The following is a 52260-nucleotide window of genomic DNA, read 5'->3' as shown; positions in this document are numbered from 1 at the left end:
ACATCAGCAGCCTGGCTCCCGATGCCGAGCGGCTGGCCGGGGCGGTACGCCAACACTGGGGCATCGAGAACCGGGTGCACTGGTGCCTGGATGTGGCCTTTGCGGATGACCAGATGCGAGCACGGACTGCCCACGCGGCGCATAATCTGGCCATCCTCAAGCGCCTGACCCTCAACCTGATCCGGCTGAATCCGGTAAAGCGCAAGGGCAGTTTAAAGGTCAAACGAGTCCTTGCGGCGACATTGGATGATTACCGTGCCCAGCTCCTCGGGCTTGAATGAGAATGGATCGCTACGTGCGATCGCCCTGGGATGTAACCCAGCAGGGTCAGCAGGATGTTGACCCAGAACTGCAGTCCGAGGCCCACCTGCAAAAAGACACCGACCGGCGGCAGAAGGATGGCAAAGATAATGCGGATGATGTCCATATCGCGATCTCGCTTGCTGAGTGTTCAAGTAAAACTTTAAAGGGTGTTTAACTCATCAAGCTTAGCAGTACCGCCGCAACCTGTATGCCTCGCCGTTGCAGCGGCGCTCGGTTCAATATCAGCCCAGGCGCGGCTGGCCGTTGGAGGCCGACAGACCGCCATCCACCGGCAGGTTGACGCCGTTGACGAAGCGCGCGTCGTGGCTGGCCAGAAAGACGATGACATCGGCCACCTCTTCGGCCTCGGCGGGGCGACCCAGCGGCATGCGCTCGGCGAACTGCTTGAGTTTTTCGTCGTCGCCGGTAATGCCGGTGGTCATCTCGCTGACGGTGAGGCTGGGGCAAACGGCGTTGACGCGCACGCCCTCGCCGCCGTAGTCCAGCGCCATGGCGCGGGTCAGGTTGGTCACCGCACCCTTGGAGGCGTTGTAGAAACTCATACCCCAGTCGCCGCCGATACCGGAAACGGAGGAGACGTTGACGATGTTACCCTTCGTCTTCAGCAGCTCGGGCAGCGCCGCGCGGCTGGTGTACATCAGGCCATCGACGTTGATCTTCATGACCTTGTGCCACTCTTCAAGGTCGCTTTCGTGCACGCGACCGGTGGTGGCAACGCCGGCGTTGTTGACCAGCACGTCGAGGCGGCCGAAACGCCCGACCACGTCCTTGATCAGCGCCTCGACCGCCGCGTTGTCGGCGACATCAACAGGGTGGACATGGGCGTTGTCGCCGATCTCGCCGGCGACTTTTTCGAGCTTTTCACGGGTACGGCCAACCAGTACCACCTGTGCCCCCTCGGCAGCGAAGCGGCGCGCGCTGGCGGCGCCCATGCCGGAGCCGGCGCCGGTGACGATAACGACTTTCTCTGCAAAACGGTTCATACCTTTCTCCCTGGTAGTGGCTCGTTGCGCTCTTTTCGGTGCGATAGCAGGCCCGCTCAGCAGGGCGACTTCTGCAGGCTCGCCTGATTGACGTTGCTGTGCGGCTCGACGCTGCGGGTCAGCCAGACGTTACCACCGATGATGGCGTCGTGGCCGATGGTGACGCGACCAAGAATGGTGGCCCCGGCGTAGATCACCACGTCGTCCTCGACGATGGGGTGACGCGCGTGGCCCTTCTCCAGCTGACCGCTGTCATCGGCGGGGAAGCGCTTGGCGCCCAGCGTCACCGCCTGGTAGACGCGCACCCGGTCGCCGATGATCGCCGTCTCGCCGATCACCACGCCGGTGCCGTGGTCGATGAAAAAGCCCGAACCGATGCTGGCGCCGGGGTGAATGTCGATGCCGGTGGCGGAGTGCGCCGCTTCCGACACCATGCGCGCCAGCAAAGGGGCGCCGCTGGCGTAGAGCTGGTGGGCCAGGCGGTGATGGATCACCGCGGTCACCCCCGGATAGCAGAGCAGCACCTCATCAACGCTGCGCGCCGCCGGATCACCCCGGTAGGCGGCCATGATGTCGATATCCAGCCAGCAGCGGATGGTGGGCAGCATCGCCGCGAAGTCACGCACGATGCCAACCGCCTGATCGCGATGATCGCTGGGCGTCTCGCCGCGGCGCATGGCGGTATGGTCAAGCTCGAAAATCACCTGATCGAGCAGCGCGTTGAGCGCGGCGTCGAGGGTGTAGCCGATGTAGAAGTCCTCGCTCTGGTGGCGCAGGTCGGAGGGGCCCAGGCGCATGGGAAAGACGGCGCCGATCACCGCCTCGATCACCTCATTGACGATCTCCCGCGAGGGCAGGCTGCGCCCGCCCGACTCGTTGCTGCGGCCGTGGTCGGCACGCCAGCGGTCGCGCGCCTCGTGCAGGCCCTGCACAACGCCGTCGAGCTGCCAGTCGATGTTGTGGTCCGCCTCGCTGTGGTATTTCAAACGTGCCATGTGATCGATTCCCGTTGGAGTCCTGCAGCGCGCCGCAGGATGTAACGCATTACCCGAAGCGTAGTTCAAAGCGGCGCGGATAACGCTCAGATGGGCGCTGCGGGCGGTGTTTTCAATCCTCGAGGCGCCACCAGCCGGGCAGCAGGGCGCGCACTTCGGGGCGGGCGAAGCGGTCGTCGATCAGATGGATTTCGCCGCGATCCGCCGGGGTGCGGATGACCCGTCCGGCGGCCTGCACCACGCGGGTAATACCAGGATAGAGATAGGCGTAGCGGTAGCCGTCACCGAAAAGGGTCGCCATGCGGGCGCGCATCTGCTCGTTGACCGGATTGATCTGCGCCAGCCCCAGGGTGGCGATAAAGGCGCCCACCAGCCGTTCGCCGGGCAGGTCGATGCCCTCGCCAAACACGCCGCCCAGCACCGCCAGCGCCACGCCCTGCCCCTCCGGCGTAAAGCCCGCCACGAAGTCGCGCCGCTCGCTGTCGCTCATGCGCCGCCGCTGCGCCCGGCAGGGCACCAGCGGATGGCGCTCGGCCAGCCGCGCCTGCAACCGTTCGAGGTAGTCGAAGCTGCTGAAGAAGGCGAGATAGTTGCCCGGGCGGCCGGCATAGCGCGCGGCGATCAGATCGGCGATGGGGTCGAGCGACGCCTCGCGGTCGCGGTAGCGGGTAGAGATATGGGCGGCGATATAGACGTCGAGCTGCTCGGCGGCGAAGGGCGCAGGCAGGTCATACCAGGGGGTATGGGCATCGAGGCCCAGCTGATCGCGGTAGAAGTGCGCCGGTGCCAGGGTTGCCGAGAACAGCACCGCGGCATGGGCGGCCTCGAAACGCGACGCCAGCAGCGGCGCCGGCACCACGTTGCGCAGCGCCAGCCGTGAGCACGTTCGCCCGCGCCGACCGGCCTCGTAGCGGGTGATATCGTAGAGATAGTGTGTTTCGCCCGCCGTCGCGGCGGCCTCCAGCATGCGACTGAAGTGCAGCACGTCGAAGTAAAGGCGCAGCAGAGCGCTGTCGATGCCGATCGGCTGCTCCACCATCAGCTCGTTGACGGCGCCGACCAGCTGCGCCAGTGCCCGCCCCAGACCGGCCGGAATCCCGGTCAGCACGGCGTAGCCGCTGCTCTCGCCGCTCTGCTGGTGCTCGCGCTCGCGCTCCAGCGCACGCCAGTGGCGCGCTACCCGCTCCAGCGGGGTTTTCAGCGCCGCTCCGAGCGCCGCGGGCAGGTTGCGCTGTACGTGTGCCAGCTCACCGCGATCCAGTTCGGCGCTGTACATCGCCCGCCCCCGCGCCACCAGGTTGTGGGCCTCGTCGACCAGCAGCGCCGTGCGCCACTGGTGCTGCTGGCTCAGGGCGTAGAGCATGGCGCTGCTGTCGAACCAGTAGTTGACGTCGGCGATCACCAGATCGCACCAGTGCGCCATCTCCTGGCCCAGATAATAGGGGCAGAGGCGATGGGCAAGCGCCACCTCGCGCAGCGCGGCGCGGTCGAGAAAGCCGCGCTCGACGGCGGCCCGGCGCGCCTGTGGCAGGCGATCATAGAAACCGGCGGCCAGCGGACAGGCGTCACCGTGGCAGGCCAGCTCCGGGTGTTCGCAGGCGCTGTCGCGGGCGATCAGTTCGAGGCTGCGCAGCGCCGGGGCCGGCTCGCTGGCGGCGGGCGCCATGCCCAGCGCACTCAGCGCCTCCAGCGCCAGAGCGCGGCCGGTATTGCGGGCGGTGAGAAAGAAGACGCGATCCAGCGCCCGTGCCGGCATCGCCTTGAGCATCGGGAACAGCGTGCCGATGGTCTTGCCGATGCCGGTGGGGGCCTGCAGCAGCAGGTGGCGCCCGGTGCTCGCCGCCTTGTAGACCGACTCCGCCAGTTGGCGCTGGCCGGGGCGAAAATCCGCATGGGCAAAACGTAGCTCGCGCAATGCCCGGTCGCGCGCCGCGCGGTGGGCCATCTCGCGCTCGGCCCAGTCGGCCCAGGCGTCGCACTGGGCAATGAAAAACGCCTCCAGCGCCTCCCGGCTATAGCGTTCGGCCACCACCTGCTCGCGGCCGCTGTCGACGTCGAAGTAAACCAGCGCGATCTCCAGCGCGTCGAAACCGCGGGCGCGGCACAGCAGTGCGCCATAGACCCTGGCCTGGGCCAGATGCAGCCGCCGGTGACGTTCGGGTTGGGCGTCGAGATCGCCACGAAAGGTCTTGATCTCCTCCAGTCGGCCGCGTGCCGGGTCAAAGCCGTCGGCGCGCCCCACCACCCGCAGCCTGCCCTGCACGCCTTCGAGAGCGATTTCACGCTCATAGCCCGCGTCGCGCCGGGCGGTGACCGCCTGGTGACCGGCAATACCCTCACGGGCGCTGGGGGCGGGAGTAAAACGCAGATCGAGATCGCCCTCGCGGGCGGTAAAGTCGCACAGCGTGCGCACCGCAACGCGCAGCAGCGACGTCACGGGCTCGCCTTCTCGGCCCAGCGCACGTAGCACACCGTCACCGGCATGGCGTGGCGAGCACAGAAATCGATCCAGCGTCGCTGATTGTCCTGCAGCCGATCCCCCGGGCCCTTCACTTCGATCATCTCGTAGCGCGCTGCCGTCTCCCGCTGCGGGTAGAAACGGATCAGATCGGGCATGCCGGCGCGGTTGGCACGAATATCGCCGAGCAGCCGCTCGAACCATAGCCGCAGATGGGCCGGCGGCAGGCAGTCGAGGGCCAGCGCCAGCAGGGCGTCATCCAGCACCGGCCAGGCGACGAAGGGGTTCTGCAGGCCCTGTTTGGCGACGAAGTGATGGCAGATGGTGGCGCGATAATCGCCGCTCTCCAGCTGCGCCAGGCAGCGTGCGAAAAGCGTCTCGCGACGAGCGTGGAACGCTGTTCGCAGCAGGTCCGCCGGACCGCTCTGGAAGGGGTGGAAAAAGGCGCCCGGCAGCGGCGCGAAGATCGCCTCCCAGCAGAGCAGGCCGAACAGGGCGTTGATCAGACTGTTCTCGACATAGCGCACCGGCGCCTCGGCGCTATCGAGATGGTCACACAGGGCCCGCTCCACCGACGCCACGCGGGGCAGCGTCAGATCGAGCCGCACCGGCTCGGCAGCGGCGGCGGGCGGAAGCCGGGCCAGCCCCAGGCGGCGGCGCAGGCGTGGTATGACCCGCGCCAGCTGCTGACGCTCGGCCTCGCTGCCGGGTTCGCTTTCGCCCTGCTGCGCCAGTTCGAGCGCCGCCTCGAAGCACTCCAGCCGTTCGAGGCAGCGCACGCGCCGCGCCCGCGCCTCGTGATGGCGGCTGTCGTCGTAGAGCTGCGCCGCGCGCGCCAGCTCGCCGCAGCGCTCGCAGTGACGGGCGATGGCATACACAAGCCGGCTGCGGCGCGTATCCAGCCAGTGGCTGTCGGTAAAGGGTGCCGGCAGCTCGGCGATGAGGGTCGCCAGCTCCTCTCCGGCATCGAAGCGCTCGCGCAGGCGGTGCAGCTGCTCGTAGCGCTCGAGATCGGCACGGCAGCGAAAGGCGCGCGAATCCGGCGTGAAAGGCACCGTCTCGAAGCGGTAGTGCCCCAGGTCGGCGAGCACGAACTCGGAGAAGTGCTGGCGCAGGTTGCCGAAAAACATCAGCCGCAGCCGCTCGCAGAGCGGCATCACGCTCAGCGCCACGATCTCGTCGGGCAGCACCCGGCCGGCGGCAGTCTGCCAATGCGGCGGTGTGCGCGGCGTATCGAAGCGCTCGGCAAGCCGCGCCTGCAGCTCGCGCTTGCGCAGACCGGGCGCCACCACATCGGCAAACAGCGCGGCCAGTTCGGCGCGTTTCAAAAGCGCCGCCAGCGTTTCGATACCCAGCAGCGGCGCCGCCTCGACAAGGCCCGCGTCGATCAGCGGCGCCAGCGCCGCACCGCTGTCGCCGATCTCGGCGTAGTCAAGCGCCGCGCGGCGAAAGTACTCGCCCTTGCGCATCACCATACGTACCAGCAGCGCCCGCGAAGCGGTCGGCAGGGCAAAGAAGGCATCGATAAAGGTGCGTTCGTCACTATCGAGCAGGTCGTCATAGCGCTGGCCGACCCAGCGCAGCACAGTCTCGAAGTTGGCGAGGTAGTAAAGCGGATCGCGCCGCGAATCGGCGATCGCAAGGGCGCTTTCGGCGGCGGGAGAAGCACTGTTCATATGTCCATGGTATCAGCGCGGCTCATCCTGCCGACAGCTGTCTTTTCGTCATACAGAAAGGCACAACGGATAGCGCCCTACAACAAAACATAACACTGGCGCGCCGTGCGGAATGTTATACAGTTATGGGGTTGTACCCATTCATTTTTCATGGAGACGGAGCACCATGACCGATCATCGTATGGAAGGCGAAGCACAGAACGTCGTTGGCAAGGCCCAGCAGGCTTACGGCGACTTTGCAGACGACAAGAGCATGCGCACGGAAGGCAAGCTGCGCAGCGCCGCCGGCCAGGTACAGTCGCAGTACGGCGAGGTAGTCGACAGCGCTCGTGAGTTCACCGTGCGCCAGCCGGTAGGCGCGCTGGCTATCGCCGCTGGCGTCGGCTTTATCCTGGGCGCGCTGATGACCCGCCGCTGAGCGCTGCGCTTTTTCTCCGGCCCCTTCATGGGGCCGGTTATTATGTTACCGGCTCCGGCCATCTTCTTCTCTTTTCCCTCCATTCAGACCCTGCCCCCGCCCCCCGGTTTGCCTCGACGCTGCTTGTGATCTAAACCTTTATTACTTCAGGATCATTTAAGCTTTGGAGGGAGAGTGCCGCCATGCTGACCTTCTGGTCGTGGTTTTTCATACTGCTGGGTCTCGCAACCTGCGCAGCCATCGCCTTCGATGTGCGCAAGCGGCCGCAGCACATGAAGATAATGAACGTCACCTGGCCAATCACCGGGCTCTATATGCCGGTGATCGGCTGGTGGGCCTATTGCCGTATGGGCCGCGCCGCACCTGCCGAGCAGCAGCACCACGGCCATCATCACGGACACCACCACGGACACCACCACGGACACCACCACGGCAGCGACAAGCCCGAATGGCAGGGCGTATTCGTCTCCACCACGCACTGCGGTGGCGGCTGCACGCTGGGCGATTTTGTCGCCGCACCGTTGGCCACGGCGTTCGGGATTACCCTGTTCGGCTCGCCTATCGCCGGGCATTTCCTGCTCGCCTTTGTATTCGCCTACGCCTTCGGGGTGCTGTTTCAGTATCTGCCGATTCGCGAGATGGGTAGCGGCTCGCCCCGCGAGGCGCTGATCAACGCCATCAAGGCCGACACCCTGTCGCTGATCGCCTTTCAGATCGGCATGTATATCTGGATGCTGATCGCCGCCACGCTCTTTCTGGGCGGCGAGCTGCACGCGGGCTCGGCGTCGTTCTGGTTCATGATGCAGATCGCCATGCTGGTAGGCTTTGCCACTGCCTATCCGGCCAATCGGGTGCTGGTCGAGCGCGGCATCAAGCACGCCATGTAATCTTCATGCCGGCAACAACGCAAAGGGCCCTGCCGATACGCTCGGCAGGGCCCTTTTGGCTGCGATGACAGTGCGGTTCGGACGAATCCGGCTTACTGGGAAGCGTTCTGGATCGCCTCGCCGCCTTCGGAGATATCTTCACCGGCGCCGTGCATGGTATTGCAGCCTGCCAGTACCGAACCTGCCATCATCAGTGCCAGCAGTGTCATGGTGAGCTTTTTCATCCCTGTCTCCTCGTTTTACGTCCCTTCTACCTTGACATGGCCCGCCCGGCGGACCCCTGCAGGGAAATTTACACCGCCGTGACACGACTTGCCACTGACTTTGACAAAAGGCTTATAAGCTGGCCTGCGGCTGCGCCCTGATGACCACCAGCGAAGTGCGCTGCAGGCCGGTTGCAGGCGGCGGCGCAGGCTGCTGCTCGCGGGGCGGCGGCAGGGCGTGAAACTCCACCTCGACCTCGGTATTGAAAGCGCCGATCAGCCCCAACAGCAGCAGGCCGAGCAGATAAACGAGCGGCGATACCACAACCGACAGCGCCAGCTGAATACCGCCCACCAGACGCCCCCCGCGAGCGATGACGACAATAGCAAGACAGAAGGCGGCCAGGTTGAGCGGCCAACCCAGCAGCACGCCAGTGCCGACCCGGGGCACCATGAAGGCACCCCAGGCGAGCACCAGCAGCAGCCACACCAGCTTCGCCGGCGTTCGTCGCCCTCGCCCTTCGATACTCTGTGACATGACAAACTCCCGGCGCTCGAGGCGAACATCAGTGGTGATGCGAGACCGGCCGGCAGGCCCTGTCGTCGACACACTCCTCACCCCATTCGATCTGAATGGTGGCATGATCGACGCTGAACCTCTCCTGCAGCAGGCGCTTGATGGCGAGAACGGCGCTATCCTGCTCGGCCCCCTCGCAGAGCGTAGCGTGCAGAGTGACCACGGAGCGCTCCGGCGTCAGCGACCAGACGTGGACATGATGCACGTCGCTGACCTCGGCAAGCGCTGCGGGAATCGCCTGCTCAAGGTGATGGCTGTCGATATGCGCCGGAGCACCCTCCAGCAGGATGTGCGCCGACTGGCGAGTGATCTGCCAACCGCTGCGGGCGATCAGCGCCGCCACCAGCAGTGACAACAGCGGGTCGATCGGCATCCAGCCTGTCGCCATGATTACCAGCGCCGCGACGATCGCCGCCACCGAGCCGAGAAGATCGCCCATAACGTGAATCAGCGCACCGCGCATGTTGATATTGCCACGATCGCCGCTATGCAGCAGGGCAAACACTCCCAGATTGACCACCAGCCCCGCTACCGCGATGACCAGCATGGTCGTGCTGGCCACCGTGACCGGTGACATTAGCCGAATGATTGCCTCGTAGAGAATCCATGCCACGATCAAAAGCAGCGCGAGACCGTTGACAAAGGCCGCCAGCACCTGAACGCGCTCATAGCCATAGGTCCTGAGCGCATCGGGCGGGCGCCGCGATAGCCGTGCCGCGCCCCACGCCATGAAAAGCGAAACGCTGTCGGTGAGCATATGGCCGGCATCGGCCAGCAGCGCCAGCGAACCGGAAAGCAACCCGCCGAAGACCTCAACGAGCATGAAGCCGCCGGTCAGTACGACCGCCAGCAAGAGCCGCCTTTCGTTATCGTGGCCGTGGCCGTGGCCGTGGCCGTGGCCGTGGCCGTGATGATGGTGATCCATTACCTGTATGCCCGTGCTGTAGAAACTATCTGCCATGATAACGCTTGCCAGCGTTCAGTGCCGCCATCGGCTTGCCGATGGCGCGCCTGCCACCGTTCATCGCCAACCACGTCCGGACAGACACTATGACTGCCGGTGCAAGGGCCGTGTCGATACAAGCGAACGGCGAGCATCGCGACTGCCCAGCCATTCGACGATCATGTGCGGCACGGTCAGGCAGGCAAGGCCGATAAAAGTGGTCTTGAGAAGCGGCGAAGCGATCGCCTGCTGGCTCATCCAGGCGTAGCCGATACTGGCTCCCACCCAGGTGACGATCACGATCGGCGCCGCCATCCCGACTGCCCGTGCACGGCTGGTCAGGCCGAACTCACGGCGAATGGCGCTCAGATGCAGCGGACTGTGAAAGCAGCAGAAGTAACAGGCGAAGTAGATCAGCGGATTGAGCACTATCGCCCCGATCACCAGCATAGCCATCGCCATCAGCGTGCCGCGCGCGTGACGCCACAGCCAGCGCAGCCGGCACAGTACCACCAGGCCGACCAGCGTGAAGATGAACATTCCGGCGCGCGTAAACGCAGCCGGGTCGGCGACGGCCAGCGCGCGGACCACCTGGCCAACCTCGCCCGGACGCCAGGCAAAGGGCGCGGCGATGACCAACGCCCCCCAGCAAAGTCTCAGCCAGAGCGGCTGACGACCGCGCCAGTCGGTACCGAAGTGAGCCGCCGACAGCAGCAGAAACAGCGTCAGCGCCGCGGCCGGCGACTGCCGCCAGCCCCACAGCAGAGCCGCCGAAAGCAGCACATAAACCAGTAGAAACAGCCCCAGCCAGATTCCCACTGCCCGACCGGGTAGCCAGTGGCGAATCAGCCTGATGCCGGTAAGATGATCGAAGGCGCCGTGGGGCAATCCCAGCAGCGCCACGCCCGCGACCAGTATGGCCACTGACAGCGCACCGGCGGGATGCCACTGCTGACCGCCGAGCGCCACCAGCAGCGCCGCACCCATCAGCAGCGTCAACCAACCGTGCAGCGACACAAGAGAATTCATCGCGGGCACTCCCCGGCGGCGACGCGCATTACGCCGCCGCCGGATCGCTCTATCAGGTGGTTTTCAGCTTGCGCGCGGCAGTCAACGCCACATAGCCGAAGCCAACCTTGGCAGTCACATCGAGGATCAGATAGAACCAGCTCTCGACGCCATACGACAGCCAGCCGAAGCCGCTGGTACCGATCAGCCACACCAGCGGATAGATCAGCCACAGAATGGTAAGCATTTTGGCCAGCTTGTCGAAGCCGGCACGATCCGGGCCCCTGGCGGCCTCGGTTCGCAGCGGCCCCCAGATCATGCCCAGCACGGCGATGAAGGCGACCATGCTGATGATCCACCAGTAGTAGTTGTGGGGGGAGCTTGAGAGGTTACCCACCAGACCGGTCACGATCATGTAAACGTCGGCCACCACCAGCGAAAAGAGCAGCGTTCTGATGCGCGCAAGCTCCCGCGTCGCCATCATGGCAAGGCTGACCAGCAGAATAGGCGTGGTCAGTACCCAGTCGGTGTAGCGGGCGAAGAAGACGGTTTCACCGTTGAAATTCACGTGGCCCTGGCCGAGAGCCATGGCAAAGTAGTTGGCAAAGGCAATAAACACGATGCTCATCGCCGCCACGCCGTGGCGCTTCTCGGCAGCCGGCAGAGAACGGCTCATCACCCAGAAGACCACCCCTCCGGCCAGCATTAACATCCAGCCGATAACGAAAGACGCCTGTACGCCTGCGCTCATGGTATGCACTCCATTGCAATGTGATCTGCTTCGTCGGATGTCCGGCACAGCAAGGCAAAACCACCACGCCTCTTAAATATGCCTGAAGACGCTTTTCACCATAGACAAGGTTACAAAGCGTTGCCAAAGACAACGCGCTACAAAAAACATTGATCTTCGCCCGCCGCTTTGTATATTTTATACAAAATTGAGGCTATAAACGGATCATATCCCCATTATCCGCCGCCCGTGCCCCCAGGGGGCGACGGCAATAACAGAACTGAATCTCCGCTGGCATCACAACCACAATAGATAAAGGAGCTTGCCAATGAAGAAGTTCGTTAAACTGGCCACCGTAGCGGCCGCCGTCAACCTGATTACCGCCACCTCGGCGTGGGCCGCAGAACCTATCGTGATCGGTATGCAGGCGCCCACCACCGGTTCCGAGGCGACCTACGGTCAGGACATGTTCAACGCCATCAGCCTGGCGGCGGAGGAGATCAATGCCGATGGCGGCCTGCTCGGTGGCCGCCAGATCGAGCTGGTCAGCGGCGATACTGCCTGCGATCCGCAGCAGTCGGTCAACGCCGCCAGCCGGCTGGCTTCACAGGAAGTGGTGGGCGTGGTCGGCGGCTACTGCTCCGGCGCTACCCAGCCGACGCTGAAGATTTATGGCGATGCCGATATCCCGTTCGTGATCGTGGCGGCCAACTCGACGCAGCTGATTCCGGCCAATCCCGGCAACGCCTTCATGATCAACTCCACTGGCGCCGACCAGGCCAAAACCGCGGTCGACTTCTTCGCCGGCCAGGATATCGACAAGCTGGCGATCGTCAATCAGGGCGATGCCTACTCCCAGGATCTGGCCGATCTGACCCGCGACGACTGGGAGAAGGCCGGCCACACCATCTCGGCCTTCGAGGTGGTCAACAAGGGCGAGCAGGACTTCTCCGCGCTGGTCAACAGTATCCGCAATTCCGGCGCCGAGGCGGTGTTCTGGACCGCCTACTACGCCGACGGCGGACTGCTCATCCGCCAGCTGCGCCAGCGCGGCTTCCAGGGCATTATCGCCGTGGGCGACGGCTCCAACTCGCCGCAGCTTTTCGATATCGCCGGCCGGGCCGCCGAAGGCGTCTACGCCTTCTCCAACCCCACCGCCGACTTCCTGCCCGCCGCCAAAACGTTCATCAGCAACTATGAAACCGCCTACGACACCGCGCCCGGCCCCTACGCACCGCTGGCCTACGACGGTATGCAGCTGATGGCCTGGGCCATCAACAAGGCCGGCTCGACCGATGCCGACGCCATTATCCAGGCGCTGGCCAGCGCCGACGGCGAGGCGTGGCTGGCCGGGCCGATCAGCTTTACACCGCAGCACACCCTGGCGCGCAGCAACTTTGTCGTGCTCGAAGGGCAGGACGGCAAGTGGATCCGCTACCAGCCCTGAGGGGCGTTAACGATCCGCGATGCGGCCGCCCGTCGAGCAGCATGAACGTTCGAAAACGGCGGTCGCGTCGCCGGAGGGTTACTCACCTGCGACCCGGAGACGCGCCATCATGGCCTGGTATGACCTGTTTCTGCAGATGATCGTCGACGGACTGGTGCTGGGCGCTTTCTACGCCCTGGTGGCGCTCGGCTACACCATGGTGTTCGGCGTGATCAAACTGCTCAACTTCGCCCATGGCGATCTCTACATGACCGGTGCCTTCGTCGGCTTCGGAGCGCTGTCACTGGTTTCCGGCGTATTCGGCGCCGGCTGGCCGGGCATTTTCATCGCCATGCTGCTGTCGATGCTGGCGGTAGGCTGTCTGGGGGTCGTCATCGAGCGGGTCGCCTATCACCCCATGCTGACGGCACCGCGACTGTCGATTCTGATCACCGCGCTGGCGGTATCGCTGGTGTTGCAAAACGCTGCCCTGACGCTGACCGGCGGGCAGTACACCGCCTTTCGCACCGACCTCGGCTTCGGCGGCTTCAGTCTCGGCAACCTGTTCCTGTCGTGGAATCAGATCGTGCTGGTGACCACCGCCGCAGTGCTGATGATCGCGCTCGAGCTGTTCGTCTCGAAAACGCTCTATGGCCGCGCCATGCGAGCGGTGGCGATCGACAAGGACATGTGCCGGATGCTGGGTATCAACGTCTCGGCGGTGATCGCCATCACCTTTTTCATCGGCTCGGGGCTGGCCGCCGCCGCCGGCACCATGGCCGGCGCCTACTACGGCAGTATCTGGTATTTCATGGGCTTTCTGATCGGCCTGAAGGCCTTTACCGCCGCGGTGATCGGCGGCATCGGCAGCATCACCGGCGCCATGCTGGGCGGCCTGATCCTCGGCCTGCTGGAGTCCTTCGGCACCCATATCCCGTTTATCGGCAGCGAATGGAAGGACGTTTTCACCTTCACCATTCTAATCCTGGTGCTGGTGCTCAAGCCGACCGGGCTGCTGGGCAAATCCGAAGTAGAGAGGATGTAATATGGCCGATTCCACCCCCTCGACGCCGCCGGACGAGGAGCGCCGCGGCAATGCCGTGCAGCGCTTCTACGCCGCCTTCGAGTCGCCGCCCCGGCGTCGCGCCCTGCATCTGCTGCTGCTCGCCATCCTGGTCGTTACTCCCTGGCTTGCCAGCCAGTACATGACAGTGATCCTGACCAACGCCCTGCTCTATGTGGTGCTCTGCCTGGGGCTCAATGTCGTGGTCGGCTACGCCGGACTGCTCGATCTCGGCTATGCCGCCTTCTTTGCCGTCGGCGCCTATACCATCGGCATTCTGACCCAGCAGTTCGGCATCAATTTCTGGGCCGCCATCCCCTTTGCACTGGCCGCCGCGGCGCTCGCCGGAGTGATCATCGGCGGGCCGACGCTGCGGCTGCGCAGCGACTATCTGGCCATCGTCACGCTGGGTTTCGGCGAGATCGTGCGCTTCAGCGCACGCAACCTGGAGATCACCGGCGGCGCCAGCGGCCTCTCGCATATTCCCGAACCCACGCTGCTGGGCTGGTATATCGATAGCGCCATCGACTTCTACTACGTCTTCGCCGTGCTGGCGGTACTGGCCTATATCGCCAGCCAGCGTCTGTTCGACTCACGGCTGGGGCGCGCCTGGCGCTATGTCCGGCACGACGAGGACGCCGCCGAAGCGATGGGCATCAACCGGGTGGCGGTCAAGCTGGCAGCCTATATCACCGGCGCCATCTTCGGTGCGCTGGGCGGTATCTTCTTTGCCGTCAATCTGGGCGCGATCTCGCCGGAGAGTTTCAGCTTTCAGCAGTCGGTGCTGATTCTGCTGGCCGTGGTACTGGGCGGCATGGGCAAGATTCCCGGGGTGATCCTGGGCGCCTTCATCGTCGTGCTGGGCCCCGAACTGCTGCGCGACTTCGGCACCCTGCGGCTGCTTGTATTCGCCGTCCTGCTGCTGCTCATCATGCTGTTCCGGCCCAGCGGCATCTGGCCCGAGAAACGTTCCTGAGGAGAGCGCGATGCTGTTGCAACTGAAAGGGGTATCGCTGAGCTTTGCCGGCAACACCGTGCTCGACGCTGTCGACTTCGGTGTCGAACGGGGCCGCATTCAGAGCCTGATCGGCCCCAACGGGGCCGGCAAGACGTCGTTGTTCAACGTCATCACCGGCTTCTATCGTCCGCAGCTGGGCGAGATCAGCCTCGACGGCCAACCGCTCATCAAGCGCAAGCCGCATACCGTCACCCGGCTGGGGATCGCCCGCACCTTCCAGAACGTGCGTCTGTTCCACGAGATGTCGGTACTCGAGAACGTCATGGCCGGCCAGCACTGCCGCAGCCGCGCCGGCGCGCTGGCGGCGGTGCTGCGCCTGCCGAGCCAGCGCGCCGAGGAGCGCCGCATCTTCGAGACCAGCCTCGAGTGCCTCGATTTCGTCGGTCTGACGGCGTATCGCGACCGTCTTGCCACCAACCTCGCCTATGGCCATCAGCGCCGCGTGGAGATCGCCCGCGCGCTGGCCACCGAACCCCGGCTTTTGCTGCTGGACGAGCCGGCAGCGGGCCTCAACAGCGGCGAGAAGCAGGCGCTGATCGAGCTGATCCAGCGCATTCGCGACGCAAGAGGTGTATCGGTGCTGCTGATCGAGCACGACATGAGCCTGGTAATGAACGTCTCCGAACACATCAGCGTGCTCGATCACGGCAGCCTGATTACCGAGGGAACGCCACAGGCGGTGCAGAATGACCCCGCCGTGATCGAGGCCTACCTCGGCCAGGACGACGAGGAGCTGGCGCTATGACGCCAACGACAACGGCCGATACTACGGTCGCACCGACCAGCAGCCGCGGCGAAGTGCGCCTGAGCATCACCGACGTGGATGCTTTCTACGGCCGGATCCAGGCCCTGCGGGGCGTGTCGCTCGACGTCTGCCGGGGCGAGATCGTGACCCTGCTGGGCAGCAACGGCGCCGGCAAGTCGACCACCCTCAAGACCATTTCCGGCCTGGTACGGACCAGCCGCGGCGACATACAGCTCGAGGGGCAGTCGATCAAGCGTCTGGCCGCCCACCAGATCGCTCGTCGTGGGGTGGTGCACGTGCCCGAGGGGCGGCGCATCCTGCGCGGCCTGAGCGTCAGGGAGAATCTCGAACTGGGCGCCTTCACGGTCCGCGACGGCGCGCTGCGCGGCCGCCGCCTTGCGGAGGTCTATGCACTGTTCCCGATTCTCCACGAACGACGCCACCAGGACGCCTCACTGCTCTCCGGCGGTCAGCAGCAGATGCTGGCGATGGGCCGGGCGCTGATGCACGGCCCCAGCGTGATGCTGCTCGACGAGCCATCAATGGGGCTGGCCCCCAAACTGGTCACCGAGATCATGCGCATCATTCGCCGTCTCAACGAGGCGGGCACCACCATTTTGCTGGTCGAACAGAACGCCCGCCTGGCGCTGCGGCTGGCGCACTACGCCTATGTGATCGAGAACGGCGCGATTCGCCTACAGGGCGAGGCCGCCCGGCTGCGCGAGGATGCCTCGGTGGTCAAGGCCTATCTCGGCCTCGCCGAGTAGTTCGGCCATTCACCTGTCGCGGCGGCCTGCGCCGGCTCACTCAGGCGAAGCGTGCCAGCCGATAGGCTGTCGAGGAGGGCAGCGCCTCGCCAGACTCGGGGCGGCGCGGCGCCTGCGCCAGCCGAGCGATCATCTCGGCGGTGATCGCCGCCTGGGTCAGCCCCAGATGGTGATGGCCCAGCGCCAGCAGCACCCGGCCGTTGCGGACACTATCGATGATCGGCAGAGAGTCCGGCAGCGAGGGGCGAAACCCCATCCAGGTACTCGCCGACTCGGCGCTCAGATCGCTCTCGAACAGCCCGTGACTCAGGCGGTGGAGCTGCCATGCGCGCTGCATGTTGGGTGGCCGCCGCAGACCGGCGAACTCGACGGTACCCGCCAGCCGCAGCCCGCTCTCCATGGGGGTCATGATGAAGCGGCGCTCGAGGGAGGTAACCGGAAAGGGCAGGCGCCCATGCTCCCGCGGCAACATCAGGTGGTAGCCGCGCTCGGTATCCAGCGGTATTCTGACCCCTGTCAGTGCGCCCACCAGCGGCGCCGCATGGGCACCATTGGCGATCAGCACCCGGCCGGCGCGTAACCGCCAGCCACCGAGGGTATCGAGTACGACGCCCTGCGCAGCGACGCGCCCCGCCGTCACCTCGGCCTGTTCGAAACGAACACCCGCACGCTGCGCGGCAGCGGCCAGCGTCTCGACCAGCGCCAGCGAATCGAGGCACTGCCCCGTAGCGGGAAAGAAGAGTCCGCCACTGATGGCCGCGGAGAGCTGCGGTGCCATCCGCCGCACGGCAACGCCGTCGTGAAACTCGACCGGCACCTGCTGCCCTGCCATACGCGATCGCAGCGGCGCCAGCGCCTCGCGGGCATCGGGGCTTTCGGTAATCAACAGCGAGCCATTCTCCTTGAGCAGTTCACCGCGACCGATCGAGGTCAGCAGCCGACGCCAGGCCGCCAGGCTCTGCTCGTTCAATGCCCGCAGGCCGGCCACGCTGGCAGCAAAGGGCGCGGCACGCAGGTTGGCCAGCAGGCGCACCCACCAGGGCAGCAGATGCGGCAGATAGCGCCAGTCCAGCCGTAGCGGTCCGGTCGGGTCAAGCAGCATCGCGGGCAGCCGACGCAGAATCGAAGCGTCCGCGATCGGGAACACCTGTTCGGTCGCCATATGGCCGGCGTTGCCGCGGGAGGCGCCGTGCCCCGGGGACTGCCTGTCGATAATCAGAATACGCTGCTGCGGGTCGCACTGCACCAGACGCAGCGCGCAGCACACGCCGATAATGCCGGCACCCACGATCACCACATCGGCGTCCAGGGAGGTGTCCAGGGAGGTGTCCGGGGCTGCGTTCGCAGCGGGTTCAGGGCGAGACATGGCACAACCCATTATATATTGTATAAAATATATAATATTGCCCGCACGAGACGCTGTCGAGTCAATCCTGACGTGCCGAGGCATTCCCATTTCCCGCTGCGGAAAACGTGACGGGCGGAGTCGTCGCACGGGCTGTCACCGAGCGCAGGTCAGCCACGGCGCCGACGCCCGATCAGGTTGATGTCAGATGGGGAGCCACGTGCTCAGGCGTTCTGCACGTTCTTTTCAAGAATCGACACAATGCTGTCGCAGGCTTCGAGAATATGCTGCTCCAGCAGCCGGCAGGCGCCGTCGATATTGCCCTGGCGGGCCAGCTCGAGCAGCTCGTGATGCTCACGCTCGGCCTTTTCGATCTCGCGGCTGTAGAGCAACTGCATGCGGATATAGCGGTCGGCGCGGGTATTGAGATGGGCGATCATGGCCATCGACTCGGGCAGTCCGGCAGGCGCATACAGCGCATGGTGGAAAGCGGAGTTATAGTCGCTCCAGTGGCCGATGCTGCGACCGGCCTCGAGTGCCGCATCGTATTCACGCAGGATGCGCTCGGCATTGGCGAGGTGGACAGGGGTCAGACCGGGGATGGCGTGCCGGAGCACATAACCCTCCAGCAGCACGCGCAGGTCGAACAGCTCGCGAATGGTATCGACCGAGAGTTCGGTGGTAAAGGCGCCGCGGTGGGCGTGAAACTCGACCAGCCCCTCCGCTTCAAGCGTCAGCAGCGCTTCGCGCACCGGAATACGACTGACCTTGTAGTCGCTCGCCAGAGCGTCCTGGCGCAACTGGTCGCCGCCTTTGAACTCGCCGCCGAGAATGCGCTCTCTGAGATCGTCGGCCACCTGCTGCGCGCGCGTTTTAAAACCTGCCATGGAACCTGTCGTCAACCCTGCGATAGTGACGTATATTGTATACAAAACCGCAGCAGTCATCCAGTCTGCCACAGCACTGTGGCGGCGCCGACGCACTCAAACTTCGCGCCGACCATTGACCAGCCGCCGCAGTTTCAGCGGGTTGCCGCCGCACAAGACCGGCGGCGGCAGCGCCTCGGGAAGGTTGCGATAGCAGATCGATACCGCTCAGACCTGCTGCGGTTGCCCGGCAGCGCTGCTCTCGGGGTTGCCCGGCCACTGCGCGTACCACGTCCTGAACAGCGCATACTGGGTTTCCAGATAGCGCCGCTGTGATTCACCGAGCGCGTCGCCGGGATTGAAATGAAGCCGGTAGTTTTGCTCACCGTTGAGGACCATCAAATGCTTGTAGTACAGCACCAGATCCGCCCCCTCATCGAAGGAGGAGAGCACCCCCAGCGCCGCTTCCAGCTCCAGCGCCAGTCGCCTTGCCCGGACGTCACCCGCTGCCGCCGCCCGGCTCAGCGAAACCAGCCGCAGCACCGCCTTCGGCAGGGCATTACCGATACCGGTAATGGCGCCGCTGGCGTTGCAGTTGACGAAACCGTGCACCACCTGGGTATCGACACCGACCATCAGGGCGATATCGTCGTGGCCGGACGTGATGTGCTCGGCGGCGTAGCGCAGATCGGCAGCGCCGCCGAACTCCTTGAAACCGACCAGATTGCGGTGTTTTTGCCGCAGCGCAAAGAAGAGCTCGGCGCGGGTAGCGAAGCCATACACCGGGCTGTTGTAGATCACCGCCGGCAGTGCCGGCGCAGCGTCGAGAATGGCGGAAAAGTGTGCCGCCTGGGCCTCGGCCGAGCTTCCCCGCGACAGCACGCGGGGAATGACCATCAGGCCATGAGCGCCCACCTCGGCGGCGTGACGGGCATGGGACACCGCCTCGGCGGAGTTGACCGCGCCGGTGCCAACGATGGTGGGAACACCGGCCGCCACCAGCCGTGCGACGCCCTGCTGACGCTGGGCGGCACTCAGTAGCGGCCAGTCGCCCATCGAGCCGCAATACACCACGGCACTCATGCCCAGTTCGACCAGTTCGCGGCCCTTGGCCACCAGCGCCTCGTAGTCGGGCTGGCGCTGCGCCGTGCAGGGAGTCATCAGCGCCGGCATACAGCCGTTGAAGACAGCGTTATTCACGATTATCTCTCCGTTCGACAGACACGTCGGCTGCGCCGTCGTCAAAAGTGGCCGGGGTGGGGATAATCCCCCAGCCAAAGGGATCCTCAGCATCGATCAGCAGGGTGGTGTCGGCGGTCAGCCAGGCGCGCCCGGTAATCCAGGGGCGGACCGCTTCTCCCTCGCGCTGATAGCGACCCTCGAAACGGCTGCCGGTAATCGCCGCCTGCGTCCAGATCGCCCCCTCGGCCAGCTCGCCGTCGGCCGCCAGGCAGGCCAGCTTGGCGCTGGTGCCGGTGCCACAGGGGGAGCGGTCATAGGCCATGCCGGGGCACAGCACGAAGTTGCGGCTGTCGGCCTCGTCGTCGTCGCCGAACAGTTCGATGTGATCGATCGGGGCACCCCCCTCGCCGGTGATCGCCAGGGCCTCAAGGGTCCGGCGAATGGCGCGGCTCACCTCGGTGAGGCGATCGACGTTGTCCAGCGACAGCCGCTGACCGTGGTCGCCAACCAGAAAGAACCAGTTGCCTCCCCAGGCGATATCGCCGTGCATGCGACCATGGCCCGGCACCTCGATCGCTACCCGGCGCCGATAGCGCCAGGCGAGGACATTGCGCACCGTTACCGCACCGTCAGCGTGTAGCCTGACGCTGACCGGCCCCACCGGCGTATCGACAAGATGGTCGCCCGGCGTGATGTTGCCGAGATGATAAAGCGACGCCACCAGACCGATGGTGCCGTGGCCACACATACCGAGATAGCCGCTGTTGTTGAAAAAGATAACGCCGCAGATAGCGCCCGGCGTTTCCGGCTCACAGTAGAGCGCGCCCACCAGCACGTCGTGACCGCGCGGCTCGAGCAGGCAGGCGCGGCGCCAGCGATCGTGATGATCGCGCAGGTCATCACGTTTCTCCGCGATGGTGCGGCCGGCCAGCGGCGGAAAACCTTCCATCACCAGTCGGGTTGGCTCCCCACCGGTATGGGAATCAATGACGCGTACTTTTTGCATGAGGTACTCCAGAAAGTACCGGGATCCGAATTTGATCAATGATTTGTATATTTTATACAATCTTCAAAATTAAACTGTCAAACGCTTATTTGCCGTCCAACGAACGGCCGCCAGCGCATTGGGTTCATGGCGGGCACAGCCGTTTGGCTCATGCCTCCGGCAGGCGCGAACTGATCGCCACCGGTACACTCTGGCACATCAGCCGCGAGCCGCCGGGCGAGAAGCGGCCTCCTGCGTTGCCGAACAGGTCCGCATCTATTCCATCCCCTGGCGACCGCAGCGATGTGGCCTGTACCCGGTGTGAGTTAGCAGGAGACATGGCACCAATGGAGTGAGGGCTGTACGGCCTGGTTCGACGATGTTGCAGCCCCAACCGCCGACGCAGACGTTGACACTGCACCATCGGAATGGGAATAAAAACGTCTTTACCCGCCATATCAGCCATATGCCAAGATGCTATGCACTCAATGCTCGCCTTTGCCCGCTATTGGTGTTGACGCCTGGTCGACGGTTTTCATTTTGATACGACGCTTTCCAATGCTTCTTTAATATCTTATTATTCTTATAATAAGGCCTGGTGGGCCAAAATGAACCGGATCGATTGGACTCCGCGATCTCTCAAGCAGCTCAGGAAGCTACCGCCTCAGAGACAGCAGGCCCTCTATGCCGCTGTTCAGCAACTGGCTGACATGCCGGATGTCCACAACGTCAAGGCGCTCAAGCGTCACCGTTATGGCTATAGGCTGCGGGTCGGCAGCTACCGAGTGCTGTTTGATTGGCATGGCAGCATCCAGATTATTCAGATTCAGGAAGTGAGAAAGCGCGATGAACGTACCTACTGAAAACCTTCAGATCATCAGCGGTCCAGACGGCGCGCCTGCTTTTGTTGTCATTCCCTACGCCGATTACATGGCCGGTCAGCCGGAGTCCGGTTTCATTCCCAACGAAGTCGTGGGCATGATCGTCAACGATGGGCTTACTCTGGTGGCCGCCTGGCGTAAATACCTGAAGCTCACCCAGGCAGAAGTGGCCGAGCGCATCGGTATCAGTCAGTCTGCCTATGCCCAGCAGGAGAAGTCGGAGGCGCCTCGTCGTGATACTCTCAAAAAGATTGCGCTTGCATTCGGCATCAGCCTTGAGCAGCTGAGCGAGGATTAACACTCTCCTGCGTGAAGAAGGCAGCAAGGCTCAATCCGCTACAGGCGTTGACACTCGGTTGACACTGCACCATCGGAATGGGAATCAAACATCTACAGAGAAACGTAAGCGATTGATTCAGGAGGGAAAGGCTGGTGCCGGCAAGTGGACTCGAACCACCGACCTACGCATTACGAATGCGTTGCTCTGCCAACTGAGCTATGCCGGCCAGCGGGCAGTATCTTACGCTATCGACGCCCGACCTGCACAGCCCTGCGCCGTAGCCGGTACCGCACCGGCTACGGCGGCCCTGCTTCAGGACTCGGCGAACTGTCCGCTCGGTGCCGTATTCCCTTTTTCACGCACCAGGCGAAACCCCACGGCGCCTGCACCATCAGCGACCGGCCAGATTGCCGAGAATAAAGTAGCCGACGAGGCTGATGAGAATGGCGGCGGTATAGACCATGACGGGTTCCACGGGATTGTTGGCATTTTCCGTCACGATGGTAAGAGACGCAGCTACGGCGGCTGTTCTCGCAGCGACGCCGCGCGAGGCCGCGACGACACCGGCGATTGGTCACGCCTCGCGCAGTGCCACCATGCGGGGCCGTGCGATCAAAAGGCCGGCGCTCATCTGTACCGCCAGCAGCCCCAACAGCAGCATCAGCGAGGGCTGCCAGCTGCCACTGACACCGTGCAGAGCGCCGAACAGCAGCGGCCCGCCGGCCGCCATCAGGTAGCCAAGGCTCTGCGACATGCCGGAGAGCATGGCGGCGTGCTGCGCACGCCGGGTGCGCAGCACGATCATGGTCAGCGCGAAGCTGAAGCTGCCACCCTGCCCGGCCCCCAGCATCACCGCCCACAGCAGCGACAGCGGCGTCGGCGCCACCATGAGCCCCACCAGCGCCATGGCGATCAACGCACACAGCCCCAGCACCAGACGCCCCGGGTGATGACTGCGCGCTGCACTGCGGGCGATCACATAGCTGGCCGGAATGGAGGTCAGGTTGATCAGCGACAGCATGGTTCCGGCGCCGGCCTGGCTGACACCTGCGGCGGTGGCCACTGCCGGCAGCCAGGTCTGCAGGGTGTAGAAGCCCAGCGACTGCAGCCCCATGAAGAGGGTCAGCGACCAGGCCACCGAACTGCCCAACAGGGCCGTGATACGACCTCGCGGCCCCGTGCTGCCCTCGGCGGGGGCACGGCGCGCCAGCCACCACCAGCTCAGCGCCGTTACCAGCGCCAACCCCGCCCACAGCCGCACCGGCAGCGTCCAGCTCTCGCCAATGCGCATCAGCGGCACCGCGCTGGCGGCGGCCAGGGTCGCGCCGATTCCCATGATGACGGTGTAGAGCCCCATGGTCTGCCCCAGCTTCTCACTGCGGTCGCGTTTGACCAGACTCGGCATGAAGACGTTACCGCAGGCGATACCCAGCCCTGTCAGCAGCGTGCCGGCCAGCATTATCGGAAAGTTCTCGATGCCGCGCAGCAGCGCGCCCAGCGCCACCGCCGTCAGCGCCGCGGCAATCGCTCGATCAAGCCCCAGCCGGGCCGCCAGCCCCGGCGCCAGCGGCGAAAAGAGCCCGAAGCACAGCAGCATACCGGTCGTCAGCAGGCTGGCAGCGCCGGCGCTGATGGCAAGCCCGGCCATGATGGGATCGAGCACCGGGCCGATCACCACGATCGGTGCACGCAGGTTAATCGCCGCCAGCGCGAAGGCGGCCAACCACAGCAGCGCCGCGCAGCGCTCGCGCTCGTTTTTCGTCGTCGCGGAAGGCATGAGCAGTCTCCAGAGCAGGTCGTGAGACGGCAGAGCGCCGCACCAAAGAGGTGCGCAGTTTAGCACTCTGCACTGTCGCCCTGGCCAGGACCTCAGTGCCGCCGCCATTGGTCACCGGTTTACCTTTTTCAATCTTGAACGGTTGAAGATGTCGCCAGAGCCACCATCTCCTGCACGGCTTCCACCTACCCAGGGTCGGCTCACTTCAACGGATGATGTCGCGTCAGCGCCTTATCCGACCGATACCGCACTTGACTCGCTTTTTTAATTAACAGAGATTAAGGAAAAAGGGTGTTTTGGGGGATAACCTTTTGATAGCTTCAACCAGCATCCTTACGCCTTGCGAGTGACCACCTGCCGATCCAGTCCCCATTGGTGTGATCGATTGCGGCCACTCACGTCCTGCTCATGCGCTTGGTCATAATTACGCTCATTCCCGAGCTTTCCGGGGAACTCCTGGTTGTCCGGCAAGCTGTAAAGGCAGAGGAACATGAAAGACCTGAACCGGGTATTCAAAAAACACGAGCAGCAAAACGGCCGTAACCTCTCGCCGCCGCCCTCTCCCGCCGCAGCGGAAGAGGGTATTGAACGCGAGCCGGAGGAGCCGCTGCACTTCGACGAGATCGCCCAGCGGGTGCTGATCCCGGCGATGGAGTGGGCGCGCGATATCGCATCCAGCAACCACTACGCCAGCGAGATTCACGTCAACTGCCAGGACGAGCAGGGGTTACGCCAGATCGAGGCGGTGGAGTTTCATCTGCTGCCGGTACAGCACGTCTCGATGAAAAAGGGCTTCACCAACTACAACCACCTGCGTCTGAGCCACGACCCCGATCACGACGGCCTGCGTATCGACCGCAGCTTCATGCGCCACCACCGTCACGAAGAGCAGGGCGAAACCTGGATGGCCTGCTCGAGCCTCGATCAGGAGAAGGTGCAGGATCTGGTGGCGAATTTCATCGAGACGGTACTCTCCAACCAGCTCGACAACGAAGCCGATCCCGGCTCCGCAAACTTCTGACGCCCGTCTCCCCCGGGCACCAGGGGGTACGCCGACGAACCCTGTCGACATGCGCCCTCTATTTTGCATATAAAATATTTTTCTTATTCCATAATGACAGGTCGCGCTATGATGACGACCATCACGGCGCCGGCACGTGCGCTCGTCTCAAGGAGAAAATGATGAAAACAAGCCGTTTGATCGCCCGCATGCTCGGTCTCGCCAGCCTGGGACTGGCCCTGACCATGACCGCCCTCGCCGCTCAGGCAGAGACGATTCGTGTCGGCATGTCGGGTAACTACTACCCCTTTACCTTCGTCGACCACGACCAGCTGCAGGGTTTCGAGATCGATGTGATGAACGCCATCGGCGAGCAGCTCGGGGACGACGTCGAGTTCGTGACCGCCAGCTTCTCCGGACTGGCCGGCATGCTCGACTCCGGCCGTATCGACACCATCGCCAACCAGATCACCATCACCCCGGAACGGCAGCAGAAATACGCTTTCTCCGAACCCTATGTCTACGATGGCGCCCAGGTCGTGGTACGCAAGGGCAACGACGCCATCCACGGCGTCGAGGATCTCAAGGGCAAAACAGTGGCCGTCAACCTCGGCTCCAATTACGAATCGCTGCTGCGCGAACTCCCCTATGCCGACCAGATCGACATTCGCACCTACGAATCCAACATCGAACAGGACGTCGCACTGGGCCGCGCCGATGCCTTCGTGATGGATCGGGTCAGCGCCAGCCAGGTCATCAAGGACAAGCCGCTGCCGTTGGCGCTGGCCGGCCAGCCCTTTTCACGGATCGAGAATGCCTATCCGTTTCGTGATGACGACGCGGGCCGCGCCCTGCGTGACCGGGTCAACGAAGCGCTCGATACGCTGCGGGACAACGGCACGCTGAGTGAGATTTCGCAGCAGTGGTTCGGTACCGATATTACCCAGCCGCCGCAGAACGACAGCAGCGCCGGCTAATCGCAGCGCCTCACCCGCCCCGGTATCTATCGGGGCGAGCCTTCCTCGGGCCAGGGTTTTCACACCATGCACGCGCTCAATGTCGACTACATGCTGTCGCTGACGCCAATTCTGCTCAGCTACCTGCCGCTGACACTGGGCATGGCGAGCCTCGGCATGGTACTGGCGCTGGTACTCGCTTCGCTGCTGGCGGTAATTCGCGTCTCACGGGTGGTAATTCTCGATCCGCTGGCGCGGCTTTTTATCTCCTTTTTCCGCGGTACGCCGCTGCTGGTGCAGCTGTTCCTGTTCTACTACGGCCTGCCGCAGTTTCTGAGCTTTCTGGTGTCGATCAATGGCGTCACCGCCACCATCATGGGGCTGACGCTGCATTTTTCGGCCTATATGGCAGAGTCGATCCGCGCCGCTATCGTGGGCATCGACCGTAGCCAGAGCGAGGCGGCACTCTCCATCGGCATGACCCACGCCCAGATGATGCGCCGCATCATCCTGCCGCAGGCCACTCGGGTCGCAACGCCGACGCTGATGAACTACTTCATCGACATGATCAAGGCCACCTCGCTCGCCTTTACCCTGGGCGTCACCGAGCTGATGGGGGCGACCCAGAAGGAGGCAGCCAGCAGCTTTCTCTACTTCGAAGCCTTCCTGGTCGCAGCGATCATCTACTGGATCGTGGTGGAGTTGCTGTCGCAGTTGCAGAAGTGGCTGGAAAAACGACTCAACCGGGCCTATCAGCGATGATTGCACTCGAAGGCATTACCAAGCGCTTTGCCGATCATACCGTTCTCGACGGTATCGACCTGAGCCTCGAGCGCGGCGAAATCATCGTGGTCATCGGCCCCTCGGGTACCGGCAAATCGACGCTGCTGCGCTGCGTCAACTTCCTCGAAACGCCCGATGCCGGACGGATCCAGGTAGGCGATCTGCAGGTCGACGCCACGCACGCCAGCCGCGACGACATTCTGGCGCTACGCCGGCGCACCGCCTTCGTGTTTCAGAACTACGCCCTGTTTGCCCACAAAACGGCGCTCGACAACATCGCCGAGCGCATGATCGTGGTTGACCGGCTGTCCAAAAGCGACGCCCACGACCGCGCTCGCGAGATCCTCGAACGCATTGGCCTGGCGGACAAGGCCGACGCCTATCCTGCCTCGCTTTCCGGCGGTCAGCAGCAGCGGATCGGCATCGGTCGAGCGATGGCGGCGGGTGCCGAAGTGATGCTGTTCGACGAGCCCACCTCGGCGCTCGACCCGGAGTGGGTCGATGAGGTGCTGACACTGATGAAGCAGCTCGCCGCCGAGCAGCAGACCATGATCGTGGTCAGCCACGAGATGCAGTTTGCCCGCGAGGTGGCCGATCGGGTGGTGTTCATGGAGGGCGGCCACATCGTCGAACAGGCGCCGCCCGAGACCCTGTTTACCAACCCGCAGGACGAACGCACCCGCAGCTTTCTGCGCAAGGTGCTGGCCGGCAACGGCCCCGCGGCGCCCTGAATCACGCCTTCGGATACTGCTGTTCGAGCACCGCCAGATAGCGCTGGTAAATGTCATGATAGCGCGTCACGACTTCGGACTGCGGGCGCTGCAACGTCGCCGCGTCGATCCCGACCCATGCGTTGCATAACGCCTCAAGAGCGACATCGCTTTCACGCCGATCGCACCAGCGCGCCTGAAGGGCCCCGCCAAAGGCCGCGGCTTCGCTTACCTTCGGACAAACGACGTCGACATCGAGGACATCGGCCACGATCTGACGCCATACGGCGCTCCTGGCCCCGCCACCCACCAGACGTATCTGCGTGGCTCGGCTCGCCAGCGGGCCCAGCAGCTCAAGACCGTAGCGTAAACCGAAGGTCGCGCTTTCCACGGCAGCACGACACAGATTCGCCGGGGTGGTGTTCAGCCCGGTCATACCGTGCAGACTGGCCTGCGCCCGGGGCAGCGCCGGCACCCGCTCACCGCTGAAAAACGCCAGCAGGGTCACCCCGCCGGCACCCGGCTCGGCGCTGGCGACGGCCTGATTGAAGCCGGCGATATCGAGGCCCACCAGCTCGCGAATCGTCGTTGTGGCAGACGTCACGTTCATGGTGCAGATCAGCGGCAGCCAGCCGCCATGACTGGCGCAGAAATTGGCCACCATGGCGTTTTCGGCCACCACCGGCTGCGGTGAGTGCACGGCAATCGTGCCGGACGTCCCCAGGCTGATGGTCAGCATTCCGGGCTCGATATTACCGGTGCCGATAGCGCTCATCATATTATCGCCGCCGCCGCTGGAGACCAGCACATCCTGCCCCAGGCCCAGCTCGCGGGCCAGCTCGGGACGCACCCGACCGACCACATCCCGGGAGCCGATCAAACGCGGCAGTACCGACTCGGCGTCGAGCTCCGGCGCGACGGTGGCAAAAACGTCGTGGCGCCACTGGCGTGTGCGGGTATCGAAATAACCGGTTCCCGAGGCATCGCCGGCTTCGGCGACCCGCTCACCGGTCAGCCAGAAGTTGAGATAGTCATGCGGCAGCAGCAGGGTTGCGATGCGCCGATAGGCGTCGGGATGCGTATCGCGCAGCCAAGCGATCTTCGAGGCGGTGTAACCGGTCTGCAGCACCAGCCCGAGCTTGTCGAGGCAGCCCTGCTCACCGCCGAGATCCTCGATCAGCCGGGCGTTCCAGGCGGCTGTCTCGGTATCGTTCCAGAGTTTGGCGGGATGCAGGGCGCGCCCTTCGCTGTCCAGCGCCACCATGCCGTGCTGCTGACCGGATATCCCTATCGCCCGCACCTCGCTGCCGGCCACCCCGGCATTCGACAGAGCCTCATGCAGGGCCTGCCCAAAGGCCTCGGTCCAGGTCTCGACGCTCTGCTCACGCCGACCGTTGTCGCCCTGATGCAACGCATGAGGGCGCGAGGCTTCACCGAGGATGCAACCGTCAGCGCCATTGACTACTACCACCTTGGTACTCTGCGTGCCGCAATCCACACCGATATACATTGTCGTGTCCTTTGTCCTGTTCCGGCTTTGTCCATCAGCCGGGAATGACGTCATCCACGCGCCCACTTTTTGCCGATCATCGCGCCGCAGCCGAATCGCTACCCTGGCACACTGTCGCGGCGAAGTTTTATCGACCTTGGTCGCATCGTCGAAAGATGCATTGCAAGGCTACCGCAGAGGCGACTTAATAAATAAATGACAACGTTAACATTATGACACTGAACGCTGTCATTCGCGCCATGCCGATAACGGCAACGCGAATTCGAAGGCTATAACCAATGCCGGGAGAAACTGTCATGCAACATCTCACCACACGCCCTTCGGCCGCTACGTCGATGTGCGAGGTGCACAACATCCTCGGCTTTCAACGCGAGGTCGCCGAGGGCGGCATGGCGGAGTATATGCGGGTGCCGGCACGCGCTCGCCTGCACCGCATTCCCGAGACGCTGACGCGGGCCCAGTCGGCCTTTATCGAGCCGCTGGCATGCGGCATTCACGCCGTCAACCGCGGCGACATCCAGCTCGACGACACGGTCGTGATCGCCGGCGCCGGCCCCATCGGCCTGGCCATGGTGCAGGTGGCGCATTTGAAAACGCCCAAAAAGCTGATCGTGATCGACATGCTGGATGCGCGCCTCGAGCTGGCGCAAAAGTTCGGCGCCGATGTCGTGCTCAACCCCGCCCGCGACGATATCGCCGCCGAAGTGCGGGGCCTGACCGGCGGCTACGGCTGCGATGTCTATATCGAGGCGACTGGCGCTCCCAGCGGCGTGCGCCAGGGGCTGGAGATCATCCGCAAGCTGGGGCGCTTCGTCGAGTTCAGCGTGTTCGGCAAGGAGACCAGCGTCGACTGGTCGATCATCGGCGACCGCAAGGAGCTCGAGGTGCGCGGCGCCCACCTGTCGCCCCATACCTTCCCGGTAGCGATCGACCTGCTCTCCCGCGGGCTGGTGACCACCGATGGCATCGTCACCCACGAGCTGCCGCTGGCGCAGTTCGAGGAAGGCTTTCGCATGGCAACCGCGGCCGAATCCATCAAGGTGCTACTGATCCCATGAGCCATGACACCGCAATCCACTCACTACAGGGACGGCGCTACCTGGTGACCGGCGCCACCAGCGGCATCGGTCAGGCCGTGGCGCTGGCGCTGTGCGAGCGCGGCGCTGCCGTGGTCGCGCTGGGACGCAGGCCCGAAGCGCTACAGGCGCTGGCCGATGCCGGCTGCGAGACCCACGCCCTGGAATTGACCGACAGCGCCGCGCTGGAGCAGCTGATCGAAGCGACGGGGCCCTTTGACGGGCTGATCAACAGCGCCGGCATCACCCACGTGGAGTCGGCGCTGACGCTGCCCGCCGATGCGATCGATGACGTCTTTCATACCAACGCTCGCGCCAGCGCCGTGGCAGCGCGCTGCGTGGCACGCGGCATGATCGCCGCGGGCCGAAGCGGCAGTATCGTCAACGTCTCCAGCCAGGCCGCGCTGGTAGCGCTCGACGATCACCTCGCCTACAGCACCTCCAAGGCGGCGCTGGACGGCATCACCCGTGCGCTGTGCCTCGAACTGGGGCCCCACGGCATCCGGGTCAACAGTGTCAATCCGACGGTGACACTGACGCCGATGGCGCAGAAAGTGTGGTCGGCACCGGAAAAGCGCGACCCGATGCTGGCGGCCATCCCACTGGGGCGTTTTGCCGAGCTGGAGGATGTGGTCGAGCCGATTCTGTTTCTGCTCGGCGACGGCGCGAAGATGATCAGCGGGGTCTGCCTGCCGGTGGATGGCGGCTACACCTGTCGCTGAGCGGCGTGCCTACTGCAGCAGCTCACCCCGCACGATCACCGTACGCGGCGACGGCTCACCGGCCATCTGTGTCAGCAGCAGCTCGAGCGCCTCGCGCCCGGCGCGATAGCCGTCGTGCACGACGCAGGGCACACTGATACCGAAGATATCCAGGTAGGGCAGCCGGTCGATGCCCACCACGTCGAGCGAGCGGCGGTCGATACCGTGCTCACGCAGCGCCCGCAGCGCGCCCAGGGTGATCAGCTGATTGAACCCGAAGATTGCCGCGGGCACCGGATAGTGCGCCAAATAGCGCGCCACCTCGGCCTGCGCCAGCGGCAGATTATAGTCGCCCCACAGCACATCGACGGCCACGTCGCTTTCGTGGCCGGCGAGCCGCTGCTGCACGCCGGCCAGTCGCTGACGGCTGATCTGTGACTGCTCCGGCCCGGCCACCACCAGAAGACGCCGCTGATTCCCCGAGCGCTGCACCAGCACCCGCTCCAGCAGATAGTGGGCAGCGCAGTCACCGGCCCAGACATTATCCAGCACCACGGCACTGAAGCCGCTGTCGTGCAGGGTACGGTCGAGCTGCACCACGGCCATCGAACCGGCCGCCAGTCGCTTGATGTAATCCGGCTGGTAATCCGGCTCATCGGTAACCGGCGACAGGATCACCCCGGCGGCCTGATAGCTCAGCAGGGAGTCGATCGCCATCGACTCGAGGGCCGGATCGCCATCGGTATCGAACAGCATGATGGCGTAATCGTGCTGCTTGGCGTGGCGCGAGATCGACTTGATCATCTCGGCATAGAAAGGGTTGTCGATGCTCGCGGTCACCACACCGATCAGCCGGCTGTCGCTGCGCTTGAGTGCACGAGCGAAGGCGTTGGGGACATAGCCCAGTTCCCGAGCGGCACGCTGGATACGCTCGCGGGTGTCGGCTCGAACCATTTCCGGGCGGTTGAGCGCGCGCGAAACGGTAATATTGGTCATGCCCACATGGCGGGCAATATCGGCGATGGTGACTCTTTTACCGGCGGACATGGAATTGGGTTATCGACCTGTCAAAGCAAACGCCCCCGCAGGGGTGCAGGGGCGTTATTCAGCTTAACAGACGTCGTCGGCGCTGTATCCGATCCGCGCCATCAGTTGTAAAAAGCTGACTCGATGCGCTGCATCGCCGGGTTGCCGTCGTGATCGGTGACGCCTTCCAGCCAGCCCTCGACCACATCGCGATTGTCGGCGATCCAGTCGTGGGCCACGTCTGCTGCGTCACGCTCTTCGTAACTGTAGGCGAAGATCCACTCGCTCTGAATCTCACTGTCGAGCACGAACTGATCGAAAAAGCGGTGCACATTGGGGTCGGCCTCGGCCATACCCGGGTTGGCGAGCGTCCAGACCTGCGCCTCGACGCCGGCAATCTGCGAGTCGGGACGGCTGTCCTCGAGATAGCGCAGATCGAAGGCCAGGTTCATCCAGTGCGGACGCCAGCCGTAGAACACCACCGGCTGCTGGTTCTCGATCATATTGCCTGCCTGGGAGAGCATCGCAGCAGTGTTGCTGTTCTGCTGCTGCCAGTCACCCAGACCGGCATAGTCGTTGCTGATCGCCTGGTCGATGGTGTCACTCATCGCCGCACCGGCCTCGATGCCGTAGATGGTGTGGTCAAAGCGATCGCCGTTGGCGACCAGGTCATCCAGCGAATGGATGCCGTCGTTCCAGACGTAGGCCGGCACCACCAGGCCGCTGAGGGCATCGGGGACGTTCACCACCAGCTTTTCGAGCCGGCCCTGCTCGACCAGCGGGTCGACCATCGTGGCCTGGTTGGGATACCAGCCGGCGAGATACACATCCAGATCGCCATCGGCGAGGCTCTGCATGATCGCACTCAGCGCCAGCTCGGTGCGCTGGGTGTCGTAGCCCATCGCCTCCAGCAGCTGCACCGCCACCTCGGTCTTGACCGTCACACCAGGCCAGGGGGAGGAACCAAAATGAACGCTGTCCATCTGCGCCTGAGCCGGCGCCGCCAGCGTCAGGCCGGCAGTCAGAAAAGTGAACGAAAAAGCACCGGCAAGTTTTGCATTACGCATGCTGTCTATCCTTTTTGATTGTTACGTATCTTTACGGGAACCGTCAGCTTAGATATTTCCTGCCATGGCTGAAAGTCCTGTCGCGACGCTTGCTGCCAAAAAAACAGCAATCCGGGCATTATTGCCACTGCCCCCACTTCTTTTGCACTATCACTTCTTCACTTCTCGATCTGACAATGCAGGAATGCCCATGAGCCCGCGTATCTTGACCTATGGACGCCTCAGCGATGCACAGCTCGCCGAGCTGCGCGAACAGTTCCACGTCGACGCCTTCGACGGCCCCGGCGACGCCGAACGGCCCGAATTTCGCGAGGCGCTGGGCAAGGCTCACGCCCTGATCGGCGCCGGACTCAACATCACCTCTGAAATGCTTGATGCCGCCCCTGATCTGACAGTGATCGCCAGTATTTCGGTGGGGGTCGACAACTACCCTGTCGAAGAGCTGACCCGGCGCGGCATCCTGCTCTGCAACACCCCGGACGTGCTCACCGAAACCACCGCCGACACCGGCTTTGCGCTGATCATGGCCAGCGCGCGGCGGGTGGTGGAACTGGCCGAGTACGTCAAAAAGGGCGACTGGCAAGCCGGCATCGGCGCGGCACAGTTCGGCACCGACGTGCACGGCAAGACGCTGGGCATGGTGGGCTTCGGCCGCATCGGCCAGGCCGTCGCCCGGCGCGGCGCACTGGGCTTTGGCATGAAGATCCTGTATGCCAATGCCTCGCCCAAACCGGAGATCGAAAAAGAGCTGGGCGCCCGCCGCTGCGAGCTGGACGAGCTGCTGCAAAGCGCCGATTTCGTCTGCACCATCGTGCCGCTGACCGCCGACACCCGCCATCTGATCGGCGCCCGCGAGCTCGGCCTGATGCGTGAAAGCGCCATCTTCATCAATATCGCCCGCGGTCAGGTGGTCGATGAAGCGGCACTGATCGAGGCGCTCCAGGAAGGCCGAATTCGCGGCGCGGGGCTGGACGTGTTCGACAAGGAACCGCTACCGGCAGACTCACCGCTGCCGCACATGGCCAACGTGGTGGCGCTACCCCATATCGGCTCGGCGACTCATGAAACCCGCAATGCCATGGCGCAGCGCGCGGTCGACAACGTCAAGCGGACGCTGAATGGCGAGCGGCCGATCAGCCCGATCAATGCGGAGGTGCTGTCGAGACGCTTCACCTGACCGCTTCGACACGCTTTCCCACTAAAGGTGCATAGGCAGAGGCAGGGGATGGCGATAGCCTGTGGGTCGATTTTTGGATCGATCCAAAAGGAGTCCAAAATGGCCGCCGAGACCACCCCCGGGCGTCGCAGTCGTGTCACCCTGAAGGATCTGGCCCGTCATGCTGGTGTATCGCGCTCAACAGTGTCGCTGGTGCTGCAGGAAAGCACGCTGGTCGCCAGGACAACCCGCGAGCGCGTTCAGGCATCAATGGCGACGCTGGGGTATGTCTATAATCGCGGCGCGGCCACCCTGCGTAGTGCACGCACGGCCACCATGGGGGTGCTGGTGCATGACATCGCCAACCCCTTCTTTGCAGCCATGGTGGCCGGCGTGGAGGACGCACTGCAGGACAGCGATCAACTCCCCTTTCTGGCCAGCAGCGGTGACAGCCTCACAAGACAGCAGCGCTTTCTCGACCGCATGCGCGAACAGCGTATCGATGCGCTGCTGCTCTGCCCTGCCGAACGAACGTCCACTACCCTGATCGAAACTATCGCCGGCTGGGGACTGCCCTGTATCGAAATTATGCGACACGCGGGTGCGTCGCCGACCGGGGACTATGTCGGCGCCGATATTCGCCGTGGGGTGAGCGATGCCGTGGCCCACCTTGTCGAACAGGGACACCAGCACGTTACCCTGATGGCCGGCAGCGCCGACCATTCAGCCGACCGGGAGCGATTGGTCGGGTACCGACAGGCGATGCAGGCAGCCGGATTGGAAAATCGGATTCGCCTCGACCGCGGTGCCCTGACTCGTCGCGACGGCGCAGCACGCACCCGCGTTCTAATGACATCGGCCTCTCCCCCCACGGCGCTGATCTGCCACAACGACACTCTGGCACTGGGCGCACTGGCGGCGCTGGCGGCGCTGGGCCTGGAAGCGGGTGTCGACTGCGCCGTGATCGGTATTGACGACAGCGACGAGGCCGCGCTGGCCACCCCCTCCCTGACCAGCATCGCCACTCATCCCCGCGCGCTCGGCCGGGCCGCCGCCACGCTGGCACTGCGACGGCTCGACAGCCCGGCACGCGAATTCCAGAGCATCGTCGCCCCCGCTCCACTCAATATACGTACCAGCTCACTTGCCACACCGACGAGCAGGTCATCATGAGACGCCGCTATAGTTTTCGCCCTCTGCTGATCACTCTGCTGACCGCCGCGATACTGGCTACCACCGACGTGGCCCAGGCACAGCAGTTGATCCTTGCACACGGCGCCACCGAAGAGACGGCCTACCATCTCAGCGCCGAGCGCTTCAAACAGCTGTTGGAAGAGAAGACCGATGGGGAACTGACCGTGAGCCTCTACAGCAATGGCGTGCTCGGTCATGAAACCGAAATGTTCGAACAGCAGACCGCCGGCGCGCTGGACTTCTCGATCGTCAACCCGGGACTGATCTCGGAGTTTTCTCACACTGCCAGCATCTTCTCCATTCCCTTTCTCTATCGCAATCTCGAGCACTGGCGCCACGTGCTCGACGGCGAAGCAGGCGAGGAGATCGCCCGGCGCATCGAGATGGAAACCGGGGTCAGGGTGCTCGCTTATTACGGCGGCAGCACGCGCCAGATCGTCAGCACGCGACCGCTCGAGAGCCTTGATGCCCTGAAAGGCATGAAGCTACGCACCAATCCGGCCCGCCCCACGACCACGGCCTGGGCAGCGCTGGGTACCCGGCCGACAGTGATGGCCTACCGGGAGGTCTACACCGGGCTTCAACTGGGCGCCATAGGCGGTCTGCTCAACGAAGCGGAGTGGATTTACCGCATGCGTTTTCATGAGGTCGCCCCCTATATCGGTCTGTCCGCCCATGACATCACCGTACGCTTGCTGACCATCTCCAACAGAACATGGAATGCGCTTACGCCGACACAGCAGCGGGCGATGCAGTCCGCCGCCAACGAAAGCGAGACCTATGCACGCGAGCTGCAGATCAGACTCGACAGAGAGGCCCGGGAAGCGCTCAGAGAGGAGGGAGCCACCTTCTTCCCGATGGATCGCGAGCGCATGCAGCGCATCGTCGCCGAGCCGCTGGGGCGGATCATCGACGAAATGGGATTGCGCGACGTTCATGAAATGATCGTCAACACGCCGTGAGGAGAGCGCCCATGGCCATCACCACCGCTATTGGCCGCATCAACCGCCAACTGGAACGTCTTTTGAATGTCCTGCTGCTACTGCTACTGGCCGGTTTCATGCTGTTGATCGTATACCAGATCGTCAGCCGCAACCTTGGCTTCCTGCCACAGCTCTACTGGACCGAAGAGATGAGCCGCTTCGCTTTCCAGTGGATGATCATGCTGGGTACGGCGATCGGCGTCTGGCATGGCGACCATTTCGTGCTCGAGGCCTTCCCACACGGCTCGCGAGCGGATCGAGTGGGCCGCATCGTTCGCGACAGCAGCTGTTTGCTGGTCGGCGTCATCTTCATCACGTTCGGCTTCGGCTTTGCACTCTCCGGCTTCAATCGCATCGCCACTGCCTCACAGCTGCCCATGGTGGTGACCTATTCAACCTTCTTCGTCTGTGGGGTATTGATCCTGTCGTTCAGTATGCACCGGCTGCTGCTGACCGCCGAGCGTGGCGTCTATGCCATGGAAGAGACGCTCAATACGCTTTCGGAGCCTGATGAACCGAACACGACGCCCTGCATACAGGGGGGCGATCCGCCCCCGACCGACGCAAGCCAGCACCGGGAGACTGCCCCATGATGCCCATCGACTGGCTGCCGCTGCTGCCGTGGCTGCTGTTCGTCCTGCTCGGCGTGCTGATTATCGCTGGCGTACCCATTGCGATGTCACTGGTACTGACCTCTTTCAGCATCATCCTGTTCGACCCGCGCCTGACGCCATGGATCCTGTTCCAGCGCATGTATTACGGCATGGACTCCTTCGTATTGCTGGCGGTGCCGCTGTTTCTGCTCGCCGGCAATCTGATGAATGCCGCCCGGATCACCGACCGACTGATCACGCTGTGCCTGCACCTGGTGGGTCATATCAGGGGGGCACTCGCCCACGTCAACGTTCTGGTCAGCATGCTGTTCGCGGGAGTCTCCGGCTCATCCACCGCCGACAGTGCCGGTATCGGCACGGTGCTGATACCGGCGATGAAAAAGGAGGGCTATCCGGCCCACTTTAGCGTCGCGGTCACCGCCGCCTCGTCGGTAATGGGAATCATCATTCCGCCCTCGATCAACATGATCGTCTGGGGTGCCCTCACCAGCACTTCGATCGCCGGGCTTTTTCTCGGCGGCATCATACCGGGTGTTCTCATCGCCGCGACCCAACTGCTGCTCAATCTTGGCTACGTGCGTCGCTACGAGGTCCCCAAACGCCCGCGAGCCACGCTCGGCCAGATCGTCAGCTCCGGCAAGGATGGCCTGCTCGCCGCCGGTATTCCGGTGCTGATTATCGGCGGCATCACACTGGGCATTGTCACCCCCACCGAAGCGGCGGTAATGGCGGTATTCTATGCGCTGCTGCTGGGCTTCGTGATCTATCGCGAACTGAGCTTCAAAAAAGTGCTGCAGGCATCCACCGACACCGTCAGACTCTGTTCGCTGTCGCTGTTCAGCCTGGTGGGCGCGGCGATCTTCGGCTATCTGATCAGCTTCTACCGAATTCCGCCGCAGCTGATGGCGGGCGTCGAGATCACCGACCCCACCACCCTGTTGATCGTCGCTACTCTGGTCATGCTGCTGGTGGGCACCTTCATGGACTCGCTGCCGGCAATGGCAATTCTGGCGCCGATCTTTCAGCCGTTGGCGGCACAGGCCGGCGTTGACCCACTGCAGTTCGGCGTCATCAGCGTTATGGCGCTGGGCCTTGGGCTGATCACGCCGCCCTACGGTCTGTGTCTGATGATATCGGCCAGAATCGGCGGCATCCCGCTGCTCGGGGCGCTGGGCACCACCCTCATCTATCTGCTTGTGATGCTGGCCGTCATCGGCGCGTTGATTCTATTTCCCGAGCTGATCCTGTTTCTGCCCCAACATTTCGGACCGCAGTAGAGTCTCACTGCACCGCAGCGCTGCTGGCCACCTCGCGCTGCTGCTGTTCGGCATCGAGACGGCGCAGGCGACGTCCCAGTACGCTTCGGGTCACCAGCGCGGCAAACAGTCCCACCACCATGACCGCCGCCCCCAGCCAGGGCAGCTGCGCGATGGTGAGGGTGCCCTGCAGCGCCACCCCACCCAGCCAGGCACCGATAGCGTTACCCAGGTTGAAGGCGCTCTGATTGAGCGTCGAGGCCAGGTTGGGCGCCTCCACCGCCTGGTCGACGATCAGAAGCTGCAGGATCGGCACCAGCGCAAAGGCCACCACACCCCACAGAAATAGCGTAATCAGCGCCATGATCGGCGTCGCGAGGGTGAAACCGAAGATCACCAGAATCGCGATGACCATCAGCATCAGGCCGATGGTAGGCGGCATCAGCCGGCCGCCGGAGAGCCGACCGCCGACGAGGCTGCCGGCAGTCAGGCCGACGCCGAACAGCAACAGCGCCCAGGCGACCATGGTACTGGCAATGCCGGTCACCTCGGTCAGCATCGGCTCGATATAGGTATAGACAGCGAACAGGCTGGCGGAGGCCAGTACGCTACACAGCATCGCCATCAGTACCGTGCGGCTCTTCAGCGCCACGAACTCGCCCATGACCCGCCCCTCACTGCGCGGCAGATGGCTCGGTATCCAGCGCGCCAGCGCCACCAGCGCCACGCCGCCGATCGCCACTACCGCCCAGAAGGTCCAGCGCCAGCCCAGCAACTGGCCGATGAAGGTACCCATCGGCACGCCCAGTACGTTGGCCAGCGTCAGCCCGGCAAACATCATCGAGATCGCCTGGCCGCGCTTTTCCGGCACTACCATGCTGGCCGCGGTCACCGCGCCGATGCCGAAAAAGGCGCCGTGGGAGAGCGATGTCAGCACCCGCGCCATCATCAGGGTGGCGTAACCGGGCGCCAGCGCGCAGGCCACATTGCCGATCAGGAAGAGGCTCATCAGCCCCAGTAGTGTGGCCTTGCGCGGCATGCGTGCCGAAATGACCGCCAGGATCGGCCCACCGATCACCACGCCCATGGCATAGCCCGATACCAACAGCCCTGCCTGTAGCGCGGAGATATCGAGATCTGCCATGACAGCGGACTGTAGCCCCATGATGACAAATTCGGTCGTGCCGATGCCGAAGGCGGCAACGGCCAGGGCGATGAGTGCAAGGGACATGGCGGGACTCGCTCTGCCAGTGACGTACGGATACACGGGCAGCCTCGCCGGCGTTCAGGCCGCAAGACTGCCCGTGCTGTGCAAGTAACATGCTGTCTGTCGGATGGCCCATGCCCGAGCCTTTAACGCTTCCGGGCGAGCAGGCCGGTCACCACCCAACGAGCCTCATTATAGACGGCCGCTTTCTACGACTAAAGTCCAGGATTTACCGGCGAGGCGCTAATAAAAAAACCGGGCGCCCACAGAGGACACCCGGTGTACCGCCTGACGAAAGCCGCCGGGCAGCGCCGGCATCGCTGCCGGCTCAGGTTCAGGCCTAGGCCTGATTGCGCGCCTGGGCAGTCGCGCTGCGCGCGCCACTGCGCCACAGGCCGGACTGCCAGCCGTGAGCGACGGCCGCAACGCCACCGCCGATGAAGAGAGCGAAGCTGCTCAGATCACCCGGCACGAAAAGGCTGATGGGAATGCTGAACAGGCCGGCGATGATCAGCGAACGAATCGCGATCGGGTTGACGCCTTTCTGGTAGTGATAGGTGCTGCCGGACTCGGCGGAGAACAGCGCATCCAGATCGATCTTCTGATGCTGCAGGCGATAGTAGTCGATCAGAATGATGCCGTAGAGCGGACCGATCAGCGCCGCCAGCACGCCCACTGTGTAGTGGATCAGTTCGGGGTTGTTGAACAGGTTCCAGGGCGTCAGGAAAATCGAGCCCACTGCGGCGATCATGCCGCCCATGCGCCAGCTGATTTTCGTCGGTGCGACGTGAGCGAAGTCGAACGCCGGCGCCACGAAGTTGGCGACGATGTTGATGCCGATGGTCGCCGCGACCAGCACGAAGATACCCAGAACGGCAGCGGTGATGCTGTCAAGGCGCGATACCGTCTCCATCGGGTCAGTGATCATCTCGCCGAACAGCTGCGGAGTACCCGATACCACAATGACGGTGATGATCGAAAAGACCAGGAAGTTGACCGGCAGGCCCCAGAAGTTACCGCTGCGTACCGACTTATCGGTCTTGCAGTAGCGCGAGAAGTCACCGAAGTTGAGGGTCGGGCCGGCGAAATAGGCCGCTACCAGCACTGCCGCCACGATCATCTGCCACAGCACTTCGCCGCCGGAGAGCGAGTTTTCGGACAGCGACAGGCCCACATTGCTCGGGCCGACACGCCACACGACCCAGCCGGCGAGCAGGAACATCACCGCATAGACCATCGGCCCGGCCCAGTCGTTGAAGCGGCGGATGGTATCCATGCCGCGCCAGAACACCAGCGCCTGCATGACCCACATCAGCGCGAAACAGAGCCAGCCCAGCGTCGACAGACCCAGAAAGTAGCTGGTGGTCAGCGGTTCGAGCGACGGAATCCAGCGCAGCAGCACCAGCATCAGGGCGTTGGAAGCCAGCCATGTCTGGATACCGTACCATACCACCGCGATCAGCCCGCGAATGACCGCCGGCACATTGGCTCCTTTGGTACCGAAGGCCATGCGGCATACCACCGGGAAGGGCACCCCGGCGCGCTGACTGGGACGCGCCATCAGATTGGCGAACAGCTGCACGATCATGATGCCGGCCACCAGCGACACCAGCACCTGCCAGCCCACCAGCCCGAGGCTGAACAGACTGGCCGCAAACACATAGCCCCCCACGCTGTGTACGTCCGCCATCCAGAAGGCGAAGATGTTATAGGCGTTCCAGTTCTGTTTGGCCGGCGCCAGATCTTCATTGTATAGATTCGGGTCAGGCGCAGCGGGCTGCTGCTCGTCGGGTCTGATATCGTTCATGTACGACTCCTGATAATTGTCGTGTCGCCGATCGCTTTGCGCCGGACGGGTTAGCGGAAATCATCCACCCTACTCGTATACAATCTTCGTGCCAGAACGACACAACGGCGGGCGAAAAAATTGTCAGGACGTGGCAGCAGCCTGTTATACGGCGTTTTTTAATGGCTGCTGATACCGAGCGGCAGGCCGGCAAAGCCGTTTCCGCTGCTCCTGCCACCGCTGCACAGCGCACCAAAGTGGAGCACAGAGGCTTTTGCGTGCACTAATTTGATATTATTTTGTATACAAAAGAGCTGCCGAATTGCGCTCTCCCACTTCGCCCGAGGGCGTCTGGTGGCGCGTCGATGCCATATGGCATGAAACGTGCTTGTATACAAAAAAGGCTCGGACGAGTAAGCCAGAGAGGGAGTCTCATGAACGGTACCCGTCAGTTTCATCTGCTGGCCGGACGCGGCAGCGACCCATCGGCTCGCAGCGATGAAGCCATCTACCAGGCGCTCTGGGAGGCGATCGTCGAACATCGCCTCGTGCCCGGCGCACGCCTGCCGGAGGACGCGCTGGCCAGCGCCTTCGGCGTCAGCCGCACCACCATCCGCCGCGTGCTGCAGCGGTTGGCACTGGAGCAGCTGGTCACCCTGAAAAGCCATCGCGGCGCGCGTATCGCCAGCCCCGGCCCGGGCGAGGCGCGCGATGTCTTCAACGCTCGGGTGATTCTCGAGGATGCGCTGCTGGGCGAGGTCATGAAGCGCATTAATGGGAGCGATCTCGAAGATCTCGAACAGATCGCCCGCGAGGAGCAAAGCGCCGAACGCGAACGCGCCATTCGCCTCTCGGCGCGCTTTCACAGCCGCCTGATGGCGATTGCCGGCAATGAGTCGCTGTCGGATACGCTGTCGCAGCTTTTGTCGCGCAGCTCCCTGATCATCGCCATCTACGGCCGCGGCCAGACCGGCTGCACCTGCGAACACCCTGAACTGGTGGCACTGCTGCGCGCCGGCGACAGCGACGCCGCACGCCACTGGATGCGCCACCACCTACACGACATCGAAGCGGGGCTCGACTTCGACGCCGACGGCGACGCCCTGCCCGACTTCGAAAATCTTTTTGGTCACCACCGCGGACGCAGCGTCTCATGAACAGCCCGGTCATCTGTGTTATCAACCCCAATACCAGCAGTGCCATGAGCGAGGGCATCGCCGCCGGCGCGCGGCGCGTATCGCGCGGCGAAATCATCATGCGCACCTCGCGCCATGGCCCGGCCAGCCTCGAAGGTCATTTCGACGAGGCGCTGGCCGTGCCCGGCATGCTGGAGCAGCTGATCGAAATGGAGCGCGGCGAGCAGCACGTCGACGGCTACCTGATCGCCTGCTTCGGCGATCCGGGACTGGCCGCCGCGCGGGAGGTCTCGCCGGTACCGGTGATGGGCGTCGCCGAGGCGGGCATGCAGATGGCGACCATGGTGGCACGACGTTTTTCGGTGGTGACCACCCTGGCGCGCACCCTGCCGATCGCCGAGCGGCTCTTGCACGAGTACGGCCGCGCCGGCCACTGCGCCGGCCTGCACGCCTGCGAGCTGCCGGTGGCGGCGTTCGAGTCCGGCGAGCAGGCAGTATTCGAGCGCCTGCTCGAGGCCTGTCGTGAAGCCCTGGCAGAAGACGGCAGCGACGCCATACTGCTGGGCTGCGCCGGCATGAGCGAGCTGACCGAGCGGCTCACCGACGCGCTCGGCCTGCCGGTGATAGACGGCGTCGGCGCCGGTGTGGCATTACTGGAAGCCGTCAGCGCCACCGGGCTGCGCGCCTCGGCCAGCGGCGACCGCGCCGCACCGCTGAGCAAACCGGTGCGCGGCGCCTTCGAACATCTTTCCCGGAGCACATGATGACAGACGATCTCTACCTCGGCGGCTACCCCCGCGACCTGCGCGGCTACGGCGCACACCCGCCCGACCCGCAATGGCCCGGTGGCGCCCGCGTCGCGGTGCAGTTCGTACTCAACTACGAAGAGGGCGGCGAGATGTGCGTACTGCACGGCGACGCCCACAGCGAGACCTTCCTCTCCGACATTATCGGCGCCGACGCCTATCGCGATCGTCACATGAGCCTCGAATCGCTCTATGAGTACGGCTCCCGCGCCGGCGTATGGCGGGTGCTCAGGGAGTTCGAGCGGCGCAACCTGCCGCTGACGGTTTTCGGCGTCACCATGGCGATGGCACGCCACCCCGAGGTAGTCGCCGCCTTCCGCGAGGCAAATCACGAGATCGCCTGCCACGGCCTGCGCTGGATTCACTACCAGGAGATGCCGATCGACCAGGAGCGCACCATGATGGCGCGCGCCATCGAGCTGCACCGTGAGCTGACCGGCGAGCTGCCGCTGGGCTGGTACACCGGCCGCGACAGCCCCAATACCCGCGCGCTGGTCGGCGAGCAGGGCCATTTTCTCTACGACTCGGACTACTACGGCGACGACCTGCCCTTCTGGACGAAAGTCAAAAATGCCGAGGGCGCCGAGCGCGACCACCTGGTGGTGCCCTACACGCTTGAAACCAACGACATGCGCTTCGCTGCCCCCCAGGGCTTCAACAGCGCCGAGCAGTTTTTCACCTACCTGCGCGATGCCTTCGACGTGCTCTACGAAGAAGGTGCCGAGGCGCCGAAAATGCTCTCCATTGGCCTGCACTGCCGTCTGATCGGCCGCCCCGGCCGCTTTCGCGCCCTGCAGCGCTTTCTCGACCACATCGAGGCCCACGACCGGGTGTGGGTGACCCGGCGGGTGGACATCGCCCGCCACTGGCACGAACACCACGCGCCGGGGCAGTGAAGAGAGAATTCACGCCGACATCAAAAGCCCCATCGCACCGGCGACGGCCGCATAGAGCAACATGACCAGTGCGGTACGTTTCAAAATGACGCCATCCTGTCGTTGAAGGCCAAGGATGGCGGTCACCGCAACGATATTGTTGATACAGATCATGTTTCCCATGGCCGCCCCGACGCCCTGCAGGGCCAGCGTCCCGCTTGTCGAAAGACCGGACTGTTCAGCGATCGAGAACTGAATGGCGGAAAAGGTCAGATTGGAGATGGTCGCCGAGCCGGAGAAAAACGACCCCAGCGCACCGAGCAGCGGCGCGAACACCGTCCAGTATTCACCGCTCAACCGCGCAAGCTGGTAACCGATCAGGGCGACCGGCGACGCCTCGTCGCCCAGCATCATCAGATTGACAAACACCAGTGCCCCCATCAGCGCGAAAAACGGCGCGCGGATACTGACCAGAGTGTACCGACCGACGTCGCGCGCGGCGCCTGCCCGATGGAACCCGCCCAGCGTCAAAAGCCCCACCAGCACAAAGGGCAGCAGAGCGGGCACGTACAGGATGCTGTGATGCCAGCCGATGTCGGTACGAAACACCTCGTTCAACCCCACGACCAGCCCGGCGCTGACCGTCAGCTCCCCCAGTTGACCCAGCGGCAGCTGCAGGGCGGGCGTATCGAGCTGCAACAGCGGTTTCAGGCCCAGCGCCGGAATGCGGGTCACCACCAGGATCAGCACCGTACCCCATAGCGGAAAGGTCGCCTTCAAAAGCGCCCGGCCTGAACCCGGCGCGTTCGCAGGCGCCTGCGGCTGTGCCACGCGGGCCAGCCCCACGCCGCGGCGCGCCAACAAAAGCGTCAGCGAAAGCCCCACCAGACCGCCGATGAGGGAGGGAAACTCGACACTGTAAAAACTGATCGCCACATAGGGCAGCGTACAGGAGAAGGTTGCAAGCAGGATAAAAACGAGGTTATCGACGATCTCCCGCCATCGCACCACCATCGCCAGACCCGCCACTACCACCAGGGGCGCGGCAGTGGCATTGATCAGCGCCGACTGCCAGGCGATATCGCGCAGCGCAGCGGGAGAGAGATCCAGCACGGAGAAGCCGAACCAGATCGGCGTACCCACGGCGCCAAAGGTTACCGGGATCGTGTTCATGATCAGACAGAAGGTCGCCACCCGCAGCGCCGGAAAGCCCAGCCCGACCAGCACGGGCGCCGCAATGGCGGCAGGCGTTCCAAAACCGCTGGCGCCTTCGATCAGAAAGGCGAACGCCCAGCCGACAATCATCAGCTGGGCGATCGGATTATGGCTGATGCCGTTGAGCGCGCCTCTGATGGTGGTCAGTGCACCGGTGACCTCCATGGTACGAAACATGAAAATGGCCCCGGCCACGATAGAGAGCGGCGTCAGAGCCATCAACAGGCCGCTGACGACCGTGGCATTCACCGCGTTGGCATCGCGGTCGAATACGGCCAGTGCCAGCAGATAGGCCAGCATGGCACACAGCGGCAGGGCGCGGCTGGAGGCCATGCTGTTTTTTTTGCCCATCAGGAAGATCAGCAGAACCAGAGGTGTACAGGCGGCGGCAAGCTCCATCATGACAACAACTCCGATGCCGGTTCATGCTGTCATTATACAATCCTGTCGCGGAGAAGGTGCCGTCGAGCGAGTCCTGCGCGGCCATGTCGCATTCGCGATACGCCACCTGAGGATCAAATGCGGCGGCACCGGGCCTACAGCACCGCCGAAATGAACTGCTGAAGCTCCGGCGTCTGCGGTTCACTCAGCAGCGTTTTGGCATCGCCCTGTTCATGGATGCGCCCCTGGTGCATGAACACCACCCGGTTGCCCACGTCGCGGGCGAAACCCATCTCGTGGGTGACCAGAATCAGCGTCATGCCCTCGCTTGCCAGCTGCTCCAGTACCCGCAGCACGTCGCCGACCAGTTCGGGGTCGAGCGCCGAGGTGATCTCGTCGCACAGCAGCACCCGCGGCGACAGCGCCAGCGCGCGGGCGATCGCTACCCGCTGCTGCTGACCGCCGGAGAGCTGCTCGGGCCAGGCGTCGAACTTCTCCGCCAGCCCGACCCGCTCCAGCTCCTTGCGCGCCCGCCGGGCGGCATCGCGCTCGCGCTCGCCGCGCACCACCATGGGCGCCAGCATAACGTTCTCGCCCACCGTCTTGTGGGGGAAGAGATTGAAGTTCTGAAACACCATACCGACCTCCTCGCTGAGGCGCGCCGGCGTCATGGTGGTGGCATCCAGGGTACGGCCATTGATCTCGATCACTCCGCTGTCATGGCTTTCGAGCTGATTGAGACAGCGCAGCAGGGTACTCTTGCCCGAGCCGCTGCGGCCGATGATCGACACCACCTCACCGGCCTCGATGGAGAGATCGATCCCCTTGAGCACCTCGTTATTGCCAAAGGATTTGTGCAGGGCATCAACGCGAACCAGCGACATTGAGACGTTTCTCCAGATAGCGAGCGTAGAGCGACAGCGGATAGCACAGCAGGAAGTAGCCCAGCGCCACAAAAGCGAAGATGGTGAAGGGCTGGAAGGTGGCGTTGTTGAGCATGGTGCCGGTACGGGTCAGCTCGGCGAAGCCGATCACCGAGGCCAGCGCAGTGCCCTTGATGACCTGCACCGAAAACCCCACCGTCGGCGCAATGGCGATGCGCAGCGCCTGCGGCAGCACCACATGGCGCAGGGTGCGCAGCCGGTCAAGGCCCAGCACCCGCGCCGCCTGCCACTGACCGACGGGAATGGCGCGCACGCAGCCGTGCCAGATGTCGCACAGAAAGGCGCTGGTAAACAGCACCAGCGCGATGGTGGCGGCCGTCCAGGCCGAGATATCCACCCCCAGCGCCGCCACTCCGAAATAGGCCAGAAAGAGTTGCATCAGCAGCGGCGTGCCCTGAAACAGCTCGATATAGAGCGCCACCAGCCGCCGCACCCAGGCCGCCGGCGACAGCCGCAGAACGGTCAGCGCCAGCCCCACCAGGCCGCCGCCAGCGAAGGCGATCAGCGATAGCGCCACCGTCCAGCGCATCGCCAGCAGCAGATTGCGCACGATATCCCACAGTGTGAAATCGGTCACAGCGCCCTCCCCTGACGGCCACCGAGCCAGTACCAGCCGGCCAGCCGAAACAGCTGGCGCATACCGACCGCCAGCGCCAGATAGATCAGGGTGACGACCAGATAGGCCTCGAAGTTACGGAAGTTGCGCGAGGCGATGAAGTTGGCCACCCAGGTCAGATCGTTGACCGAGATCTGCGAGATCACCGCCGAGCCCAGCATGACGATGATGCACTGGTTGGTCAGCGCCGGATAGATGTTGCGCATGGCCGGTACCAGCACCACATGGCGCCAGGTCTGGCGCCGCGACAGCCCCAGCACCCGCGCCGCCTCGAACTGGCCACGCGGGATCGCCTCGACCCCGGCGCGCAGAATTTCGGTCGAATAGGCGGCCAGATTGAGCGTCATGGCAATCAATGCTGCCTGCCAGGCCGCCAGCGTTACCCCCAGCGCCGGCAGGCCGAAAAAGATGAAAAAGAGCTGCACGATAAAGGGCGTGTTGCGCAACAGCTCGATATAGGTCTGGATCATTACGCGCAGCGGCGTCGCGCCGTTGAGCTTGAACCAGACCAGCGCGCAGGCCGCGGCGATACCCAGAAGCGTCGCCGCGACGGTAATCATGACAGTCACCAGCAGCCCCATCACGAGCTCGTCGGTATAGGGCAGCAGGGTGGAAAAGTCGAGCGTCATAATCGCCTGGCTCAGCCCTGTTCGCCGGCAGCGAAGCCGTCGGGCAGCGGCGCGTGGAACCACTTCTCGGAGAGCGCCTCGAAGGTGCCGTCGGCCATGCCCTGGGCGATCAATTCATTGACCCGTGCCATCAGCTCGGGATTGCCCTTGGCGAGACCGATGTAGCAGGGCGAGTCCTCCAGCTTGACCGCCAGCACCGGCTCGCGGGAGGCGTCGCGGGAGGCGATCTGCGCTGCCACCGGGTTGCCGGTCGCGATCAGCTCCACCTGACCGGAAAGAAAGGCCGAGATGGTCGTGGCGTTATCCTCGAAACGCCGGATCGTGGTGCCCTCGGGCGCCACCTCGCTGAGGCGGATATCTTCCAGTGCCCCGCGGGTCACACCGACAGTATGGCCGGAGAGCTCGGCAAGGCTGTCGATGCTGTCCTGATCCGACGCTTTGGCATCGCGGAACACGCCGAAAAAGAAGGGGGCATATTTGTCCGAGAAGTCGATCGCCTGCGCCCGCTCGGGGTTCTTGCCGAGACTGGAGATCACCAGGTCCACCTTGTCGGTGGTCAAAAAGGGAATACGGTTGGCGCTGGTCACCGGCACCAGCTCCAGATCGAGCTGCATGCTGTCGGCCAGATAATGGGCGGTGTCGATGTCATAGCCCTGCGGCTGAAGATCGGTGCCTACCGAGCCGAAAGGGGGAAAATCCTGGGGTACGGCGACGCGCAGGGTACCGCGCTCCTGAATGGTGGCGAGATCGGCCGCCGCTGCGGGCGCCACCATGGCGGCGGCCAGCAGCGTCGTACTCAGGGCAGCGACCAGCAGGCGGCGGGCACTGTGCAACAGGCTTGTCATGGATAGAGACTCCAAATGGATAGCGGACGCAGAGCGCGCTCAGTGAAACGAAGGTATTTTTTTATCGGCCACTGAAACACTTATTAAACAGCCTGCAATCGTCGTGCCAACGCACCGCTTTCGGTCACTTTGAGCGCTTGCTGCGTCACATTGGCGATCGTGGCGGCCTTATGACGGCACAAAACCCTATCTCAACGCACCCAAAGCGGGCAGCGCTCAAAGAAAATGCACCACTCTGGCTCATCGCCATTGGCACCTGCTGCCAACCCCCTCCAAAAGTCCAAAAACCACACAAAACATCCGAAAAGCGACCAGGCTGTAACAGTGTCGGTTCGGTCACCATGACGCGCTCCTTGCGAAGCGCCGATCCGCTGGTGACGACTTCCATGACAGCCAAAGCGAGAAAAATATGGATAAGCAAAACATCTTCGTGGTGGGACTCAACGATTTTAACCGCGCCCGACTGAGTGGATTGAGAGGCGCCGAAGACTATCACTTCCACGGCGTGATCGAGCCCGCCGAGGTCTATGACACCGAGGTCTTTCCCATAGAAGACATGGTGAAGCGTGCCGGCAAGACGCTGGAGGAGTTCGATGGCAGCATCGATGCCATCGTCGGCTACATGGACTTTCCCGTCTCGACCATGCTGCCACTGCTGTGTGACCGCTTCGGCACCCGTACGACCAGCCTCGAAAGCCTGCTCAAGTGCGAGCACAAGTACTGGAGCCGGCTGGTACAGCGTGAAGTGATCGGCAACTACATCCCGCGTTTCACCGCCTTTGACCCCTTCGATGACGACGCCCTGGCCCACATCGGCCAGTCGGGGCTCTACTTCCCGTTTTTCGTCAAGCCGATCAAGTCCTCCGGTTCGCGGCTCGGTTTTCGTATCGACAGCCCCGAGGACTTCGCCAGTGCCATCGCCCAGCTGCGCGAGGAGATCGGCCTGATCTCCGAGCCCTTCAACTTCATACTCGACCAGGCCGACATCCCTCCCGAGGTGCGCGCGGTAGACGGCGGCTTCTGCATGGCCGAGGAGATCATCGGCGGCTGGCAGTGCACGGTGGAGGGCTATGTGCATGAAGGCCGGGTCAACCCCTACGGCATCGTCGACTCGCTGCGCTATCCGCGGGTGCTCAGCTTTCTCTGCTACCACTACCCTTCGCGACTGCCTGAAAACATTCAAACCCGGATGTGCGAGCTGACGACCACCCTGATGCGCCACATCGGCTATGACAACGCCGCCTTCAACGTCGAATTCTTCTGGGACGAGGTGCAAAATCGCGTCTGGCTGCTGGAGGTCAATACCCGTATCTCGCAGTCGCACTGCGATATCTTCGAAAAGGTCGACGGCGTCAGCCACCAGCAGGTGACGGTCGACCTGGCGCTGGGCCAATCCCCCGACATGCCGCACCGCGAAGGTAAATTCGCCGTCGCCGGCAAGTTCTTCTATCGGGTATTCTTCGACGACGCCACCGTCACCCGCGTGCCGGAGACGCAGGAGCTGGAAGCACTGACCCGGGAGTTTCCCGGCACCGTGATCGACGTGCAGGTCGAACCCGGTCAGCGCCTCTCCGAGCTGCCCGAGCAGGACAGCTACAGCTTCGCGCTGGCCTATATCTGGATGGGCGCCGACAGCAGTGAGCAGCTGGAAGAGAACTACCGGCAGCTCGCCGATCGGCTCGTTTTCGAGTTTTCCGATGTGGTCGGTTGAACCATATCGCTGCCAGGAAGAACCGCATGGAAATTGTCGATCGTTTCCCCCACCAGGTCTTCGAAGAGGAGACCTGGATCGAGTTACCCGATGGCTGCCGACTGGCCGCCCGTATCTGGCGTCCCGAGGGGGCCGAAGGTGCTCCGGTACCGGCCATTCTCGAGTACCTGCCGTATCGCAAGCGCGACCTCACCGCCCAGCGTGATGCCGGCATGCACCGCTATTGGGCGGGGCACGGCTACGCCGGGGTGCGGGTGGATATTCGCGGCACCGGCGAATCCGACGGTGTACTGAAGGATGAATACCTGCAGCTGGAGCTCGACGACGGCGTCGCCATCCTCGAGTGGCTCGAACGCCAGCCGTGGTGCAACGGCAGCGTCGGCATGGTGGGCATCTCCTGGGGCGGTTTCAACGGCCTGCAGATCGCCGCTCTGCAACCGCCACAGCTCAAGGCGGTTATCACTATCTGCTCCACCGATGATCGCTACGCCGACGACGTGCACCACATGGGCGGCTGCCTGCTGGTCGACAACCTCTCCTGGGCGTCGACCATGTTCGACGGCAACGCCTGCCCGCCCGACCCGGCGCTGGTGGGCGAACGCTGGCGCGAGATGTGGCACCAGCGGCTGGACGGCAGCGGCCTGTGGCTGGAGAACTGGCTGCGCCACCAGCGCCGCGACGACTTCTGGAAGCACGGCTCGGTGTGCGAGGACTTCAGCGCCATCCGCTGCCCGGTCTACGCCATCAGCGGCTGGGCCGACGGCTACTGCAACGCCGTCTTTCGCCTGATGGCAGGGCTCGAAGTACCGCGCAAGGGGCTGATCGGCCCCTGGGCGCACAAGTACCCGCACCTGGGCGTGCCGGGGCCGGCGATCGGCTTTCTGCAGGAGTCGCTGCGCTGGTGGGACCAGTGGCTCAAGGGCAGCGACACCGGCATCATGGACGAACCCATGCTGCGGGTCTGGATGCAGGGGGCCTCGCCCCCCTCGACCCGCTACGACAACCGTCCCGGGCGCTGGGTCGCGGAGCCCGACTGGCCCTCGGCCAACATCGAGCGCCAGAGCTGGCGGCTCACCGCCGGCCACGATCTGCTCACCGAAACGCTCGCCGAGACCATGACCCTCGACGACACGCCGCACACGATACGCTCGCCGCTGTCGGTAGGGCTGCATTCGGGCAAGTGGTGCTCCTACAACGCCCCGCCCGATCTGCCCCACGACCAGCGCGAAGAGGACGGCGGCGCACTGGTCTTCCAGACGCCGCTGCTGGAAACGCCGCTGGAGATCTGCGGCGAACCGCTGCTGGAGCTGGCGCTCTCCGCCGACAGGCCGGTGGCCATGGTGGCGGTGCGGCTGAGCGATATCCATGAGGACGACAAGGCGACCCGCGTCTCCTGGGGCGTGCTCAACCTCACCCACCGCAACAGCCACGAACACCCCGAGCCGCTGGAGCCGGGCCGACGCTATCATGTACAGGTGCCGCTCAAGCACATCGCCCAGCAGTTTCCCGCCGGTCACGCCATACGGGTATCGATCTCCACCAGCTACTGGCCGCTCGCCTGGCCGGCGCCGGAGCCGGCACGATTGACGCTCTACCCCTGCGAGTGTCGCCTGCAGCTGCCGGTGCGCGAACCACGGCCACAGGAGGAAGCGGCACTGCCCGAGTTCGGCCCGCCGCAGTCGGCGCCCGGGCTGGCGACCACCACGCTCGAACCCGGCAGCGAGGCGTGGCGCGTTATTCGCGACCTCGCCTCCGACGTCAACGAGCTGGAAGTGATCAACGACGAGGGGCGCTACCGCTTCGATGATATCGACCTCGAGATCGCCGGCCGGGTGCGCGAGCGCTACCGTTACACCTTCGGCAGCTACGACAGCGTCGAGGGCATCACCGACTGGGAGCGCGAATTCCGCCGCGGCGACTGGCGGGTGCGCACGGTGACCCACACACGCCTGACCTCGACGCCCACCGATTTTCGTATCCGGGCCACGCTGGATGCCTGGGAGGGCGAGACGCGGGTCTTTTCCCGCAACTGGGACGAGGTCATACCGCGGGATCTGGTTTAAAAATTTGACCCTCTGAGACCACCGCTCATATTGAAGGATGGCCCTGCCAATAGCGTCAGGGCTACCTTCCAGGGAAACGAGGCAGCGTGTCTGGGAGCCTCGCTACCCCATCATCAGCATCCACAGTGGCAGCGTGCCCGCCGCCAGCAGGGTAGAAAGGAAGATGCTGGCGCCAACGGTGTGCTGCTCCTTGCCGGGGGCGGCGAAGGCCAGCACGTTGACGCCGATGGGGTTGGCCGCGGCCAGCACCAGCACCTGTAGCGCCAGCGGGTTGAGCCCCGGTATCGCAAGGCCCAGTGCCAGCACCAGCAGCGGCATCAGCACCAGCTTGCCAAGGCAGATACGCCAGATACGCAGCGAGGAGCGCAGCCGATAACGCGTCAGTCCCACCCCCACCACGATCAGCGCGCAGGGCAGGCCGGCGCGCGCCAGCCAGTCGAGCAACTGCCACAGCGGCGCCGGCAATTCGATGTCGGC

The 52260-nt window shown here is 64.0% G+C and carries 52 protein-coding genes and 1 tRNA gene (1 of these 53 only partly in view); 26 read left to right on the top strand and 27 right to left on the bottom strand.

From position 1 onward, the window contains the following. Positions 1 to 281, top strand: a 281-nt coding sequence (locus H146_RS0104070) for an ISAs1 family transposase (RefSeq protein WP_019950582.1), incomplete at its 5' end; no start/stop codon positions are given. On the opposite strand, the gene H146_RS20560 is transcribed toward H146_RS0104070, so the two are convergent. The 5 genes from H146_RS20560 to H146_RS21215 all read right to left on the bottom strand — a co-directional run bounded on the left by H146_RS20560 (position 251) and on the right by H146_RS21215 (position 6436). Beyond that, positions 251 to 427, bottom strand: coding sequence for a YqaE/Pmp3 family membrane protein (locus H146_RS20560; protein WP_083920774.1), 177 nt, complete (start codon positions 425 to 427; stop codon positions 251 to 253). The two genes, H146_RS0104070 and H146_RS20560, sit on opposite strands and share 31 nt — an antisense overlap. 118 nt (positions 428 to 545) lie before the next feature. After that, positions 546 to 1307, bottom strand: coding sequence for a meso-2,3-butanediol dehydrogenase (gene budC / locus H146_RS0104060; protein WP_019950580.1), 762 nt, complete (start codon positions 1305 to 1307; stop codon positions 546 to 548). Positions 1308 to 1363: 56 nt separating this feature from the next. Continuing rightward, positions 1364 to 2302: a serine O-acetyltransferase EpsC gene (gene epsC, locus H146_RS0104055; protein ID WP_019950579.1), complete on the bottom strand. Its 939-nt coding sequence runs from the start codon at positions 2300 to 2302 to the stop codon at positions 1364 to 1366. Positions 2303 to 2414: 112 nt separating this feature from the next. Continuing rightward, the gene (locus H146_RS0104050) at positions 2415 to 4739 is read right to left on the bottom strand and encodes an ATP-dependent DNA helicase (protein WP_019950578.1); all 2325 of its coding nucleotides are present in this window, start codon (positions 4737 to 4739) and stop codon (positions 2415 to 2417) included. Continuing rightward, on the bottom strand, positions 4736 to 6436 hold the full coding sequence (locus H146_RS21215; protein ID WP_019950577.1) for a VRR-NUC domain-containing protein: 1701 nt from the start codon (positions 6434 to 6436) through the stop codon (positions 4736 to 4738). Before H146_RS21215 ends, H146_RS0104050 begins: the two co-directional genes overlap by 4 nt. A gap of 166 nt (positions 6437 to 6602) precedes the next feature. Between H146_RS21215 and H146_RS0104040 the strand changes: the two genes are divergently transcribed. Next, a complete protein-coding gene (locus H146_RS0104040) occupies positions 6603 to 6854 on the top strand; it encodes a CsbD family protein (protein WP_019950576.1) in 252 nt (83 codons plus the stop codon). A 182-nt stretch (positions 6855 to 7036) separates the two neighbouring features. Further along, positions 7037 to 7741, top strand: coding sequence for a DUF4396 domain-containing protein (locus tag H146_RS0104035; protein ID WP_020647659.1), 705 nt, complete (start codon positions 7037 to 7039; stop codon positions 7739 to 7741). 92 nt (positions 7742 to 7833) lie between these two features. Here H146_RS0104035 and H146_RS0104030 read toward each other — a convergent pair whose 3' ends face one another. The 5 genes from H146_RS0104030 to H146_RS18385 all read right to left on the bottom strand — a co-directional run bounded on the left by H146_RS0104030 (position 7834) and on the right by H146_RS18385 (position 11223). Next, entirely contained in the window at positions 7834 to 7965 is a 132-nt protein-coding gene (locus H146_RS0104030) for an entericidin A/B family lipoprotein (RefSeq protein ID WP_019950572.1), read from the bottom strand. A gap of 112 nt (positions 7966 to 8077) precedes the next feature. Continuing rightward, entirely contained in the window at positions 8078 to 8482 is a 405-nt protein-coding gene (locus tag H146_RS0104025; RefSeq protein ID WP_019950571.1) for a hypothetical protein, read from the bottom strand. Between the two features lie 28 nt (positions 8483 to 8510). Beyond that, the gene (locus tag H146_RS18390) at positions 8511 to 9482 is read right to left on the bottom strand and encodes a cation diffusion facilitator family transporter (protein WP_245558684.1); all 972 of its coding nucleotides are present in this window, start codon (positions 9480 to 9482) and stop codon (positions 8511 to 8513) included. 87 nt (positions 9483 to 9569) lie between these two features. Further along, positions 9570 to 10493, bottom strand: coding sequence for a Brp/Blh family beta-carotene 15,15'-dioxygenase (locus H146_RS0104015; RefSeq protein WP_019950569.1), 924 nt, complete (start codon positions 10491 to 10493; stop codon positions 9570 to 9572). A gap of 52 nt (positions 10494 to 10545) precedes the next feature. Further along, the gene (locus H146_RS18385; protein ID WP_019950568.1) at positions 10546 to 11223 is read right to left on the bottom strand and encodes a bacteriorhodopsin; all 678 of its coding nucleotides are present in this window, start codon (positions 11221 to 11223) and stop codon (positions 10546 to 10548) included. A 307-nt stretch (positions 11224 to 11530) separates the two neighbouring features. On the opposite strand from H146_RS18385, the gene H146_RS0104005 reads away from it, so the two are divergent. The 5 genes from H146_RS0104005 to H146_RS0103985 all read left to right on the top strand — a co-directional run bounded on the left by H146_RS0104005 (position 11531) and on the right by H146_RS0103985 (position 16221). After that, positions 11531 to 12649 (top strand): branched-chain amino acid ABC transporter substrate-binding protein, encoded by a 1119-nt coding sequence (locus tag H146_RS0104005; protein WP_019950567.1) that lies wholly within the window; start codon positions 11531 to 11533, stop codon positions 12647 to 12649. A 109-nt stretch (positions 12650 to 12758) separates the two neighbouring features. Next, positions 12759 to 13673, top strand: a complete 915-nt coding sequence (locus H146_RS0104000) for a branched-chain amino acid ABC transporter permease (protein ID WP_019950566.1) — start codon at positions 12759 to 12761, stop codon at positions 13671 to 13673. Position 13674: 1 nt separating this feature from the next. Continuing rightward, positions 13675 to 14667, top strand: coding sequence for a branched-chain amino acid ABC transporter permease (locus H146_RS0103995; RefSeq protein ID WP_019950565.1), 993 nt, complete (start codon positions 13675 to 13677; stop codon positions 14665 to 14667). A gap of 10 nt (positions 14668 to 14677) precedes the next feature. After that, positions 14678 to 15454: an ABC transporter ATP-binding protein gene (locus H146_RS0103990; protein WP_019950564.1), complete on the top strand. Its 777-nt coding sequence runs from the start codon at positions 14678 to 14680 to the stop codon at positions 15452 to 15454. Then, positions 15451 to 16221, top strand: coding sequence for an ABC transporter ATP-binding protein (locus H146_RS0103985; RefSeq protein ID WP_019950563.1), 771 nt, complete (start codon positions 15451 to 15453; stop codon positions 16219 to 16221). Before H146_RS0103990 ends, H146_RS0103985 begins: the two co-directional genes overlap by 4 nt. Before the next feature lie 40 nt (positions 16222 to 16261). On the opposite strand, the gene H146_RS0103980 is transcribed toward H146_RS0103985, so the two are convergent. The 4 genes from H146_RS0103980 to H146_RS18380 all read right to left on the bottom strand — a co-directional run bounded on the left by H146_RS0103980 (position 16262) and on the right by H146_RS18380 (position 20620). Further along, entirely contained in the window at positions 16262 to 17587 is a 1326-nt protein-coding gene (locus H146_RS0103980) for an NAD(P)/FAD-dependent oxidoreductase (RefSeq protein WP_051090956.1), read from the bottom strand. A gap of 203 nt (positions 17588 to 17790) precedes the next feature. Beyond that, complete coding sequence (locus H146_RS0103975; RefSeq protein ID WP_019950561.1) at positions 17791 to 18453, bottom strand: GntR family transcriptional regulator; 663 nt, start codon at positions 18451 to 18453, stop codon at positions 17791 to 17793. A 207-nt stretch (positions 18454 to 18660) separates the two neighbouring features. Then, positions 18661 to 19632 carry a dihydrodipicolinate synthase family protein gene (locus H146_RS0103970; protein WP_019950560.1) on the bottom strand — a complete coding sequence of 324 codons (972 nt, stop codon included), beginning with the start codon at positions 19630 to 19632 and terminating at the stop codon, positions 18661 to 18663. Next, positions 19625 to 20620, bottom strand: a complete 996-nt coding sequence (locus tag H146_RS18380; RefSeq protein ID WP_019950559.1) for a 4-hydroxyproline epimerase — start codon at positions 20618 to 20620, stop codon at positions 19625 to 19627. Before H146_RS18380 ends, H146_RS0103970 begins: the two co-directional genes overlap by 8 nt. Before the next feature lie 587 nt (positions 20621 to 21207). Between H146_RS18380 and H146_RS20550 the strand changes: the two genes are divergently transcribed. After that, the gene (locus H146_RS20550; RefSeq protein WP_083920770.1) at positions 21208 to 21462 is read left to right on the top strand and encodes a type II toxin-antitoxin system RelE family toxin; all 255 of its coding nucleotides are present in this window, start codon (positions 21208 to 21210) and stop codon (positions 21460 to 21462) included. Beyond that, positions 21446 to 21778, top strand: a complete 333-nt coding sequence (locus tag H146_RS0103955) for a helix-turn-helix domain-containing protein (protein ID WP_019950557.1) — start codon at positions 21446 to 21448, stop codon at positions 21776 to 21778. Before H146_RS20550 ends, H146_RS0103955 begins: the two co-directional genes overlap by 17 nt. Before the next feature lie 132 nt (positions 21779 to 21910). Here the strand turns inward: H146_RS0103955 and H146_RS0103950 are convergent. Both H146_RS0103950 and H146_RS0103940 read right to left on the bottom strand, forming a co-directional pair. Then, positions 21911 to 21986, bottom strand: a tRNA-Thr gene (locus tag H146_RS0103950). Between the two features lie 348 nt (positions 21987 to 22334). Then, a complete protein-coding gene (locus H146_RS0103940) occupies positions 22335 to 23537 on the bottom strand; it encodes a CynX/NimT family MFS transporter (protein WP_019950555.1) in 1203 nt (400 codons plus the stop codon). A gap of 490 nt (positions 23538 to 24027) precedes the next feature. Between H146_RS0103940 and H146_RS0103935 the strand changes: the two genes are divergently transcribed. From H146_RS0103935 to H146_RS0103920, 4 genes are all read left to right on the top strand, one after another. Continuing rightward, on the top strand, positions 24028 to 24558 hold the full coding sequence (locus H146_RS0103935; RefSeq protein ID WP_019950554.1) for a hypothetical protein: 531 nt from the start codon (positions 24028 to 24030) through the stop codon (positions 24556 to 24558). 161 nt (positions 24559 to 24719) lie between these two features. Then, positions 24720 to 25514, top strand: coding sequence for an amino acid ABC transporter substrate-binding protein (locus tag H146_RS0103930; protein WP_019950553.1), 795 nt, complete (start codon positions 24720 to 24722; stop codon positions 25512 to 25514). Between the two features lie 66 nt (positions 25515 to 25580). After that, on the top strand, positions 25581 to 26255 hold the full coding sequence (locus H146_RS0103925; RefSeq protein ID WP_019950552.1) for an amino acid ABC transporter permease: 675 nt from the start codon (positions 25581 to 25583) through the stop codon (positions 26253 to 26255). Continuing rightward, positions 26252 to 27007: an amino acid ABC transporter ATP-binding protein gene (locus H146_RS0103920; protein ID WP_019950551.1), complete on the top strand. Its 756-nt coding sequence runs from the start codon at positions 26252 to 26254 to the stop codon at positions 27005 to 27007. The genes H146_RS0103925 and H146_RS0103920 overlap by 4 nt, the downstream gene beginning before the upstream one ends. 1 nt (position 27008) lies before the next feature. Here H146_RS0103920 and xylB read toward each other — a convergent pair whose 3' ends face one another. After that, entirely contained in the window at positions 27009 to 28496 is a 1488-nt protein-coding gene (xylB, locus tag H146_RS0103915) for a xylulokinase (protein WP_019950550.1), read from the bottom strand. 296 nt (positions 28497 to 28792) lie between these two features. On the opposite strand from xylB, the gene H146_RS18375 reads away from it, so the two are divergent. Both H146_RS18375 and H146_RS0103905 read left to right on the top strand, forming a co-directional pair. Further along, positions 28793 to 29554 carry a zinc-binding dehydrogenase gene (locus tag H146_RS18375; protein WP_019950549.1) on the top strand — a complete coding sequence of 254 codons (762 nt, stop codon included), beginning with the start codon at positions 28793 to 28795 and terminating at the stop codon, positions 29552 to 29554. Then, on the top strand, positions 29551 to 30294 hold the full coding sequence (locus tag H146_RS0103905) for an SDR family oxidoreductase (protein ID WP_019950548.1): 744 nt from the start codon (positions 29551 to 29553) through the stop codon (positions 30292 to 30294). The genes H146_RS18375 and H146_RS0103905 overlap by 4 nt, the downstream gene beginning before the upstream one ends. 9 nt (positions 30295 to 30303) lie before the next feature. On the opposite strand, the gene H146_RS0103900 is transcribed toward H146_RS0103905, so the two are convergent. Both H146_RS0103900 and H146_RS0103895 read right to left on the bottom strand, forming a co-directional pair. Continuing rightward, entirely contained in the window at positions 30304 to 31320 is a 1017-nt protein-coding gene (locus H146_RS0103900) for a LacI family DNA-binding transcriptional regulator (RefSeq protein WP_026351732.1), read from the bottom strand. Positions 31321 to 31421: 101 nt separating this feature from the next. Continuing rightward, complete coding sequence (locus tag H146_RS0103895) at positions 31422 to 32366, bottom strand: ABC transporter substrate-binding protein (protein WP_019950546.1); 945 nt, start codon at positions 32364 to 32366, stop codon at positions 31422 to 31424. 190 nt (positions 32367 to 32556) lie between these two features. Here H146_RS0103895 and H146_RS0103890 point away from each other — a divergent pair, with 190 nt between their 5' ends. The 5 genes from H146_RS0103890 to H146_RS0103870 all read left to right on the top strand — a co-directional run bounded on the left by H146_RS0103890 (position 32557) and on the right by H146_RS0103870 (position 37590). After that, complete coding sequence (locus H146_RS0103890; RefSeq protein WP_019950545.1) at positions 32557 to 33543, top strand: 2-hydroxyacid dehydrogenase; 987 nt, start codon at positions 32557 to 32559, stop codon at positions 33541 to 33543. Between the two features lie 99 nt (positions 33544 to 33642). Beyond that, a complete protein-coding gene (locus H146_RS0103885; RefSeq protein ID WP_019950544.1) occupies positions 33643 to 34695 on the top strand; it encodes a LacI family DNA-binding transcriptional regulator in 1053 nt (350 codons plus the stop codon). Next, positions 34692 to 35678, top strand: coding sequence for a TRAP transporter substrate-binding protein (locus tag H146_RS0103880; protein ID WP_019950543.1), 987 nt, complete (start codon positions 34692 to 34694; stop codon positions 35676 to 35678). Before H146_RS0103885 ends, H146_RS0103880 begins: the two co-directional genes overlap by 4 nt. Before the next feature lie 11 nt (positions 35679 to 35689). After that, on the top strand, positions 35690 to 36292 hold the full coding sequence (locus tag H146_RS0103875; protein ID WP_019950542.1) for a TRAP transporter small permease: 603 nt from the start codon (positions 35690 to 35692) through the stop codon (positions 36290 to 36292). Beyond that, positions 36289 to 37590, top strand: a complete 1302-nt coding sequence (locus H146_RS0103870; RefSeq protein ID WP_019950541.1) for a TRAP transporter large permease — start codon at positions 36289 to 36291, stop codon at positions 37588 to 37590. The genes H146_RS0103875 and H146_RS0103870 overlap by 4 nt, the downstream gene beginning before the upstream one ends. Before the next feature lie 4 nt (positions 37591 to 37594). Here the strand turns inward: H146_RS0103870 and H146_RS0103865 are convergent, their stop codons facing one another. Together H146_RS0103865 and H146_RS0103860 are read right to left on the bottom strand one after the other, a co-directional pair. Beyond that, positions 37595 to 38800 carry an MFS transporter gene (locus H146_RS0103865; protein WP_019950540.1) on the bottom strand — a complete coding sequence of 402 codons (1206 nt, stop codon included), beginning with the start codon at positions 38798 to 38800 and terminating at the stop codon, positions 37595 to 37597. A 316-nt stretch (positions 38801 to 39116) separates the two neighbouring features. Further along, the gene (locus H146_RS0103860; RefSeq protein WP_019950539.1) at positions 39117 to 40583 is read right to left on the bottom strand and encodes an NCS1 family nucleobase:cation symporter-1; all 1467 of its coding nucleotides are present in this window, start codon (positions 40581 to 40583) and stop codon (positions 39117 to 39119) included. Positions 40584 to 40996: 413 nt separating this feature from the next. On the opposite strand from H146_RS0103860, the gene H146_RS0103855 reads away from it, so the two are divergent. From H146_RS0103855 to puuE, 3 genes are read left to right on the top strand one after another with little or no spacing between them, the layout of a single operon-like run. Then, on the top strand, positions 40997 to 41719 hold the full coding sequence (locus H146_RS0103855; protein ID WP_019950538.1) for a GntR family transcriptional regulator: 723 nt from the start codon (positions 40997 to 40999) through the stop codon (positions 41717 to 41719). Continuing rightward, the gene (locus H146_RS0103850; RefSeq protein WP_019950537.1) at positions 41716 to 42462 is read left to right on the top strand and encodes an aspartate/glutamate racemase family protein; all 747 of its coding nucleotides are present in this window, start codon (positions 41716 to 41718) and stop codon (positions 42460 to 42462) included. Before H146_RS0103855 ends, H146_RS0103850 begins: the two co-directional genes overlap by 4 nt. Next, entirely contained in the window at positions 42462 to 43400 is a 939-nt protein-coding gene (gene puuE / locus H146_RS0103845; RefSeq protein ID WP_019950536.1) for an allantoinase PuuE, read from the top strand. Before H146_RS0103850 ends, puuE begins: the two co-directional genes overlap by 1 nt. Before the next feature lie 9 nt (positions 43401 to 43409). Here the strand turns inward: puuE and H146_RS0103840 are convergent, their stop codons facing one another. From H146_RS0103840 to H146_RS0103820, 5 genes are all read right to left on the bottom strand, one after another. Beyond that, positions 43410 to 44996: an L-lactate permease gene (locus H146_RS0103840; protein ID WP_019950535.1), complete on the bottom strand. Its 1587-nt coding sequence runs from the start codon at positions 44994 to 44996 to the stop codon at positions 43410 to 43412. A 134-nt stretch (positions 44997 to 45130) separates the two neighbouring features. Continuing rightward, positions 45131 to 45859 (bottom strand): amino acid ABC transporter ATP-binding protein, encoded by a 729-nt coding sequence (locus H146_RS0103835; protein WP_019950534.1) that lies wholly within the window; start codon positions 45857 to 45859, stop codon positions 45131 to 45133. Continuing rightward, positions 45840 to 46496 carry an amino acid ABC transporter permease gene (locus tag H146_RS0103830; RefSeq protein ID WP_019950533.1) on the bottom strand — a complete coding sequence of 219 codons (657 nt, stop codon included), beginning with the start codon at positions 46494 to 46496 and terminating at the stop codon, positions 45840 to 45842. Before H146_RS0103830 ends, H146_RS0103835 begins: the two co-directional genes overlap by 20 nt. Then, positions 46493 to 47164 carry an amino acid ABC transporter permease gene (locus H146_RS0103825; RefSeq protein ID WP_019950532.1) on the bottom strand — a complete coding sequence of 224 codons (672 nt, stop codon included), beginning with the start codon at positions 47162 to 47164 and terminating at the stop codon, positions 46493 to 46495. Before H146_RS0103825 ends, H146_RS0103830 begins: the two co-directional genes overlap by 4 nt. 11 nt (positions 47165 to 47175) lie before the next feature. Continuing rightward, entirely contained in the window at positions 47176 to 48009 is an 834-nt protein-coding gene (locus H146_RS0103820) for a transporter substrate-binding domain-containing protein (protein ID WP_019950531.1), read from the bottom strand. Positions 48010 to 48418: 409 nt separating this feature from the next. Between H146_RS0103820 and H146_RS0103815 the strand changes: the two genes are divergently transcribed. After that, complete coding sequence (locus H146_RS0103815) at positions 48419 to 49720, top strand: ATP-grasp domain-containing protein (RefSeq protein WP_019950530.1); 1302 nt, start codon at positions 48419 to 48421, stop codon at positions 49718 to 49720. A 26-nt stretch (positions 49721 to 49746) separates the two neighbouring features. Beyond that, a complete protein-coding gene (locus H146_RS0103810) occupies positions 49747 to 51783 on the top strand; it encodes a CocE/NonD family hydrolase (protein ID WP_019950529.1) in 2037 nt (678 codons plus the stop codon). A gap of 102 nt (positions 51784 to 51885) precedes the next feature. On the opposite strand, the gene H146_RS0103805 is transcribed toward H146_RS0103810, so the two are convergent. Then, positions 51886 to 52260, bottom strand: the 3' portion of a protein-coding gene (locus H146_RS0103805; protein ID WP_019950528.1) for an AEC family transporter. Its footprint extends 528 nt past the window's final position; the window shows 375 of its 903 coding nt (coding positions 529-903); the start codon falls outside the window, past its right edge; its stop codon occupies positions 51886 to 51888.

Origin of the sequence: Kushneria aurantia DSM 21353 (assembly GCF_000382245.1) — a bacterium.
Lineage (GTDB): Bacteria > Pseudomonadota > Gammaproteobacteria > Pseudomonadales > Halomonadaceae > Kushneria > Kushneria aurantia.
The sequence above is the reverse complement of the archived record's forward strand: the minus strand, read 5'-3'. Positions and strand labels throughout refer to the sequence as shown.

What these genes read in the sequence shown, in the direction of transcription:
- H146_RS0103925 (WP_019950552.1), top strand. Translation starts at nt 25,581, where the DNA reads ATGCACGCGCTCAATGTCGACTACATGCTGTCGCTGACGCCAATTCTG.
- H146_RS0103855 (WP_019950538.1), top strand. Translation starts at nt 40,997, where the DNA reads ATGAACGGTACCCGTCAGTTTCATCTGCTGGCCGGACGCGGCAGCGAC.
- H146_RS0103840 (WP_019950535.1), bottom strand. Translation starts at nt 44,996, where the DNA reads ATGATGGAGCTTGCCGCCGCCTGTACACCTCTGGTTCTGCTGATCTTC.
- H146_RS0103820 (WP_019950531.1), bottom strand. Translation starts at nt 48,009, where the DNA reads ATGACAAGCCTGTTGCACAGTGCCCGCCGCCTGCTGGTCGCTGCCCTG.
- H146_RS0103975 (WP_019950561.1), bottom strand. Translation starts at nt 18,453, where the DNA reads ATGGCAGGTTTTAAAACGCGCGCGCAGCAGGTGGCCGACGATCTCAGA.
- H146_RS0103995 (WP_019950565.1), top strand. Translation starts at nt 13,675, where the DNA reads ATGGCCGATTCCACCCCCTCGACGCCGCCGGACGAGGAGCGCCGCGGC.
- H146_RS0104040 (WP_019950576.1), top strand. Translation starts at nt 6,603, where the DNA reads ATGACCGATCATCGTATGGAAGGCGAAGCACAGAACGTCGTTGGCAAG.
- H146_RS18375 (WP_019950549.1), top strand. Translation starts at nt 28,793, where the DNA reads ATGCAACATCTCACCACACGCCCTTCGGCCGCTACGTCGATGTGCGAG.
- H146_RS0103955 (WP_019950557.1), top strand. Translation starts at nt 21,446, where the DNA reads ATGAACGTACCTACTGAAAACCTTCAGATCATCAGCGGTCCAGACGGC.
- H146_RS18390 (WP_245558684.1), bottom strand. Translation starts at nt 9,482, where the DNA reads ATGGCAGATAGTTTCTACAGCACGGGCATACAGGTAATGGATCACCAT.
- H146_RS0103985 (WP_019950563.1), top strand. Translation starts at nt 15,451, where the DNA reads ATGACGCCAACGACAACGGCCGATACTACGGTCGCACCGACCAGCAGC.
- H146_RS18385 (WP_019950568.1), bottom strand. Translation starts at nt 11,223, where the DNA reads ATGAGCGCAGGCGTACAGGCGTCTTTCGTTATCGGCTGGATGTTAATG.
- H146_RS0104030 (WP_019950572.1), bottom strand. Translation starts at nt 7,965, where the DNA reads ATGAAAAAGCTCACCATGACACTGCTGGCACTGATGATGGCAGGTTCG.
- H146_RS0104005 (WP_019950567.1), top strand. Translation starts at nt 11,531, where the DNA reads ATGAAGAAGTTCGTTAAACTGGCCACCGTAGCGGCCGCCGTCAACCTG.
- H146_RS0103980 (WP_051090956.1), bottom strand. Translation starts at nt 17,587, where the DNA reads ATGTCTCGCCCTGAACCCGCTGCGAACGCAGCCCCGGACACCTCCCTG.
- H146_RS0103935 (WP_019950554.1), top strand. Translation starts at nt 24,028, where the DNA reads ATGAAAGACCTGAACCGGGTATTCAAAAAACACGAGCAGCAAAACGGC.
- H146_RS0103900 (WP_026351732.1), bottom strand. Translation starts at nt 31,320, where the DNA reads ATGTCCGCCGGTAAAAGAGTCACCATCGCCGATATTGCCCGCCATGTG.
- H146_RS0103875 (WP_019950542.1), top strand. Translation starts at nt 35,690, where the DNA reads ATGGCCATCACCACCGCTATTGGCCGCATCAACCGCCAACTGGAACGT.
- H146_RS0103850 (WP_019950537.1), top strand. Translation starts at nt 41,716, where the DNA reads ATGAACAGCCCGGTCATCTGTGTTATCAACCCCAATACCAGCAGTGCC.
- H146_RS0103810 (WP_019950529.1), top strand. Translation starts at nt 49,747, where the DNA reads ATGGAAATTGTCGATCGTTTCCCCCACCAGGTCTTCGAAGAGGAGACC.
- H146_RS0103920 (WP_019950551.1), top strand. Translation starts at nt 26,252, where the DNA reads ATGATTGCACTCGAAGGCATTACCAAGCGCTTTGCCGATCATACCGTT.
- H146_RS0103860 (WP_019950539.1), bottom strand. Translation starts at nt 40,583, where the DNA reads ATGAACGATATCAGACCCGACGAGCAGCAGCCCGCTGCGCCTGACCCG.
- H146_RS0103990 (WP_019950564.1), top strand. Translation starts at nt 14,678, where the DNA reads ATGCTGTTGCAACTGAAAGGGGTATCGCTGAGCTTTGCCGGCAACACC.
- H146_RS0104025 (WP_019950571.1), bottom strand. Translation starts at nt 8,482, where the DNA reads ATGTCACAGAGTATCGAAGGGCGAGGGCGACGAACGCCGGCGAAGCTG.
- epsC (WP_019950579.1), bottom strand. Translation starts at nt 2,302, where the DNA reads ATGGCACGTTTGAAATACCACAGCGAGGCGGACCACAACATCGACTGG.
- H146_RS0103895 (WP_019950546.1), bottom strand. Translation starts at nt 32,366, where the DNA reads ATGCGTAATGCAAAACTTGCCGGTGCTTTTTCGTTCACTTTTCTGACT.
- H146_RS0103885 (WP_019950544.1), top strand. Translation starts at nt 33,643, where the DNA reads ATGGCCGCCGAGACCACCCCCGGGCGTCGCAGTCGTGTCACCCTGAAG.
- H146_RS0103905 (WP_019950548.1), top strand. Translation starts at nt 29,551, where the DNA reads ATGAGCCATGACACCGCAATCCACTCACTACAGGGACGGCGCTACCTG.
- H146_RS0103940 (WP_019950555.1), bottom strand. Translation starts at nt 23,537, where the DNA reads ATGCCTTCCGCGACGACGAAAAACGAGCGCGAGCGCTGCGCGGCGCTG.
- budC (WP_019950580.1), bottom strand. Translation starts at nt 1,307, where the DNA reads ATGAACCGTTTTGCAGAGAAAGTCGTTATCGTCACCGGCGCCGGCTCC.
- H146_RS0103865 (WP_019950540.1), bottom strand. Translation starts at nt 38,800, where the DNA reads ATGTCCCTTGCACTCATCGCCCTGGCCGTTGCCGCCTTCGGCATCGGC.
- H146_RS21215 (WP_019950577.1), bottom strand. Translation starts at nt 6,436, where the DNA reads ATGAACAGTGCTTCTCCCGCCGCCGAAAGCGCCCTTGCGATCGCCGAT.
- H146_RS0103825 (WP_019950532.1), bottom strand. Translation starts at nt 47,164, where the DNA reads ATGACGCTCGACTTTTCCACCCTGCTGCCCTATACCGACGAGCTCGTG.
- xylB (WP_019950550.1), bottom strand. Translation starts at nt 28,496, where the DNA reads ATGTATATCGGTGTGGATTGCGGCACGCAGAGTACCAAGGTGGTAGTA.
- H146_RS0103815 (WP_019950530.1), top strand. Translation starts at nt 48,419, where the DNA reads ATGGATAAGCAAAACATCTTCGTGGTGGGACTCAACGATTTTAACCGC.
- H146_RS20560 (WP_083920774.1), bottom strand. Translation starts at nt 427, where the DNA reads ATGGACATCATCCGCATTATCTTTGCCATCCTTCTGCCGCCGGTCGGT.
- H146_RS18380 (WP_019950559.1), bottom strand. Translation starts at nt 20,620, where the DNA reads ATGCAAAAAGTACGCGTCATTGATTCCCATACCGGTGGGGAGCCAACC.
- H146_RS0103930 (WP_019950553.1), top strand. Translation starts at nt 24,720, where the DNA reads ATGAAAACAAGCCGTTTGATCGCCCGCATGCTCGGTCTCGCCAGCCTG.
- H146_RS0103890 (WP_019950545.1), top strand. Translation starts at nt 32,557, where the DNA reads ATGAGCCCGCGTATCTTGACCTATGGACGCCTCAGCGATGCACAGCTC.
- H146_RS0103835 (WP_019950534.1), bottom strand. Translation starts at nt 45,859, where the DNA reads ATGTCGCTGGTTCGCGTTGATGCCCTGCACAAATCCTTTGGCAATAAC.
- H146_RS0103880 (WP_019950543.1), top strand. Translation starts at nt 34,692, where the DNA reads ATGAGACGCCGCTATAGTTTTCGCCCTCTGCTGATCACTCTGCTGACC.
- puuE (WP_019950536.1), top strand. Translation starts at nt 42,462, where the DNA reads ATGACAGACGATCTCTACCTCGGCGGCTACCCCCGCGACCTGCGCGGC.
- H146_RS20550 (WP_083920770.1), top strand. Translation starts at nt 21,208, where the DNA reads ATGAACCGGATCGATTGGACTCCGCGATCTCTCAAGCAGCTCAGGAAG.
- H146_RS0104000 (WP_019950566.1), top strand. Translation starts at nt 12,759, where the DNA reads ATGGCCTGGTATGACCTGTTTCTGCAGATGATCGTCGACGGACTGGTG.
- H146_RS0104015 (WP_019950569.1), bottom strand. Translation starts at nt 10,493, where the DNA reads ATGAATTCTCTTGTGTCGCTGCACGGTTGGTTGACGCTGCTGATGGGT.
- H146_RS0103870 (WP_019950541.1), top strand. Translation starts at nt 36,289, where the DNA reads ATGATGCCCATCGACTGGCTGCCGCTGCTGCCGTGGCTGCTGTTCGTC.
- H146_RS0104035 (WP_020647659.1), top strand. Translation starts at nt 7,037, where the DNA reads ATGCTGACCTTCTGGTCGTGGTTTTTCATACTGCTGGGTCTCGCAACC.